The organism is Alkalispirochaeta americana (genome assembly GCF_900156105.1).
In the GTDB taxonomy this organism is placed as follows: domain Bacteria; phylum Spirochaetota; class Spirochaetia; order DSM-27196; family Alkalispirochaetaceae; genus Alkalispirochaeta; species Alkalispirochaeta americana.
Map to the genome: position 1 here is coordinate 115,159 of NZ_FTMS01000007.1, position 50,647 is coordinate 165,805.

Consider the following 50,647-nt stretch of genomic DNA (forward strand, 5'->3'; position numbering starts at 1 on the left):
GTTGGGCTCTTCTATTGCACTCATACCCTCCAGGACAGGCTGGAGGGGCCTGGCGCTTGGGTGCGCGTCTCCCGGAGCGGAATGACCACGGTGGAATGACCAGGGTGGAAGGAGCAGAATAAACCGAAGAGATTGAAGGCCAGCAGAGGCCAGGCAAACAAAAAACAGGAAAACAGTGTATCCTTTGAGGATATGTGCAGGGCTCCTGCCCAAAGAAGCCCTGCCAAAAAAGCGGCGTCTGCCCGGCAAAGCCCCGGCAAGGCACCGGCAAGGAGAGGCCATGAAGAGCCACCGGAAAAAACGAACCTGCCAGGCCCGGCCCGCCCGGAGAACCATCGTGACTCCGGTGATCCTTCGGGTGGTCGCACCTGCACTTCTTCTGGTGGTTCTTCTGGTGATTCTTCTGGCGGCGGCAGGGGGCCTTCTCCTCCAGGCGCACCCCGGCCTCGCCCGGGAAAGCCGGAACCCCACCCTGACCGTGGCCTGGTGGGGAACCCCCGCCCGCCACGAACGAACCCGGGCAGTGCTGGCCCTCTATCAGGAAGACAACCCCGGAACGGACATCCTGGCCCACAGCGCTGAATGGGGAGACTACTGGCACATGCTCGACACCCTTCTGGCCGCACCCCGCCCGCCCCAGGTGATTCAGCAGGACTACGCCTACCTGCACCACTACGTTCAGGAAGGAGCCCTGCTGCCCCTGGACGAGTTTCTCCGGGACGGCACCATAACGCTCCCCGGCGTGCCCGACCCACTCCTTGAAGGAGGCCGCCTGGCGGGCCACCTCTACGGCATCCCCCTGGGAATCAACGCCCCGGCCCTGGCCTACGATCCCGAAGCCCTGGCCCGGGCAGGCGTTCCCCGGCCCACCACAGACTGGACCTGGGACGATTTTGCCCGCATCGCCCGCCAGGTTCACCAGGAAACGGGTCTGCTCACCCGCCCCATCTTTTCGGGAAACCCCCGGGTTGGCTTTGACACCTGGCTCCGCCAGCGGGACCGCTCCTTCTTCTCCTCCTCCGGCCGGGGGCTGGGCTTCTCCGACCCGGCCCTGCTGGAGGATTTCTGGACCCTCCAGAGGGATCTTGCCCGGGAGGGCCTCCTGGCCTGGGGGGGAGATTCTCTGGTCGAGGGCAGAAGCTGGGTGGAGTTCATCTGGAGCAACGCCTTCCCCGCGTTGCAGGAGGAGGCCCGGCGTCCCCTGGAGCTGGCCCTGATGCCCCGTATAACCCATTCCCGCCGGCCCGGGTTGTATCTCAAGCCGGCCATGTTCTTTTCCCTTGCCCGGGCAGGAGAAAACCCCCGTTCCGGGGCCAGGTTCCTCTCGTTTTTCCTTACCCACCCCGGGGCAGCGCGCCTTCTGGACATGGAACGGGGGGTGCCCCTGGTCCCGGCGGTGCACCGGGATCTGCGGCCCCGCGTGACCCCCGCCCAGAGACAGGTCCTGGATTACATCGCCCTGGTTGCCGACGGCCACTCCTCGCCCCTGGATGCGCCCGATCCACCGGGGGGAGCCCGGGTGCAGCAGCTCTTTCGTGAGACCACCAGCCAGGTCCTGGAGGGGCTGGTCTCGCCCTCCCGGGCGGCCCGGGAGTTCCTGGCCCGGGCGGAGAGAGAACTTTTTCATCAATTTCTTGATTAACTGTACTGGTCATGATAGACTGTCAAAGATTTTCTGATGGAGGGCTAACAAAGCCTTAACAATCAGAGGTCATAGATTGGGGACGAAAAGGGCCGTTGGCTCTTGTCACAGTTTGCAAAGAGAGAGGAATTGCATGAAGAAGATTATTGTTCTTGCAGCAGCGCTGGCAATGGTTGGCGGTGTGGTTATGGCTGATCTGACGATCGGCGGACGCGTGGATACGCGGATCATGAACGGCGAAGACGGAAGTTTCAGCCAGGTCGATACCCGGCTTGAGATGAACTGGCAGATCGACGAGTACACCTGGGCCGACGTGCGCATGCGCTGGGACGTGGGTGACAGTGTTGTTGAAGACCGTTTTGATGATGACGGTAACGCCATTGACGACTGGGCGCCTGTCACGGGTGACTGGGGTGGCCCCGGTAACTTCCGCCTGGATCGCGCCCACGCCACGGTTGACCTGGGCGGCTTCTTCGGAACCAAAGAGGACATGGACCTGGGGATCCTCCTCAACGCCGGATACAACCTGGCTGAGGCAAAAAACAACATCGAGATCGACACCTACGGCTGGGGCGGCTTCGAGATGTCCGACTGGACCAAGGTGGGAATGCAGTTGCACCTGGACCTGATGGGCATGGCCAACGTCTGGACCGCCGTTGGTATCACCGCTGAGGCCCTTGAGGGTGAGCGGAAGACGGGTGTCGGAGCTACAGAAGAAACCACCGATAAGGACATGGCTATGTTCATCGGTCTCGACGGCTCCCAGGACCTGGGTTTTGCTACCCTGGGCTACGAGGCTGTCCTGCACCTCCTCGAGGACGCCGACGATGATTTCGAGCTCGGTCTTGGTTTCTCCCTGACCAGCATCGAAGTTGCTCCCGACATCTCCCTCAGCACGGCCGTTGCCTTGACCCTCTTCGAGGTTGATGATGATGATGCCCTTGATTCCATCCACAAGTTCACCCTCGGTGTGCACTACGCCGACATGGTGGATGCCTACATGGTTCTCATGGGTGACGACGATGAGGCTCTGCACACGATTGGCCTTTCCTCGGCTGTGAAGCTCAATGACATGGTGAGCGCCGTTGTGGGTGTCGGTCTCGGTCTCGTTGACGATGATGGATACTACGAAGAGTCTGTTTTTGACTCCCTCGACGTCTCGGTGAACCTGAACCTGGCAGCCATGACCCTGCGCGTTGGATACCTCTACATGGAAGAGGACAACTCGAGGACTGCAATGACCGACGAGTTTGCTCCCACTCTTGGTGTGGGTAGCGGTCTCTACGTCCGGGCACGGGTAAACCTCTAAGGTTCGCTTTGAGTCCACCTATGACCCCGCCTTCGGGCGGGGTTTTTTTGTGCTCCCGCCAAAAGCCGGTCAGCCCCCGGGCTCTTCCCGGCGCTCTCCCCGGGGGGGCGTGCCCAGACCCTGGCGGAAGACCCGGCGGTACCGGCTCGGGGCCAGCCCGGTGATCCCCTTAAAGACCTTGCTGAAGTGAAACTCGCTGGAGAACCCCAGGTGCCGGGAGATCTCCTTCACCGATCTCCGCGATGACACCAGCATGCTCGTGGCGGCCTCGATCTTGAGCCTCCGCAGGTACCGCATGGGGGTGATCCCCAGACTCTCCTGACAAAGCCGCACCAGATGCTCCCGGCTGATTCCCACGGAGCGGGCGATATCCTCAAGGGTCACAGCCCGGCTCACGCAACGTTGCATCACCTCCAGGGCCTTTTCCACGTGAATCGTCTGGCTCGAAAGGGGCCGCTCCTCGCCCCTGGGCGAGGCCAGAAGGTAGCAGAAGGAGATAAACTGGTGTTCCGCTGCCCGGCGGAGGGTCTCCTGCGAGGAAAGCCCCCGTTCGCGCAGCTCCTCAAAGAAAAAGCGGAAGTTTGTCCCGATCTGCCGCGCCACCCATCGGGGGCCTTCTCCCTCCAGCAACTCCTGCAAGAGCTCCCCGGGCTGGTCCAGCTCCAGAAGCACGGCGTAATAGCTCAGGGGCTCCTCCAGATTGGTGGCCTCAATGGAGTGAACCTGGCCGGGCCGGCAGAAAAAAAGACTCCCCTGGCTGATCTGCCAGACCTCGTCCTCCAGGCGGAACCGGCCCTGGCCCTGAAGAAAATAGTGCATCTCGTATTGGCCCGGGCCGTGGGAATGACGACGACCGTGCCAGCGCAACTCCTCCGGCTCCTGCATCTGATAGACAAAGACAATATCCTGCAAGGTCATAGCAGGATCGGTATATCAATAATTGACATGTAATTGCAACGCCCGCCATTCCCCTCTCCCCGGGGGCCGGTACAATAGGAAGAGAGTTTACCAATCGTGCCTCCGGGCACCCAGGAAGGAGTCAATCCATGAGTACCCTGAAACCGGCAACGCCCTTTACAGGCCGGGAAAGCTATTTCCCCGGCATCGGCCCCATCGCCTACGAAGGCTCCCGGTCGCGAAACCCCCTGGCCTTCAAGGTCTATAACCCCGAGGCCCTGGTGGCGGGAAAAACCATGAGGGATCATTTACGTTTTGCCGTGGCCTACTGGCACAGCTTCACCGGATCGGCCGGGAACGATCCCTTTGGCCCCACCACCCTGGACTATCCCTGGAACCGCGCCACCGACGCCCTCTCCCGGGCAACCCGGCGGGCCGACGCGGCCTTCGAGTTCATGTCCAAACTGGGGGTTCCCTTCTACTGTTTTCACGACGTGGACGTCTGCGACGAGGGAGACAGTCTGGCCACCTACGAGGGCCGTCTGAAGGAGATGACCCGGGTTCTGGCGGAACGGCAGGAGGCCACGGGGATCCAGCTTCTCTGGAACACGGCCAACCTCTTCTCCAACCCCCGGTATATGCACGGCGCCGCCACAAACCCCGATTTTTCCGTGGTGGCCCGCGCTGCTGCCCAGGTGAAGGCCTGTCTGGAGGCAAACGTGGCCCTGGGCGGGCATAATTACGTCTTCTGGGGCGGCCGCGAGGGGTACAGCACCCTTCTGAACAGTAACACCCGCCTGGAACAGGAGAATCTGGCGGCCTTTCTCCGGGCGGCCCGCGATTACGGCCGGTCCATCGGCTTCACCGGGACCTTTCTGATCGAGCCCAAGCCCATGGAGCCCACCAAGCACCAGTACGATTTCGATGCCGCCACGGTGATCGGCTTTTTGCACCGCCAGGGTCTGGCCGGGGATTTCAAGCTCAACATCGAGGCAAACCACGCAACTCTGGCGAGCCATTCCTTCGCCCACGAGCTTCAGACTGCGGCCGATGCCTCCATGCTGGGCAGTATCGATGCAAACCGGGGAGACCCCCAGAACGGCTGGGACACGGACCAGTTTCCCACGGATATTCCTGATCTGGTTCAGGCGGTGCTGGTGATCCTGGGCAACGGGGGATTTACCACGGGGGGGGTCAACTTTGATGCCAAGCTTCGCCGGGGTTCGGTGGATCTGGAAGACCTCTTCCACGCCCACATTGGCGGCATGGACGCCTTTGCCCGGGCCTTGCAGGTGGCCGATGCGCTGCGGCAGGAGGGGACTCTGGAGGAGTTTCGCCGGGAGCGCTACGCCTCTTTTGACGAGGGCCAGGGGGCTGCCTTCCGGCGGGGAGAGCTCTCGCTGGAGGCGCTGCGGGATATCGCCTCGGCCGGGGAGCCCCGCCGCCCCGGGAGCGGACGCCAGGAATACCTGGAGAATCTGATCAACCAGGCCCTGTTGACCACTCCCCTGGCCTGAGGCTTCCGGGAGCTAGAGGCCCCGCAGGTCCAGGACGCGCACCACCGGTACGGGGGTGCCGTCCTGCTGGGTATAGACCTCCAGGGGCTCCACCGCCGCCAGGACGCGGCTGCTTCGCTGGATCAGCCCCGGCGAGGGCGAGCGGGGAGGCCGTTGGGCAACCCGGCCCGAGAAGGCCGGGCTGTCCAGGACCAGCCAGGCGCGAAAAAGCGAGACCTCCTGCACCCCCTGCCAGGCCCCGCCCACCAGTTCTATCTCGGCGTAAAACTGATCGGTCTCGTCGGTGTAGACCATCACCGTGGCGGCCACCCCCTCCAGGAGGAGGGTCTTTCCCTGAAGCTCCTGCCATTGCCGGGGGTTTGTAGCGGCCCGGGCCAGATCTTCCAGGGAGACCGTCATATCCAGGGCTCCCGTGGCCACACCCGGGGAGGGGTTGCTCCAGAGAAGGCCCGTGACAACCAGAAGGCCCGCCAGGGCCAGTGCAGAGGTCTTTCGTCTCATACTCTGTAGTATAGGGATCACTCCCGGGAGATACAACTGTTCACAGAGGGCTGCCTTGAGATATGATTGCGCCATGGGTCTTTTGACACGGGCCGACGCCCGCTCTATTCGCCTTGCCGATAAAGTGGCTCTGGTGGTGGGTGGCAGCGGTGGAATCGGCCGGGCCGTGGCTCTGACTCTGGCCGACGAGGGTGCCCGGATGATTATCCACGGGGGGCGCTCCCAGGAGCGGCTCGAGCGGGTGGTGCGGTACATCAACCATCGTGGCGGCCGATGCCGGGGGTTTCTGTTGCCCCTCGCCGAGGCTGATGATATTTTGCCTCTTATCGATCAAGCCGGGGAGGTGGATATCCTGGTGGTGGCCTTCGGGCCCGTGGAATACCGTCCTCTGGCAGGGACGGATCCGGCCAGCTGGCGGCGGATGACGGAGCTGAACCTGGTGCTTCCGGGGTTGCTTCTCTCGCACTATCTGCCGAAAATGATAGAACGGGGCTGGGGACGGGTCATCCTTTTCGGGGGGCCCCGGGCAGACCGGCTTTGCGGTTTCCGGGAGAGCGCTGCCTACAGCGCTGCCAAGGCGGGGGTTGCCTCGCTGGTCAAGTCGGCAGCGCTTCAGACGGGGGGGCGCAATATCTCGGTGAACCTGATCTCGCCGGGCTACGTGGATACGGAGTATCTGACCCCCCAGGATCGGCACCAGCAGCAGCAGCGGTCCCCCCGGGGGCGCCTGATTCCGCCCGAACGGGTGGCCCGGGTGGTGCGGCATCTGATCTGCGCCGACGAGGCCGACGTAAACGGAGCGGTAATCACCGTGGACCAGGGACTTGGGTAAGGGCAGGGGCGTTTTCTTCTGCGCTCCTGTTTGACATTTCCCGGAGCCACATCTACTATTGAAGCACCCGCTATTGTATCATCGGTGTTGTGTTGTATCATCGGTGTGCTGTGGCAGGGGTGTGCCGATGCTATCGCAGGGATCCTGCGGCCCGGGCCTGTACCGGGTAAGGGGGATGTAATATCGTGATTCAACAGGTGTGGAGTGTATAGGAAGGTATGGCCAATAACGATATCGTACCAGGTTTTGACGAGGAAAAAGACGAGAGCCTGAAGATCCGGTTGGAGAAGGCCTCGGGTACCGAGGGGTGCCTTATTCTGTACCTTACGGGGTACATCGATACCTACAACTCCAATTTTTTCCAGAAGCGGGTGAACCGGGCTGTGGAGGCGGGCTTTGCCCGGCTGATCTTTCATTGCGCGGGGCTCAACTACGTTTCCAGTACCGGTATTGGCTCGTTCACGGCGTTTCTGAAGGCGGTGAAGCCCAAGGGGGGGGATCTGGTGCTCCTGGAGATCCAGCCCAAGGTATACGAGGTGTTCCAGCTTCTGGGGTTCTCCCAGTTTTTCCAGATCAAGGACAACCTCGATGACGCCGTAGAGCACTTCACCAAAAACGGAAAGGTGCAACGCTCCGAGGTCTTCCCCAAGATCTTCAAGTGTCCCATCTGTTCCACCAAGCTCAAGGCATCCAAGCCGGGGCGGTTCCGCTGCTCCAACTGCAAGACCATTCTTGCCATAGACGCTGCCGGGCAGGTTTTCCTGGGCTGATGCCCGGGGCCTTTCCGGTTATTTCTGCTTCATTTTTCCTCATGTCCAATTATCCGTCTCCTGGTCTTCCCCTGTGCCCATAGTGCTGTGGCGTTCCTCCGGCAGGGGGGGCGAAGATCGTTCTGGCGAGGCGAAATAACTGTGCATAATCCGGGTGCAGTATGTGGATAACTTGTGGAAAGTGTGCATAAAAACGTGGATTCCCTGTGGGTAACAACTGCCTTCCGGAGGCTGTCTGGCAGAGGGTAATTATGACCACCTGTAGCCGTTCGTGTAACTTCTTTTGCTGAAAGAGTTTATTTTTTGTCAACTGGATTTTTGCTGTTTTTATGGGTCAATTTTACCCGGGGGATAAAAAACAATCTGTCCCCAATCACCGGAGGGAATGTGGAAAAGATGTGGAAAACCTGTGTCGCGTGTGTTAATCTTTTTCCAGAGTGAAGATTACACTGTGTGCGCTGCTTCCATTTTTCTTCCGGGGTCTGCTCTGCGCGGGGATGATTCTCGGGGGAGGTATCCTCTTTGGAGAGAGCCTTTTCTCTCCCGGGGAACTTCTTCTCTCGGCTGCTGCCGGGGGTGTTCTCCTTGCTCTGGTATACACGTATATGCGGCTTCTCGCAGTACCGGTGGTTCCCCTGGTGCTGGTGCCGCTCATGGCGCTGGTGCTTCTGCTTTTTTCCTCGCTGGTTTTCTTTCGGGCCGAGCTGGGGCTGGAGCGGCTGTATACACCGGGCCTCTCCCGGGGGGCTGTCCAGCGGGATCAGTGGTCGGGAGTTCTCCTTCACGGTCGGGGCACTTCGCTCTACGTGTCGCGCGATTCGGGGCCTGGCAGCGCAGAATCTGGCCCCCTGGGGAATGGTCATCATCCCGGGCGGGAGCAGAAGAGAATCTTTTCCGATGTGGTCCTGGTCCGGCACCGGGAGGTGCCCCGGCTGCGGGTTCATCGGGAGATATCCTGGGACACCGGAGGATCCCGGTTGATCCTGCCCGGGGGCGACGAGATCGGGACGGCCTCCATTGCCGGTTTGGGCAGAAGGGCCCTGCCTCCGGTTCTGCGACGTCTTACGAATGATCTCCTTCGGGTCTTCCGGGGGCCGGGGCGGGGTGATTCCCTGCCGGCTTTTGCCCTGCGGGGGGGCGCCCTCACAGCGGCTCTGGCCCTGGTCTGGGTTGTGGTGCGCCTCACCCGCTGGCCCTTACTCAACGGGGTTGCCGCCTTGGGCTGGATCCGGCTGATCCTCGCGGTTCCCCGGGGGGGCAGCTTTGCCCAGGAGCTCTGGCAGGAACAGGTGCCGTTCTTCCTGTTTTCGGAGGCCCTCCTCTGGGGGGTCCTGGCGCTTGTCCTGGTGGTGATAGCCCTGAGGCAGCCACCCTTTCGCCGGTGGCAGCGGGATACCCTGGGAATTGGAGAGAAACCGTGACGGTCACCGGACGGTACGGGGTCGTTCTGGGGGCTTTGTCTGCCTGCGCCCTGGTGGGGGCGGCTATTCTTGTTCCCGGTCGCGCCGTGCTGGACGCGCCGGGAACGGTCCTTTCGGGGGGTGGGCTCACGGGGGGTGTTTTCTTTTTGTCCCTGGTGGTGCTCTTCTTTGAGGCCTTTCCCCTGGTTGTGGCCACTGCGGGGGTGCTCTGCTTTTCTCTGGTTGTTTCTCCTCGTCAGATAGGGCCTGCGGGGTCGCTTCTCTTGCCGGGCATACCTCTGGTCCTGGTGGTTGTGGTGGCCCTGGGTGTTGTCAACGGCATCTGGGTGGGGGCCTTTGCCCCCCTGGCCGAGGGACGTATCGCCCAGGAGGAGCACCGTGCCAGAACCTCCCGGAACGCCATCACCGAGGCTTCGTTTCTTCTGCAGCAGGGAGATTACCAGGGGGCCGAGGCGCTTCTGGTGTTGCACCGCTCCCTGGCAGAGGAGTCCGAGGAGAGTTTGGAACTGCTTGAACAGGCTCGGGGAGCCCGGCTGGCCCGGGAAGAGCAGATTCGATCCTCCCGGGAGACCGGGCCGATCGGGGAAGATCGACGCTTCACTTCTGCTTCGGCCATGACCGCTGCCGATCTTCTGGCCCAGGGGCATCGCTATTTCCAGGAGGGAGATTTCTTCAGCGCCCACTATTTTGCAACGCGGGCGCTGGAACAAAGCCCCTATCCCCGGGAGGACGCCCGGGTGCTCCAGTCGTCGGCGCTTAACGCTATTGAAGGGGGGGCTCTGGACCGGAAAGAGGCTGAGGATCGCCGGTTTTATCAGGATAAGGTCACGGCCTACCAGGCCTTTTTGCAGGGCCAGGCCCTTCCCGAACGGGCTCTGGAAGCCTATTACCGATTCCAGGATCTTCAGGAACGCCGCCCGGACGATCCCGATGTGCGGCGCTTTGCTCCGGAGGTGCTTCGGCAGGTTCAGGAAATCAGTTTTTTTGTGGAGACCGCCCGGGCTCACCAGGAGCTTCCGGGCCGCTCCGATCTGGTTTTTCTGAACCGCCGCGAGGAGGGGTTGCTGGAGGTTATTGTGGTGGATCATCTGGTGCGGACCCGGGAGGGTGATTTCTTTTACGGTCTGGAGGTGCTGCGCCTCGATCCCGCCACACCCCGGGAGCCGCTTCTTCATCTGCGGGCACCCTACGGGATGGCCCTGGAACAGAAGCTGATCCTGCGGGCCGTGCGTCGCGATGGAGAGGAGGAAGATCCCGAGGCTGGCCGGATTCCGCTCTTCTTCTATCGGGGCGGTCCCGATGATTTTGATGGTTCCCTGAGGTTGTCCCACTCGGTGGAGTCGATCGCCCGCTTTGGCGGGGGGCCCCAGGCCTTTCAGGTTCTCACCGTGCCGGAGCTGTTTCAGTTGCCCCGGCTCCTGGAGCAGCTGGGGCAGCCCCAACGCTTTGCCCGGGCTGCTGCGTTTTTTCGGGTCTTGCGCATGGGCGGTTTCTTTGTGATCGCCCTGGGAGGTATAGCCCTGGGCTGGCGCTTCCGCAGCAGGTATCTGGGACGGCCTCCTCTGGCGGTGCTGGCCATGGTGCCGGTTCTGGTCTGGGCGCTCTGGTGGATCGTGGCCCTGGGCAGATATCTCATCGGGTCTGCAGCGAACCTTCTTGCCCGGGAGGTTTCCTTTTCCACGGGGCTTCTTCTGGTGGCCCTGGGGCTGATAGGAGGAATCCTGGCGGTGGTGGCGTCCCTGGCCAGGCAGGAGGTCGATCTGTGAGGAGCCGGGAAGGGCCTGGAAGGCTTCTTCCCTGGGCCGGGCGCATTACAGGGGGTATTCTGGGGCTTCCGGCGGGTCCGGCCGGTGTAGGGTTCGGTTTGCTGGCGGGGTGGCTGGTGGATCAATACCGGGCCCGGCTCTGTGGAGAGGAACGGTTCGAGCGGTTTCTCCGACGTCCCGAGGGGGAGCGTTCCCGCCGGATAGCCGAGTATTATACTCTTCTGGCTCTTCTGGGGGCGGTGCTCTCCCGGGGGGACCTTCCCGACCAGGAGGCTCTTGAGAAGCTTTTGGGGATCTCCTGGCCGCTGGAGGGAAAGATTCCCTCCCCCCCGGGGGAGGAATCGCGGCAGGCTTTGCTGGAGCGGAGTCTTCTGCGTTGCGGGGGCAGGGATACGGTCCTGCTGTGCCGGTGGGCCAGGAAACGGGAGCTCTGGATCACCTCTGTCGAGGGTGCTCCCGGGCTTGTACGGTTTCTCTGCGCTGCCGCACGGAGTACCTCCCCCGGAGGGGCCGGTGGTGAGCGGAGGATCCTGTTGCGGCAGATCGCCCGGGAGCTCCCGGATCCCGCCCGGGAGGAGCTGGAGCAGGAACTCCTGGAGCTGGATGCTGCCAGTTGCCGTCTTCTTGGTGTTTCGTCCCGGGCTGAATGGGCCGAGATCCGCAGCGCTTACCGTAGTCTGGCGGCACAGCTCCACCCCGATGGAGCGGGGTGTCTGGACCCTGCCCGGCAAGAGGCTCTCCAGGAGGCCTTTGTCCGCATTCGCGGGGCCTATGAGATCCTGCGCGAGCAGGTTCGATCCCGAGAGTCCCGGGATTCCCGGGAGACCCGGGATTCCCAAAGCTCCTGAAGATCAGTCCGCCACCGTTACCCGTTCGATCCGGGCTCCCAGTGCGCGAAGCCGCCGGGTGAGGTGTTCGTAGCCTCGTTCAATCTGGTAGACATTGCGGATCACGCTTTGACCCTCGGCGCAGAGGGCGGCGATCACCATGGCCATGCCGGCCCGAACATCGGGCGAGGTCAGGGTGGAGCCGCTCAATCGGGCCGGACCGCTTACAACAGCCCGGTGGGGGTCGCAGAGGACGATCCGTGCACCCATGCCGATCAGTTTGTCCACAAAAAACATGCGGGACTCGAACATCTTCTCGTGGATCAGGACGGTGCCATCCACCTGGGTGGCCACGACGGTCATGATACTGGTGAGGTCCGGGGGAAACCCCGGCCAGGGACTATCGTCGATCTTGGGGATCATCCCTCCCAGATCGGGAACCACCCGGAGGGCCTGTCTGGCGGGGACGTGCAGGTCCGTGCCGTGGGTGTCCCAGCGGATACCCAGCTTGGCAAAGGCCAGGCGGATCATTCTGAGTTGTTTCGGATCAACCTGCTGAATTGTGAGATCGCTCCGGGTCACCGCTGCAAGGCCGATGAAGCTGCCCACCTCCATGAAATCTGCCCCCAGGGTGTAATCTGCACCGTGGAGACGTTCCACCCCGGTGATGCGCAGGATATTGGAGCCGATACCGCTGATCCGGGCACCCATGGCGTTCAGGAGATTGCAGAGGTCCTGAACGTGGGGTTCGCTGGCGGCGTTCTCGATCACCGTCTCCCCCTCGGCGGTGACAGCCGCCATGATGGCGTTTTCCGTGGCCGTTACCGAGGCCTCGTCCAGAAAGAGTTCTTCTCCCACCAGTTTGTTGGTGTGGAGAATGAAGGCTCCTTCGGTCTTGACCTGGGCCCCCAGTCCTTCCAGTGCAAGGAAGTGGGTATCCAGGCGGCGGCGGCCGATCACGTCCCCTCCCGGCGGGGGAAGGGTGACCGAGCCGGTCCGGGCCAGCAAGGGCCCGGCAAAAAGGATCGAGGCGCGAATCTTGCTGGCCATCTCGGGAGAGATATCGGAGGTAGCAAGGCCCCGGGCGCAGAACCGCCAGACTCCGTTGCTCTCCGCCTCGGGAGACGAGGGGGATTCGGGGGCTGCCGCTGCGCCGATGGAGCGGAGGATTTCTGCCATGACATGAACGTCCTCGATCTCGGGGACGTTCCTGAGGATAACTTCATCTTCTGTGAGAAGCGTGGCGGCGATGCAGGGGAGGGCGGCGTTTTTGTTGCCGCTGGCCCGGATCGTCCCGTTCAGGGGAAACCCGCCGTCGATAATGTACTTGTACATGGCCTCATCCTTGCGGAAATGGCGGGAAGCTGTCAATTGTTTTGTTCCCTCCCCGGAGGTCCACTTGCACCAATCGCCACGGCCCGCATACAGTAGGGGCGCTATGAGGATAATGAAATTTGGCGGCAGTTCTGTGGCCGATGCGGGCCGGATCAAAGCCGTTGGGAACATTGTACAACAGGCCGTTCAGGAGGGGCCCGTGGCGCTGGTCTTTTCCGCCATGAAGGGCGTCACCAACAGCCTTCTTGAGGCGGCCGATCTGGCCCAGGCAGGGCAGAGCGGCTTTTGGGAGATTCTTCAGGATCTGCGGACCCGCCACGAGGAGACCCTGGGGGAGCTGATCCCCGATGGCGATACCACCGGCACGGCCCAAGGGGTGGCACAACTTCTGGAGGAGCTTTCGGAGCTTCTCCACGGTGTGAGTCTGGTGCGGGAATGCTCTCCCCGCACCCGGGATCTGGTGGCAAGTTTTGGCGAGCGCCTGAGCTGCCCCATTATTGCAGCCTATCTTGTCTCCCTGGGATCTCCGGCGCAGTGGGTTGACGCCCGGGAGATGATCCTCACCGACGAAAACCACGGCAATGCCCTGGTGAAAACTTCCCGGACCTACCAGGCCATCGCCACACATCTCCACGCCGTGGAAGGTATCCCTGTTATTACCGGGTTTATTGCAGCCACGTCCCAGGGGGTCACGACCACCCTGGGACGAAACGGTTCGGATTATACGGCAGCCCTTGTGGGTGCTGCCATGGCGGCCTCGGCCGTGGAGATCTGGACCGATGTGGACGGCGTGATGAGTGCCGACCCCCGCTACGTGGACAGGGCCTTTGTGATTCCCGATCTGAGCCTGCAGGAGGCCATGGAGCTTTCCTACTTCGGGGCCGAAGTTATTCACCCCTATACCATGATCCCCTCGGTGGAACGGCACATTCCCCTGTGGATCAAAAACACCCTGCGGCCCTCGGCCCGGGGAACGCGGATTACCCAGGAATCTCCCGAGACCGATCACACCATCACAGGGATCGCCTCCATCGAGAATGTGGCGCTCATTAATGTTCAGGGCGGCGGCATGCTGGGAATCCCCGGAATAGCTTCTCGTGTCTTTGGCGCCCTGGCCCGGGCCGATGTGAACGTGATCATGATCTCCCAAGCCTCAAGCGAACACAGTATCTGTATTTGCGTGCGGGAATCGGAGCTGCACCGGGCCTGCGAGTTCCTGCGTCAGGAGTTGCGCACCGAGCTGGAGAGCCGCCGGATCGAGCAGTTCGAGGAACAGCCCAGCCTGGAGATCATCGCCGTGATCGGGGCCATGATGCGGGGCCATCCGGGAATTGCCGGGAAGCTCTTTAGCGCCCTGGGAGACTCGGGCCTGAACGTCCTGGCGATCGCCCAGGGCTCCAGCGAGATGAACATTTCCTTTGTTATTAACCGGGAGGACCGCAAGGCAGCCCTGAACGTTGTCCACGATGCGTTTTTCCCTGCTTGAGATACCCCTCTGCTTGAGGGATTTCTCCAGAACCGGAAACCAGAACCGGAAAGAGGAGACTCTATGAAGTTTGTCAGCACACGAAACCCCCGAGGACCGGCCGTATCCTTTGCCGAGGCGCTCTTTCAGGGGATCGCCCCCGATGGTGGCCTCTACCACCCCGTGGAGGAGCCCGATCTGCGGGCGCTCATACGAAGCCTGGGCGAGGACGCCTCCTTTCTTGATTGCGCCGGAGCGATGATCCAGGGCCTTTTCGGAGACGACCATACCGCCGAGACGGCCCGGGAACTCGCCCGGCGGGCCTTTCCCTTTGAGCCTCGTCTGAACCGGCTTGAGCCGGGAATGAGGCTCCTGGAGCTCTTTCACGGCCCCTCCTGCGCCTTCAAGGATTTTGGCGCGGGTTTTCTGGCGGCAGTCATGGAATGGGAGCTTCAGCGGGGCGGCCAGGCGATTCCCGCCGAGCGAACGGTGATCCTCACCGCCACCAGCGGCGATACGGGTAGCGCCGTGGCCCAGGCTTTTCAGGGCCGCCAGAACATCGACGTGGTGATCCTCTACCCCTCGGGGCGGGTGAGCCCCCTCCAGGAGAAGCAGCTTACCGCACCCAGCGAAAACATCACCGCCCTGGAGGTGAAGGGTTCCTTCGATGACTGCCAGCGCATGGTCAAGGAGGCCTTTGCCGACCCCGATCTGACGGGGCGAATCTGCCTCACCTCGGCCAACAGCATCAACGTGGGACGGCTGATTCCCCAGAGCTTTTATTATATCTGGGCCTTTTCCCAGCTCAAGGACTACGCCGGGCGGGAGCTGGTCTTCTGTGTGCCCAGCGGAAACTTCGGGAACCTCACGGCGGGGCTTCTTGCCTGGCGTTGGGGCATGCCCGTGTCGTCCTTTATCGCAGCCACCAACGCCAACGACGTGGTTCCCCAGTTCCTTCAGACGGGGGTCTTTACGCCCCGTCCCTCGGTGCAGACCCTGGCCAACGCCATGGATGTGGGGAATCCCAGCAACTTCGAGCGAATGGAGCAGCTCTTTGGGTCTGCCCAGGCCATGAAGGGGCTGATTTCGGCCCGCTCCGTCTCGGACCGGGAAATCCAGGCCGTGATGAAGGATGTCTATGAGAAGCGGGGAGAACTCATTTGTCCCCACACCGCCACGGGAGTCCTGGCGGCCCGGGAGTATCTCCAGGACGATCCGGGCGAGGATACCCTGGTAGTCCCCCTGGCAACAGCCCATCCCGCCAAGTTTGTCGAGGTGAGCCGTGAGGCCCTGGGTGTGGAGCCACCCCTGCCGGAGCGGCTTGCCCGGCTCCTGGAGCAACCCAAGCGTTCGGTTATCGTGGAGAATACCCGCGAGGCCCTGGCTCGGGAGCTTCTGAAGCGCTTCGGCTAGGGTCGGCCCCCCCCGGGGACCGCGCTGGTTTTCCGGTGCCTGTTCTTCTTCAGAAACCGGCGGTAGCGGGTGCAGGCCTGGTAATAGCCTTCGGGGCCCCGGAAGGATGAGCTCAGGTCGCAGCGGTAGAGTTCGAGCAACTGCGGGAAGAGCGGCGAGGCCATGAGCGGATCCCGGCGATGGTCGGGGAGCGATTCCAGCGCTCCCGGGATCATGTGATAGCGAATGAGCCAGGTGGCCTGATCGATCAGGCCTGAAGAAAAGCCCAGCCGTTTCAGGGCGCTCGCTGCTACGCGGGCGCCCAGTTCGGCGTGACCGTCAAAACGCCGCCCCTCGCGGGGCCTGGCCAGGGGCTTTCCCGAATCATGAAACAGCAGCGCCAGACTCACCAAAAGATCGGGATTCTTTTGATACCGAAAGGTCTCCACCGTGTGTCGCCAGACGTTGCCCTCGGGATGGCCCTCCTTGCTGTGCTCCGTGCGGTTCATCTGATCCAGCTCGGGCAACACCGCCGCCAGGTAGCCCGAGCGCCGCAGAATCTCAAGCCCCGCCCAGGCCCGTGGCCCCGTGATGATCTGCGAGATGATCAGGCGGTGGAAGGCCGCAGGAAGCGACGGGTCTTCCTGCCAGGGTTCGGGCGATCGGGCCGGAGCAAAGGGAAAGCGTGCGCAGAGCAGGGCCGCTTCCAGGGGATCTTCCAGATCATCCAGGGGGAGAGGTTCCGGGAGGGAGCGCCTTCGGGCCTCCTTCAGAAGCGGGTACAGCCCGGCGGGATCCGAGAAGCGCCGTGTTCCCGGCTCCCAGGCGAAGTGGAACAGGGGGTGCCGGGGAGCGTGGTGGCTCCCGTCGGAATCGGCGCTGCGGATAAGCAGCTCCCGGCCCTCGTGCCGCACCAGGACATCCCAGAAGGGCAGGCCCGGAAAGGTAATCTCCGGAAAGATGCGGGCCAGCTCCGGCAGTGTTGCCTCGGTCTCCAGGGTGGCGAGAGTTGCTGCGGGGAAGCCCCAGAGGCCTTCCAGGGCGCTGATTCCCAGGTAGCGGTACTCCCGGGGCTCTTCTTCCAGGGGTTTCAGAACCATAGGCTCTAGGATACTGCGGGATCGGGAACCAGGTCCACTCCGGCTCCAAACTGGACAGCCAGGCTGCGCATGCGGGCGCGGATCTCGCCGCTGGGCATCTCGTGGTGGCGCCGGAGGATATACTCTATGTGAAACCCGTGGATAGCGTAGCCGAAGGTCTCTCCCAGCTGCTCCGGGTTGGATATATCGGGGAGCATCCCCTGGCTGTGCATCCAGAGAAAGGTGGTTCGGAAGAACTCCACGAACTGCTCGGTGATCTGCAAAACAATCTGTGCCGCCTGGTGGTTCAGAAACTGCTCCGAGAGCAGCATGATCCAGGCGTCGGAGAGGAGGGGATCGTCGGTATCGTGGAGGTACCACTCGATCAGCTCCGTGAGCAGGGCCGTGGCTGGTGTGGTCGAGGGGGGAGCTGCGTGAAGGCAGTGAGCTGCCCTCCGGGAGAGCATCTCCTCCGGTTCCGAGGGGAGCTGGGAGGTGCTCAGGAAGAAATCGAAAATATCCTGAAGGATATCGCCTTTTCCCCTGTAGTGGTTATAAATAGAGGGTTTCTGTATTCCCACGGCCTGGGCGATCGCCGAGAGGGAGGTCCTGCCGTAGCCGTGGCGGGCAAAGAGACGAATCGCCGCAGACAGAATGGCATGTTGTGTTTTGGACCGGTCTTTCTCCATCGGACACGCCCAGTATGGGCCATCGGGTCCGCTTCTGCAAGGCCCGGCGCATAATATATACTAACGGTCGGTAGTACAAACTCATTATGACACTAACGAATGGTAGTTTTTTCTCCGGTTTTTGTATGATAAAGAGACAGGGGCAGAATTTCTGATGCCATAATATCTCATGTATTTTGATAAAAAATGCCAATATTCAATTTATCACGGCTTTTTTTCGTGGAATCAGACGGGGGTTTCTCCGGCTTTGCTGGTTTTCTTTATTCTTCAACACAAATATTTAGAGGCCGAAGAAATTATTACTGAAACATCTGTGAAAAAAGTGTTTGACAGCCCGTGAAATCGGGTGTTAAATCGGTAGTTACCGTTTGATCTTTCATCTGAGATTCAATCCATGGATCTGTCCTGTGAATCCAGCTTGTGAATTAAAGTTTTCGAATTTACCGCGTGGTGAAACACCGGTGTATGAGGAGTGGTGTGCCGTGACCATCTTTGCCCATCGGGGAGCATCCCGAAATGCTCCCGAGAACAGCCTTGCCGCCTTTCAGACTGCCCTGGACCAGGGTGCCTGCGCGATTGAACTGGACGTGCAGATGACCAGGGACCAGAAGCTGGTGGTGTGCCATGACCTCACCCTGGACCGGACAACGGACCGCAGGGGATATATCAAGGATCTTTCCCTGGAGGAGGTGCAGGAGGCCGATTGCGGAAGCTGGTTTCACGACGACTTTTCCGGCGAGCGGATTCCCTTGTTGCAGGAGGTGCTCCGCCGTGTTCCTCCCTCGGTGCTGGTGAACGTGGAGGTGAAAAATCATCCCTGCCACCAGGGAATTATCGAGGAGGCCCTGCTGGAACTGGTGGCCCGGGAAGGTCGGCAGGAGAGCGTGCTCTATTCCTCCTTCGACCATCGAGTTTTGCAACAGATCCACCGCCTCGATCCGTCAGCAAAAATCGGGGCGCTTTTCTACGCGAATATCCTGGAGCCCTGGCAGTATCTGGAAGACCAGGGAATTGTGCCGTTCAGTCTTCACTGGGCCGAAGAATACGTGAGTCAGGAGCTGATTCAGGGCGCGCACCAGCGGGGATTGAAGGTTTTTGCCTATACCGTCAACCAGGGTGATCGTACCCGGGAGCTGGCCTCGCTGGGTCTGGACGGAATCTTTTCCGATCTTCCCCGGGAGATGGCTGGTTCCCTGGATGGGGGGCGGTAGCGATGGCGGGCAGTAGTAATGGAAGCGTGTCTTCAAAGAAGTTTTTCGATACATCACACACAATAAAAGGAGAGTCTAATTTTGTTGGATGCATTTAAAGGACCGAAGGTTGATAAAGTTGTTTTTATCCCTTCTGTAGCGATTACGCTGTTTCTGGCGGTCTATTTCGTGATCAATCCCGAGGACAGTCTGTTGAAACTCAGCGCTGTCTTTACCTACATGACCGATGATCTGGGCTGGACCTACGTATGGTTCACTCTGGCGGCCTTCGCCAGTGCGCTCTACCTGATTTTCGGAAAATACGGAAAACGCAAGCTTGGAGACGAGCATGACAAGCCCGATTTTTCCACCTTTTCCTGGATCGGTATGATTTTTACCGCCAGCACCGGTTCGTCCCTGCTCTACTGGGGCATGATCGAGTGGATCTATTTCTGGAAATCTCCCCCTCTGGGAGCAGAAGCGGGTTCCTGGCAGGCTGCCGAGTTGGCCTCGGCCTACGGTATGTTCCACTGGGGTTTCACCGCCTGGGCCATGTACGCTGTGGTGTCGATTGCCATCGCCTACGCCTACCACGTAAAGAAAAAACCGATTCTGCGCCTTTCCGAGGCAACCCGGGGTATCCTGGGGGACCGTGTAGACGGCCCTATCGGTAAAGCGATCGATATTTTCTTCATGTTTGGCCTGATCGGTGGTGTCACCACATCCATGGGGCTGGGAACGCCCATGCTCACGGCGGGTATTTGCAAGCTCACGGGGCTGGAGCATACCCAGACGCTGGAGATCATCGTGATCACCACCTGGACCCTGAGCATCGGCTTCACCTTGCTCTTTGGTCTGGAGCGGGGTATTCGACGAATGTCGGATCTGAACATCTATCTGGCCTTTGGTGTGCTGGGATTCCTGCTTTTCTTCGGCGGACATTTCCTCTTCATCGTGAACCATACCACCTCTGCCGTGGGAACGATCTTCCAGAACTTCATGATCATGAGCTTCTGGACCGACGCGGTGGGACAGTCCAAGCATCCTCAGTGGTGGACGGTTTTCTACTGGGCCTGGTGGGTTGTCTACGCTCCTGCCATGGGGTTGTATATCGCCAAGATTTCCCGGGGCCGGACGATCCGCCAGACCGTGCTGGGGTCTGTCTTCTGGGGAACCCTGGGGTCCTGGATCTTCTTTGCAATCCTTGGAAATCACTCCATGGGGCTCTTCCTGAGTGCAACCCGTCCCGAGTCGTTCTCCGGTCCCGCCCTGAATGTGATCGAGATTTTTGACAACGTGGGCGTTTCCTGGGCTATCGTTGAGAGTGTCGCGGCAGCTCCCCTGGGGTCGATTGTTCTGGCAGCCTTTGTGCTTCTGGCCTTCATCTCCATGGTTACCGGCCAGACCACTATCGCCTTCACCCTGGCGTCGGTTTGTACCAAAGAGCTTAAGGAAGAAGACGAGCCTGCTCGCTGGAACTCTTTCTTCTGGGCTCTGGTGCTGGGATCAATCTCGGTCTCGCTCTTGCTCTTTAACGCCCTGCAGCCCCTGCAGACCACCTCGATCGTGGCGGCCTTTCCGCTCATGGGTGTGCTGATTCTGGTGGCGATCTCCTTCTTCAAGATGATCAGGGAGGACGATAAGGAGGCTGAGAAGGCTGCCGGGAAGTAGCCTCGCCGGTACCGTTCTGCACAGAAAAACCACAGCAGGTTCCTGCTGACCGACTGCGGTCGTCGTTCCGGAAGTTTTCCGGGGCGACGGCTTTTTTTTGGTTCATCGCCGCCTCCCCGGGGCACCCGATCCTCTTCCGGGGGGCGGTTTTTGCTCCCCGACGGGCTTGTTCAGGAAGGCTCTTTCCTGATTGAATTGCCCCATGAATGGACAATCCTGGTGGCAAGATGGTGCAATTTACCATATCTACCCCCGCAGTTTTCACGATACCAACGGTGACGGTCTGGGGGATCTTCGGGGAATTACGGAGAAGCTTCCCTATTTGCAGGATCTGGGGGTGGATGCGATCTGGATGGGGCCGGTTTTTCTCTCTCCCCAGGTAGATAACGGCTATGATATCAGCGACTACTGCGATATCGATCCGCTCTTTGGCACCCTGGCCGATATGGATGAGCTCATTGAAGCTGCCCAGGGGCGGGGGATCAGGGTATTGCTGGATCTCGTTTTCAATCATACCAGTGATCTCCATCCCTGGTTCGTCTCTTCCCGGGATGACCCCCGGGGGCCCCACGGCGACTGGTACATCTGGCGCGATGCCCCGCCCGAGGGGGGGCTGCCCAATAACTGGCGCGGCTTTTTCAGCCTTCCCGCCTGGACCTGGTGTCCCCGGCGCGGGCAGTATTACCTGCACCTCTTTGCGGCCCAGCAGCCTGATTTGAACTGGGAGAATCCTGCCGTGCGGGAGGCTCTTGCCGGAGTTGCCCGGTTCTGGCTTGATCGCGGGGTGGACGGTTTTCGTATGGACGTGATCAACCTTATCTCGAAGCGCCAGGGGCTGCCATCGATTCCTCCCGGGGAGTCTCCGGCGGGGTATTTTATCGATGGTCCCCGGGTGCTCCCCTGGCTTCAGGAGTTCCGTCGGGATCTGTCCCGGGAGAGGAAGAATCATGAGGAGCTTCTCCTGGTAGGGGAGACCCCGGGGATATCCCCCGAGGCGGCCCGGGCCTATACCGGCGGGGGGCCCGAGGGTCCTGCTCTGGACATGGTGCTGCTCTTTGATCACCTTGCCGTTGATCACGGGCCTGGCGGGCGTTGGGATCCCCGGCCCCTGCGGATCTCGGCGCTCCGTCAGGTCACGGCCCGGTGGCAGGGTGAGCTGCAGGAGCCCTCCTGGCCCAGCCTGTACCTCTCGAACCATGATCAACCCCGGGTTGTCTCCCGGTTTGGTGATCCCCGGGAGTATCGCTACGAGAGCGCCACGGCCCTGGCCACAGCCTTTTACCTCCAGCGGGGAACTCCTGTCATTTACCAGGGTGACGAGATCGCCATGGCAAATTATCCCCTGGCATCCCCCGGGGAGCTTCAGGATATCGAGAGTATCAACGCTCTGGAGGCGCTTTGTGCCGGGGGGATGGCGAGGGATGCCGCCTTCGAGCGGATTCGTCATGAGGCGCGGGATAACGGGCGGACCCCCTTCCAGTGGTCATCGGAGGAACAGGCGGGTTTCAGCCGGGGTGAGCCCTGGTTTCCCCTGAACCCCGATTATCCTCGCTGGAACGCCCGGGCCCAGGCCGGGGAGGGGGCCCCGGGTTCGGTGCTGGCCTTTTTTCGGCGCCTTCTGGCTCTCCGAAAGGGTCACGAGGTTTTGCGCCGGGGAGGATTCTCCCTGGTCCCGGTGGATGAGGAATCGCCGCTTTTCGGATTTTGTCGCGATCTCACGCCCTGGCGGGATCTCGGGGGCGAAATTGCCCAGGCCGGGGAGGGGCCGGAGCGGGCATACATCTGGGTAAACCTCTCGGGATCAGAGGAGCGGCTTCCCTCCGGGGCCGGGGGTGACCTGGTCGGGGAGGAGACGGCTCTGGCCTTGAGCAACTATTCAGCTCCAGGAGAGACGGGGCTTCTCAGGCCCTGGGAGGCCCGGGTGTACCTTCGGACGCATCGGGGAGGTGCGTCGTGACGGGCGTTCCCTCTCCGGTGGTGGTTGCTTTCTTCACGTCTCCTGTTTCGAGAGACGAGGTGCTGGAGCATCTCGTGGGAGAGATGGCCGGAACAACGGGAATATCGGCCCGGGAGGTCCTGGCGGCTGTACTGGAGCGGGAAGGGTCTCTCTCGAGCCGTGTATCCGATGAGGTGGCCATGCCCCACGCCATGTGGGAGGAGTTGAGCGAGACGGCCCTGGCTCTGGGAGTGTGTCCCTCCGGGGTCGATTGGGACGGACGGGAGCCTCCGGTGCGGCTGGTGACGCTTATGGTGGGGCCGGCCAGGGATCACCTCTCGGTGATGGCCGCTGTGGCACGGCGTCTGCAGGCCGAGGGGGCGGTGGATGCCGTGACGTCGGCAGGCTCTCCTCGGGAGGTGCGGACTCTTCTGTGCGGCAGCGGCGAGGAATCCGCCCCAGTGACGGTGCGGACCCTCACCGTTACGGCGGCCACGGTGGAGTATGCCGCGGAGCTTGCCCGGGTGCTTCCCCGCAACCCCGTGGTGGTGGCCGTGACCAATCCCCGGATTATGCGTCTCCTGGGGGTTCTGGCAGAGTCACCTCTGGCGGAACGGACCATTCTCGTGGGGCCTGTGCCTCCCCGGGAAGACTCTCCCGTGCGGGTCATTCCCACTGAACGGTTTCCCGAGGACGGTCGGGGGCTTGCCACGCTCACCTTGCTCCCCTTGATCGCCACGGGAGTTGTCACCGCCGAGAGCGAGGTCATTCTGGTTTCGGGCCGCGATCACCAGGGAGGGCTCGATGCGGTTCGTCTGGTCGATGTGGCGCGGGAGTTGCAGGTGCCCCGGGGCCTCTCTCCGGCACATCTCCCCCAGGGGGTTCTTCTGGAGGTGGTGATCCGGGCGCTTCACCTGGCGGCGGAGCTGGCGCTTCAGGGTCGGGAGGGCAAACCCCTGGGAACGATTATCGTTATCGGTGACGATTCCCGACTGGAGCAGCACAGCCAGCAGATGATTCTGAATCCCTTTGCGGGGCATCCCCGGGAGGCTCGAAATATTCTCGATCCCAGTCTGACCGAGACGGTGAAGGAACTGGCCAAGATCGACGGGGCGTTTCTTGTGGCTGGCGATGGAACGATCGGGGCCGCCGGGATGCATCTCTCGGGAAAACCGGATCCCGGCGAGATGGAGTCCGGTTTGGGTGCGCGCCATGCCGCAGCCCTGGGGATAACTGCCGTGGCCGATGTTCTGGCAATTTGCCTGTCGGAATCGACAGGAACCATTACGCTTTTTTATGAGGGGCGCCGCATGATCCGCCGCTAGAGGTTAACGGCTGGAGGCCATCGGCAATGCCAGGGCGCGATACCAGGACGCAATGCCACGACGCGACACCAGGGTGCCAGCAGGGGCTCCAATAGACGTGGTTCGGTGGATCGGCTAAAATTGGAGCTATGTTAACCGATCCAATGCTTGATCCAATTCTCAATTTTCCCATTACCTCGGCCTGGGTTATGGCGATGCGCCTGGGCTTTGCCCTTCTGGCCGGCCTGGTGGTGGGGCTGGAGCGGGCCTGGAGCAACCAGCCCGCAGGAATGCGAACCCACATGATCCTGGCCCTGGGGGCCTGCGGCGTGATGCTTCTTTCGCAGCTTATTCCCCTTCGTTTTGCCAATGCCGCCATGGGGGGCGATCCGGGGCGCATGGCCGCCCAGGTAATCAGCGGAATCGGCTTTCTGGGTGGTGGAGCAATCCTCAAGTTCGGTTTCAACGTGCGGGGGCTCACCACGGCGGCATCCATCTGGACCATCTCGGTGGTGGGTCTTGTGTTTGGTGCCGGCTTCTACCTTCTGGGACTGATCATGACGGTGCTGCTCTTTTTCAACCTTCACGTCATGGAACGGATCGAGGATCTTTTTCTGGTTCGCCAGGATATGCGAATTATCACGGTGATCTTTGATTCCAGGAATCTGGTGATCAAGGACATCACCAAAGCTGTTCGTGATGCCGTGGCGGTCAAGAAGATCGCCATCGAGGAGGTGGTGGATACCAGCGAGACCGAGATTCAGATCGTGTGCCGTATCCCCGAGACCCAGAGCATCAGGAAGATCTTCGATATGATAAAAAACAAGGGTCCGGTGAAGCGAATCAAGATTGACTGAGAAAGAAGGGGCGCTCACTCGAAGGTGGTTTTCAGGGTTTCCGAAAAAAGAGCCCCGCTCCGGCGAGAGGTGACCTCGGCCGCAGCGGGGCTGTTGTGCAAGATTCCGTCGGTCCCTTTGGGTCAGTTCAGGGGCTGTTCGGCAGGAAGCTGATCCATCTCGCCCTCTTCAATAGGTTCGCAGGCTGCGAAGGCCAGGGTCAGGGCAGACGCTGCCACAGCGAGAACAACCATCTTTTTCACAATACTCTTCATGTCCAGTCCTCCTCAAAAAATGATATCTCGATTGTAGTGGAGGCATGTCAGGGAACCGTCTTCTCAAGGTGAAGATTTTTTCAAGATTGACCGGGGCTGGTCTGTCCTGCCACGGGCGGCCTGAGACCTGCGGTGTGTGATCTTTGCCGTGGGGCGCGCAGGGAGGCCGCCAGAGCAAAAAAAAGAGGACCCGCCCTCGGCGCGTCCTCCATGAAGGGGGTTCCGATACACAGGCCGGGGCGGCCTAGCGGCGGTTTCCCATGAACCTCAACAGAAAAAGGAAGAGGTTGATAAAGTCCAGATACAACTTGAGGGCTCCCATGATGGAGACCCGCATGTAATCAGCCTCGTCGGCGGAGCTTCCCAGCTGGCGGCTCCAGTTCTTGATGATCTGGGTGTCGTAGGCGGTGAGCCCCATGAAGAGGAAGACCCCGAAAAAGGAGATGGCGTACTCGAAAGAGGAGCTTCCCAGAAACATGTTCACCACCGAGGCGATGATCAGACCGATGAGGCCGGCAAAGAGATATTGCCCCAGGCCTCCCAGATCCCGCTTGGTAGTCACGGCGTAGAAGCTCAGGACACCAAAGGTTGCGGCGGCCACAAAAAAGGCCTGGCTGATGCTGGCGGCGGTGTAGACCAGGAAGATCGTCGAGAGGGTCACCCCGTTCAAGACGGAATAGCCGGCAAAGGCCAGGGTTGCCGCTGTGGGGCTCATGGCATGGACGCGGGCAGACAGCAGGAAGACCAAAGCCAGCTGGGCAATGATGATACCAAAGAAGAGGCCCCGGTTCATGATGATCGTTCTGATCAGCTGGGGGTTCCCTGCAACGTAGAGTGCTACGGCACCGGTAATGCCCAGGCCCAGGGTCATCCAGATGTAGACGTTTCGCAGAACGCTTCGTTCTGCCACGGCGGACGCGCCGTAGGGTCGTATATTTTCCTGAAATTGCATTGTTACTCTCCTGTTGGACAATAAACTACTATGATGGTGCAAAAAGTCAAGTCTCTCCGGGCAAGGGGATCTCCGGGCAAGAGTCGTCGGGGCTCACCGTTCCCGGGATACCCTGTGCCAGCCGGTGAAACCCCCGGGAGAGTGTCTCTTCCCTGTTGAGGCAGGTCGCGACAAACCAGGGGTCCAGCTCCCCCGTCACGGAGCGGTCCAGGCCGTAGAGGTAGCCCGGATGAACCAGCACCCCCGTTTCATGGAGGAGCCGGATTGCGATCGCTTCGTCGTCCAGGGTTCCAAACCGGTGGGCGCAGAAGGTTGCTTCCAGGCGAAAGGGCAGGTGGATTCCGCCTCCCGGGGTGAACTCCCCCGGGAAGGATGTCTGGGGGAGGGTTGCCAGGAGTTCCCGGGCGAGAGAGCGCCGCCTTCCAACGGTTCGGGCCAGTGTCTCCCGGTCCGAAGCTGCTTCGGGAGAGAGAAAGATCAGCCCCGCCGCCTCGGCAAAGCCCGAGACGGTGAGGTAGGTGTCGTGCAGGGTATCGAGGCGGTCCCGGGCGCGATCAACCGGGGCAGGGGCCCCGTGGATCGCGATCCATCCCAACTTGACCTCCGGGGCAGCGCAGAGTTTGGAAAGCCCGTTCAGGGTGAAAAGGGGAAGCTCGCTTTCCCGGGCAAACGTGGCGGGCCGGGGCAGGGCGGTTCCGGGGGGCCGGAAGCTGCTGAAAACCTCATCGCAGAGAAGGCTGCACCCCCGCAAGGAGCAGACTCTGAAAAGCTCCCGGAGTTCTTCCGGGGGATAGATCGCTCCCGTGGGATTATTGGGCGAGACCAGGACCAGTGCCAGAGGATCGTGGCGCAGGACCGTCTCGATAGCCGGGGCCAGGCAACTGAAGCCCTCCCGGGGCGACAGGTGATATCCCAGGGGCGAGAGGCCTGCCGAGGTGACCACCTCCTCCAGGAGGGGATAGCCCGGCACGGGCAGGGCCACCAGGGCGTTGCGGCGGGGATGCTCCTCCCGCAGGTGCTGAAAGATCAGGGAATAGGAGACGCTGGAGCCGCTGGTGAGCAGGATCTGGTCAGGCCCTGCGGGAAGGCCGTCGGCTTCCAGATAGCGGGCGATTCCCTGGCGGGTTTCATGATCGCCTGCTCCCGAGGGCCGGTATTCCCGGCGGGCTCGCCACCGCTCCCAGCTCGCCTGGTACCATGGTTCGGGAAAGGAGAGGCCCCCGGCGGAGAAGCTGCTGTTGGTCAGGTCGATATACCCGGCCCCGTTCGATCCGTGGTGGCCCGATCCCCGCAGGGCCTGGTCACGGCGAAGCAGCTCCCGGCGAGCTGCCTCCAGAGGTGTTATCGGTTTCATGGTTTCTCATTGTGGCAAGGAGAAGGACCGTTTACAATAGCCCCATGGCCAAGGACGCACTAGCAGTATTCGATGTGGGCAAGACGAACAAAAAGGTTCTGATCTACGACCGCACTTTGAACGTCGTGGATCGCCGGTACCGCCATTTTGATACGCTCCTGCAGGAGGGGGTGGAGGTAGAGCCCCTGGAAGCGATCCAGGAGTGGTTTCTTGATACCCTGGGAGAGCTTGCTCGGGACCATTCGATCATTTCCATCGGGATCACCACCCACGGGGCGTCGATGGTCTTTCTTGATGACCAGGGGATCCCGGTGTGTCCCCTGGTGTCCTATACGCATCAGCCACCGCAGGAGCTGCATCAGCAGTTTTTTGACGCCCTGGGGGCATCCCGGGAGGAGTTGCAGCAGCGCACCGCCACGGTGGAGCTCAAGCCCCTGATCAACCCCGCCAAGCTGGCCTTTTTTTGCCGTTCCCGCTGGCCCGAGGAGTTTGCCCGGGTTCGGCATGCGCTCTTTCTGCCTCAGTATTTTGCCTGGCTTCTCACGGGTCAGCACAGTTCTGACTATACCTACGCAGGGTGCCACACCTACCTGTGGAATTTTTCCTCCTGGTCCTGGGATGCCCAGGTTCTGGCCGGGGTGGGGCTCGAAGGGGCTGTTCCCCCGGAGCCCCGGAGCCCCTGGTGTCCGGCAGGGACGGTCCTTCCCCAGGTGGCCCGCAGCCGGGGCCTCTCCCCAGAGACAACCGTTGCCACGGGCATCCACGACAGCAACGCCTCGCTTTTGCCCTACCTGCTCAGGAAAGGGTCCGAGCGGTTTGTCCTGAACAGCACCGGCACCTGGTGCGTGGCGATGCACCCCACCACAGGCCCCGTGACCTTTCGTCCCGACGAGGTGGGAAAATCGGTGTTCTACAATATTTCCGCCTTCGGCGATCCCGTAAAGACCACCATTCTCCTGGGAGGGCTCGAGTTCGGGACCTACCGGGAAATCCTTGAGCAGTTCCACGGTGACCACGACCTTCCTCCCTTTAACACGGCCCTCTACCAGCGGGTTATCGAGGGGTGTCACCAGTTTATCATTCCCGGGGTTGTACCCGGGACAGGGCAGTTTCCCGATTCCCGACCCCGGATTATCGACGAGGGGCGGGAGTACCTTCTGGAGGATATCCGGCAGGGGCGGGTGGTTCCTCCCATCTTGCAGGATCTGCCCAGGGCCTACGCGGTGCTGAATCTCTCTCTGGCGTTGCAAAGCAAAACCGCCCTGGAGCGGGTGGGTCTTGCTCCGGGGGTTTCGCTCTTTACCGAAGGGGGCTTTCGGAATAACCGGGATTACAACGCCCTCCTGGCGGCCTTTTTCCCCGATTCTCCCCTCTTTCTGACGAATATTGAGGAGGCCACCTCTCTGGGAGCGGCGATCACGGCTCTGGCAGCCCGGGAGGGCAGAGACCCCCGGGAGTATCGGGATCTTTTTGAGATTGAGGAGTTTTCCGTCCCCTCCGTGGCCTTCCATGGCCTCGGGGAGTACGAACGGGCCTTCCGGGATCTGGTCTGAGGACGGACCCCCGGCGAGACGCCCAGGGATTTGCCGGGCCACCATGCGGCGGTTCGAAATAAAGGAGTGCAGATAATGAACATGGAGATTATTCCCGCGATAGATCTTATCGAGGGCCGGTGTGTCCGTTTGCGCCAGGGAGCGTATCAGGAGAGTACCGTCTACGACGGCGATCCCCTGGACGTAGCCCGAAGCTTCGAGGAGGCCGGGGCAAAGCGGATTCATCTGGTCGATCTCGACGCTGCCCGGGGAAGCGGCAGCAACCTGGACACGATAGGCCGGATACGGCGAGGTGTCTCCTGCCGGCTGGAGGTTGGAGGCGGAGTTCGGGATCAGGATGCGCTGGAGCGGATTCTGGATCTGGGGATCGACTACGCGATTGTGGGCACCGTCCTGGCCCGAAACCCCGATCTGGTGGCCCGCTGGGCGGCGGGAGACCACCGGGGTGAACGGATGCTTGCGTCCATCGACGCCCGGGACGGACGCGTCCAGGTGGCGGGCTGGCAGGAATCCTCGGGAGTCCTGGCCACGGAGCTGGCCAGAATCGCCGGCGAGATCGGCCTCGCGGCGGTGGAGTACACCAATATCGCCCGGGACGGGATGCTCTCCGGTCCCGACGTGGCTGGTACCGTCGAGGTGGCCCGTGCCACGTCGCTGCCGGTGATTCTCTCGGGAGGAATTGCCGCAACGGCCGATACCGAGACGATCCTCCAGGAGGGACAGGAGCTCCAGGGCTTTATCGTGGGACGGGCGCTCTACGAGGGCGCCTTCTCTCTGGAGGAGGCTCTGGGGATTGTTGCCGCCCGGGAGGACAGGTCATGACCCGGCTTATTGTAGTCGATGCCGGAGGGATTGTCGAAGCGGTGCTGGGGTGCAACGAGAAGAGCCGTGCCAAGACCCTGGAGCAGGGTGAGCTCTGGGTTGTCATGCCGGAAAACGGCCGGGTTCTTCCCTACCGGGGCGGAGGGGTCCAGTGCGGTTCCTTTCGGCCAGGGCCGGAGGAGGCCTGGTATCAGGTAAATCTTCTGGAAGGATCTGAAGGAGCTCCGAGCGGCCCCGGGGATGCTCCGTCCCGGGAACATTCCGGTGTCACTCCGGAAGAAGAACGGCCCGGGGACGATCTGGTTCTGCCGGTTCTCTCGCCGCTGGCCGACCTGATCGCAGAGCGGCGCAGGACCATGCCCGAGGGATCCTACACCACCCACCTCTTCTCCAAGGGGCCCGGAAAGATCCGGAAAAAGACAGGCGAGGAGGCGGTAGAGCTGATCCTCGCCGAGGATCGTCAGGAGATCATCGGCGAAGCGGCGGACCTGCTCTACCACACCATGGTGCTGCTGGAGCAGGAGGGTATCCGTCTGGAGACTGTTGTCAGCGAGCTTGGCCGGCGCCACTCGGGCTGACCCCGGCGGTGGCGCTGCTCCCGGTGCTCACCCTGCGCAGGCGCTGACCTTTTCGGCGATGCGCCGCCCCATCTCGTCGGTGCCGATCAGGGTGTCTCCGGGGCGGGCGATATCGCCGGTTCGGTATCCCTCATCCAGCACAGCCGCCACGGCGTCAAAGATCGCCTGGCAGGCCTGGTCCAGGCCGAAGCTGTATTTGAGCATCATGGCAGCCGAGAGAATCTGGGCAATCGGGTTTGCCACGCCTTTGCCCGCGATATCGGGGGCGCTGCCTCCCGAGGGTTCGTAGAGTCCGAAGGAGCCTTCGGCGAGGCTTGCGCTGGGGAGCATTCCCAGGGAGCCTGTGAGCATGGCTGCCTCATCGGAGAGGATATCGCCGAACATGTTCCCTGCCAGGATCACGTCAAACTGGCGGGGCTCCCGCACCAGTTGCATGGCGGCGTTGTCCACGTACATGTGGGTGAGTTCCACATCGGGATAATCCCGGGCCACCTCGGTTACCACCTCGCGCCAGAGGACCATGGAGGTAAGAACGTTGGCCTTGTCTATGGAGGTTACGCGCTTGTTTCTGCTCCGGGCTGCTTCAAAGGCTACCCGGGCTATGCGTTCTATCTCGGAGCGGTGGTAGACCAGGGTGTCGAAGGCCTTGTCTCCCTCGCGCCCTTTGGGCGTGCCGAAGTAGATTCCGCCCGTGAGTTCCCGCACCACCACCACGTCCAGGCCGCCCTCGAGGAGATCCTCTCTGAGGGGCGAGGCGTGCACCAGCTGGGGAAAGACGATGGCGGGCCGAAGGTTTGCAAAGAGGCCGAAGGTCTTTCGCAGGGGGAGCAGGGCACCCCGCTCGGGCTGCTCTTCCGGCGGCAGATGCTCCCATTTGGGGCCACCCACAGAGCCAAAGAGAATGGCGTCGCTCTCGCGGCAGAGATCAACCGTTTCCCGGGGAAGGGCCGTTCCATGGTTGTCCAGGGCTGCTCCGCCCACATCGGCGGCGTCTGTCTTGAAGGTTACGCCGAAGCGTTGCTCCACCGCTGCAAGCACCCGAAGGGCTTGCTCCATCACCTCGGGACCGATCCCGTCTCCTGCCAGCACGGCAATCCGTTTGTTCATGGCGGGCATGGTACCCGTTGGAGGGAATCTTGTACAACCTGCAGGGGATGCCCTGCGGAGGATGTTCCCGCTCCGGTGATGGGCAGTCCCGGTCACAGGGTGTGACGGGACTGCCGGGATTGCCGGTGGTGCCGGGAGTTATTTCTCCGGCGGCTGCCATACCCCCTGGCGCTCCTCGCCGGGGCGGTTGGGGATGCGGAACTTCATGCCTGGCTGGATCAGGCGGGGGTTTTCGGGATCCTGCAAAATGTGTTTGTTGGCCTCGTAGAGGATCGGCCAGAGGGAGCTGTCGCCGTAGACAAAATCGTAGCCCGCGATCCGGTAGAAGGAATCTCTCCGTTCGGGGATCAGGCGCACCACGTAGGCGGCGGGCAGGGTATCCCGCTCCAGGGGCGGGGTTATCATCTCCTGGCGTGGTTCCCGGGCCTCCCGCACGGGCTGCAACGGAGAGATGGTGTCCCGTACCAGGCGAAAGAGGGGAAAGCTCTCCTCAAAACGGCGTTCTGCAAAATGCTCTTCTGCCTCTTCCATGGTAGCCCTGGCCAGGGCGTGTTCTTCCGGGTAGTGGGTGGCTGCGTCTATCCTGGTGGCATAGATCAGCTGTTCCCGGGCCCGGTTGCGCATGCTGTTGGCCCGGAAGGCCCAGACCTGTTCCTCGGCCCAGACTATGGCCCGTTCCCGTTCCTGTTCTGCTTCGGCTACGAGGGCCATGGCCTGTTCGTAGAGCCCCTCCTCCATGAGCTGTTCTGCCTGCAGGCGCAGATCCCGGGCACGGCGGGCGTGGGGATTGTCCTCCAGGAGGTTTTGCGCTGTCGCCGAGGGTACCGCCAGCATCAGGGTGCAGAGCAGCAAGAAGAGCAGGCTGAAAAGATGTTTATTCATCGTCGGCCTCCAGATCTTCCTGCATCGTTTCCAGACGTCGCGAGGCGTCTTCCAGGCGGGAATCCAGGTCCTGGAGCGATCGCCGGGCCTGATCCCGTTGTTCCCGGGCTTTTTCGTAGGCCTGGGTGAAGGCTTCCAGGGCTTCCTCGAAGGCTGTCAGGGCTTCCTGGTAGGATTCCCGGGCCAGGTGCGCCTCGGCTGCTTCGGTGAGCTCCTCTCCATGTTGAAACTGTTCCCGCTGGGCCACGTCGGCGCGGACGCCCAGGGCTTCTTCCTTTCGGCCCAGTGTCCGGGTCCGGCTTTCCCGGGTCTGCTGAACCAGGGGGCTCTCCTCGGGGGGGGCGGGCTCTTCCGGCGTATCCGGTTCTTCCGGCGGAGCCGGGGGCTCTTCTTCCAGGGGAGGGGCCTCGGGAGCTGCTTCGGGCTCCGGTTCGGGTGCGCTGGCGCATCCCGCCATGGTGAGACCCATCACAGCAAGAACAAGAATCATGAGCAGAATGGTGCCGAGTTGTTTCACACTATCTCCTTCCGGGACCGGTTGCTCCCGAAAGAAGTTCCCGTGATGGAGCTTTTCGGGAGAGGTCCCTAGGGCGAAATATAACACTCCCAGGACGAAACGTCCTGCTTCACAGGCTGACAGGAAGGAAAAGAATTACTACACTCCCCGGGAAGGAGCATATGAAATGAGAGCTGTCTGTACCGTTGTCGGGAAGGATAAACCCGGCATCATCGCCGCTGTGAGCGTGGCCTTTGCCGAACGTTCGGTCAACATTCTTGATATCAGTCAAACCATCATGCAGGGGTTCTTCACCATGATTACCCTGGTGGATCTTGCGGGAATGACCATATCCCTCGACCAGCTGCGCCAGGATCTTGATGCCCTGGGTCACGAGATCGATGTATCGGTCACGCTGCAGCATGAAGACGTCTTTACCGCGATGCATCGTGTGTAATCCCCTCCCAAGGAGTTAATCGTGTTTTTCTCACCCCTGGAAATTGACCAGACCCTGCGCATGTTCGCGGAGCAAAACCTGGATGTGCGAACCATAACCATGGGGATCAACCTCCTGGATTGTGCCGATTCGGACGGCAGAAAAGCGGCGGGGCGCATCTATGACAAGATCACCCGCTCGGCAGCGCACCTGGTGCGTGTGGGCGATCAGATTCAGGCCGAACTGGGCGTGCCCATCATCAACAAGCGGATATCCATCACCCCCATCGCCATGGTCCTGGGCGCATCCTATCAGGCCGGAGGGACGGCGGGACCTCGTTCGGTGAGCCCCCTCTTTTTCGCCGAGACCCTGGACAGGGCGGCAAAAGAGGTGGGGGTGGACTTCCTGGGTGGTTTTTCTGCGCTCGTGCACCACGGCATGACCCCCGCCGACGAGCAGACCATCAGCGCCATTCCGGCGGTGCTGGCCACCACGGAGAAGGTCTGTGCCAGCATCAACGTGGCTTCCTCGCGGGCGGGGATCAACATGGACGCCGTGTGCCGCGCCGCTGCAGCGATCAAGGAAGCGGCCGAGCGAACCCGCGACCGTGGCGGTTTCGGTTGCAGCAAGTTGGTCATCTTTGCCAACGCCCCCGAGGATAACCCCTTTATGGCAGGAGCCTTCCACGGGCCGGGCAACCCCGATACGGTGGTCCACGTGGGAGTCAGCGGTCCCGGGGTGGTCCAATCTGCAATCCACCAGTATCCCGAAGCGACCCTGGATCAACTTGCCGAGGTGATCAAGAAAACTTCCTTCCAGATCACCCGGATCGGACAACTGGTGCTGGATATGGCGGCGGACCGCCTGGGCGTGGCCCACGGGATTGTGGACCTTTCCCTGGCGCCGACCCCGGCCGTGGGAGACAGCGTGGCGCGAATACTGGAAGAGATGGGGCTTGAGTCCGTGGGAGCTCCCGGATCGACGGCGGCCCTGGCGCTCCTCAATAATGCGGTAAAGAAAGGCGGTCTCATGGCCAGCTCCCACGTGGGAGGCCTCTCGGGAAGCTTTCTGCCGGTCAGCGAAGACGAAGGAATGGCCGCGGCTGTCGAATCCGGGGCCTTGAGCCTGGAGAAACTGGAAGCCATGACCGCCATTTGTTCGGTTGGTCTGGACATGATCGCCCTGCCCGGGACTACCTCCACCGATACCCTGGCGGGAATTATCGCCGACGAGATGGCGATCGGCGTAATGAACCACAAAACAACGGCGGTTCGCCTGATTCCCGTTCCCGGCGGTGTGGCCGGGGACTGGGTCGAGTTCGGGGGCCTCCTGGGCCGGGCCCCGATTATGCCCGTGGGGGAGTATTCCTGTTCCGGCCTGGTTCGGCGCGGGGGGATTATTCCTGCTCCCGTAACAAGTTTTCGAAATTGAGCGATAGAATTAGACTATACTGAAGAGGTATCAAGGGGAGGGGGGGCGATGCCGATACCAGGGAGAAGAGGGAGACCCGTGAAAGATCAAGCGGTCCGACAGGTTGTTCTGATTCTCTTGCCCCTGGTCCTGGTCCTGGTCGTGCAGGGCGGGGTGCCCCTTGGTGCCCAGCAGCACCTTGCCCAGGCGATCCCCCCTGTAGTTCGGCAACCCCCCGAATCACGCCAACCCGAAGCCCGCCAACCCGAAGCCCGCCAACCCGAAGCACGCCAACCCGAAGCGCGGCCCCCGGAGATCCGTCTTCCCGAGGTTCGTGACCCCGACCCTCCGGCCGTGCCCTCCCCGGTGGTGAGGCCTTCCCGGGAGCCCGTTCCTGCCCTCCCTGAACGGGAGAGCATCGCCGCCGAGACCCTTCGGGATCTGGAGCGCGAGCTGGCGCAGGCCTACCAGCGTCTGGCCCGGGTGGAACAGCAACTCAAGGAGGCGGTTGTCCTGCATCGCCGGGCCGAGGATCGGGCCTTGCGGTACAAAACTACACTCCTGAAAACCGAAGGGGGCCTTTTGCAGGAACTGGATACACAACAGCGCGTCCTGGAGGCTCTGCCCGTGGAGCGCCTTCTTCAGGTGGGAGCAACCTTCTCCCCCGAAGGGTCCCTGGGTGCGCTTGGCATGATTGCCCTTCCGGGAACACCCCTGAGCGTCATCAGCGGCGTGGATTACGATTTTCGGGAAAAGGAGATCTCCACCCGCTTTGGCGTCATGGTGGGGCTTTTTTCCCAGCGGACTCTGGTTGAACCCTGGGTTCGCTCTCGTCCTCCCCGGATCCCCGAGAAGGCCACGCTTACCCCCGAGGAGCTTCAGGCGATTCGTGCGAGGCAGCAACCCCGAAGGGAGCCTGCTCACTGATAGCCTCTGGACCTCCCCCGGGGGTGCCCCTTGCGCAGGGTGCCGCCTGGTGCAACCGTTCTCATAAAACCCTTCTTCGTGATACGATGTTCACATTACAATCTTTTTCCCCTGAGGAGACTCGATTATGACACAGATTATGGATAATACCGCCCTGGAGGCTGTTGCCCGATCGGTGAGAACTCTCACCATGGATGCTGTTCAGGCGGCAAACTCGGGGCACCCCGGAATGCCCCTGGGAATGGCGGAACTGGGAGCGCTTCTCTACGGCGAGATATTGAACCATAACCCCCGGAATCCGCAGTGGGAAAACCGGGACCGGTTCGTTCTTTCGGCTGGCCACGGCTCAATGTTTCTGTATTCGCTCCTCCACATGGCGGGATACGATCTCTCGCTGGAGGATCTTAAGGCCTTCCGTCAGCTCGACAGCAAAACTCCAGGGCATCCCGAATACGGCCACACCCCGGGAGTGGAGACCACCACAGGCCCTCTGGGCCAGGGTTTTGCCAACGCCGTGGGAATGGCCGTGGCCGAGCAGATGCTGGCGGCCCGGTTCAACACACCCCACCACCGCGTGGTGGATCACTACACCTATGGGATTGTCGGTGATGGCTGTCTCATGGAGGGGATTTCCAGCGAGGCCAGTTCCCTGGCGGGGCATCTGGGGCTGGGAAAACTGATCGTCTTCTACGATTCCAACAAAATCTCCATTGAGGGGTCCACGGACCTGGCCTTTACCGAGGATGTTGCAGCCCGGTATGCCGCCTACGGCTGGCAGGTCCTCTCCTGCAGCGCCTACGATATTGAGGGAATCCGCCGTGCCGCAGGTGAGGCCAGGAACGATACCAGGCGCCCCACCCTGGTGGTGCTCGAATCGGTGATCGGACAGGGCTCGCCCGGCAAGGCGGGGAGCGCCGCCGCCCACGGAGCGCCCTTTGGTGACGAGGAAATCGCCGCCACCAAGGAAGCGATCGGTGTTGACCCCCAGGCGATGTTCTACGTTGACCCCCGGGCGCAGGAGTTTTTTGCCCGTCGTCGCGATGAACTGGCCCAAACCCAGGAGAAGTGGGAGCAAACCTTCCAGGATTGGGCCACGGCCAACCCCGGACTTCACGCCCAGTGGAAGGAGATGCTTCAGGGTGGGTATCGCGAGCTTCTGAAGGATATCGCGCTTCCCCAGTATAAACCTGGTGATACCCTGGCTACCCGCCAGGCCAGCGGTGCTGCCCTGAAGGCCGTGGCAGCGGTGCTGCCGAACCTGGTGGGAGGATCGGCCGATCTGGCCCCCTCGAACAATACGGCCCTGCCCGAGCATGGTGATTTCACCCGGGACACTCCGGCAGGACGCACGGTCCACTTCGGGGTTCGTGAACTGGCCATGGCGGCGATTGCCAACGGGATGGCTCTTCACGGGGGGCTGCGTCCCTTTGTGGCAACCTTCATGGTTTTCAGCGATTATCTGCGGCCGGCGGCGCGGCTTTCGGCGCTGATGAAGGCTCCTGTCACCTATGTTCTTACCCATGATTCCATCTTTGTAGGTGAGGACGGCCCCACCCACCAGCCCATTGAGCATGTGGAGGCCCTTCGGACCATTCCGGGAATGGTGGTTTTGCGGCCTGCCGACGCCGAGGAGACCGGCGAGGCCTGGCTCATGGCTATGGAGCAGGACGGTCCCGTCGCGCTGGCTCTGACACGCCAGGGGCTTCCCGTATTTCCCAAGGCCGATCCCTCCTGGCGGGAATCCCTGCGGCGCGGAGCCTACCTGGTCCAGGAGCCGGCACAGGGCGGGCTCCCCGAGGTTGTGGTTGTGGCCACGGGAAGCGAAGTCTCCCTGGCACTGAAAGCGGCGGAGTTGAGCGGCCGGGCCGTCCGGGTGGTTTCCATGATCAGCCGGGAACTCTTCGAGGCTCAGGACGAGGCTTTTCGCAGATCTCTTCTGCCCCAGGGTGTCCCCGTGGTAGCCGCTGAGGCGGGCGTTACCTCGGGGTGGGCTTCGATCACGGGCAGCCGTGACCGGGTTCTTGGCCTTGACCGGTTTGGTTTGAGCGGACCCGCTGCCCAGGTAGCGTCGGCCATGGGCTTTACCGCCCAGGCCCTGGCTGACCTGATCAAAGGAGTCTGATCAAGAGGGTTTGATCAAAGGGGGCTGGCGAGCTTTCCCGTCAGCCTTCGAGGTCCATGATCTTCTGAACCCGGATCTGGTGGCGCCCGCCCTGGTGGCGGGCGTCGATAAAGGCATCGAGCATTGCCTCTACCGGTTCTTCGTAGGCGATCCGCCCCCCGAAGGCGATTGCGTTTGCGTCGTTGTGCTCCCTGGCCATGGTTGCGGCAAAGATGTTCTGCGGCAGGGCGCAACGGATACCCTGAATCTTGTTGGCGGCAATGCTGATACCGATCCCCGTACCGCAACAAAGGATGGCAAAATCGAAGGGGCCTTCCTCCTGCTCCTGCCGGGGCGCCTCCAGAAGGCGGGTACACACCAGACGGGCAATATCGGGGTAGTCCACGGAGTCATCCCTGTCAACGCCGCAGTTTTCCACGGTATATCCCCGCTTCTCAAGATGGTTTATAAGGCGAACCTTGAGATCCACCGCACCATGATCGTTTCCTATCAGCACACGTGTATGTAGAGTTTCCATGGAGACCGATTGTAGCGGTTTTTCTTTTCTTGCACGAGATAGTGATGTATTATTCGCCCCATGGAAATTCCCTTCAGCGATCCGGTGCTAATTTTTGCATCGGTGATGGTGCTTATTCTGGTGGCTCCGCTCATGGCCCGGAAACTCCGGCTTCCCGAGATCGTGGGGCTTCTCCTGGCAGGGATGATCTTTGGACCCTACGGGTTCGGTCTGATCGCCCGGGATGCCACGATCCGCCTTCTGGGCGAGGTGGGGCTGCTGATGATCATGTTTCTGGCGGGGCTGGAGATCGATCTCCATCAGGTTCGCCGGAACCGCCTTCACAGCATCGTCTTCGGACTTATTACCTTCCTGATTCCTCTGGCGGTGGGTACCGGTCTGGCTATCTGGATCATGGCCCTCACGGTGCCCACGGCGGTGCTGCTTTCCAGCATGTATTCCTCTCATACGCTGCTCACCTTTCCTTCTGTGGCCAAGCTGGGGCTCACGCGATCCCGCGCCGTGACAACCACCATCGGGGGAACGATTATTACCGACACCCTGGCTCTGTTGGTGCTGGCTGTGATCGCCTCTTCTGTTGAGGGCGATGCATCGCTCCAGTTCTGGCTTCGCCTGGGAGCAACCATGACGCTCTATGTGGTGGCGGTGATCGTTCTTCTTCCCCGGATTGGCCGATGGTTTCTCCGGGAGGTCGCCTCCGACGAAACTGTGGCCTTTGTCTTTGTGCTGGCAGTCACCTTTCTTTCGGCGTATCTGGCCCACGTAGCGGGGCTGGAGCCGATTATCGGTGCTTTCCTGGCAGGGCTCACCCTGAACTCCCTCATTCCCGAGAAGAGCAGCCTCATGGCGCGTCTTCACTTCACGGGGAACGCCCTCTTTATCCCCTTCTTTCTTCTTTCCGTGGGAATGCTGGTGAACGTGGAACTCCTCTTCCAGGGCACCAAGGCCTGGGTCGTTATCGGCGTGATGACCGTCACAGCCCTTGTCACCAAGTGGCTTGCGGCGGTCATCTCGGGTTTCTTTCTGCGTTATTCCCGCCAGGAGTCCCTCCTGATCTATGGCATGAGCGTGAACCAGGCCGCGGCAACCCTTGCGGCGGCCCTGGTGGGGTACGAGGTGGGGCTCTTCTCCGACGAAATCATCACCGGTACGATCGTCATGATCGGGATCACCTGTTTTGTGGGGCCCCTGGTAACGGAACGGGCCGGCAAGAAACTGGCCGAGGCACGGGATTCCGAACTGAAGGACCCCGGAACATTGCCCTCGCGGGTTCTTATTCCGGTGATCAACAAGGATTCTGCGGCTGATCTGCTCGATGTGGCGATGTACCTGCGCGATAACGAATCGCACGAGCCCATGTACCCCATCCATGTGATCCCCGATGGTCCCGATGCCGAGGCCCACGTTGCCCGGGGAGAGGAGTTGCTGGCGCATATGGTGGTACGATCCCTGGCAGCCCATGTGCCGGTTACTCCTCTCACAACGGTCGACGTCAACGTGAGTTCCGGAATCCTCCGGGCCGTCCGGGAGAACCGTGTATCCACCCTCGTTATGGGATGGGACGGGCACCAGCGGAGCCGGTCCCACATCTTTGGCCGGATCCTTGATCTGGTAGTGAACGGAACACCGCGGCAGATTCTGGTCAACCGGCTGGTCCAGCCCGTGAACACCATGAAGCGAATCTGGTTTGTTCTGCCTCCTCTGGCCGAGCGGGAGGTGGGTTTCCCCGAGGCGGTGGGCACCATCAAGCAGCTTGCCGCCCAATGCGGCACAGCGATGATCGTCTACGGGTCACCATCATTTCCCGAGAAAGGCTGGTCTTATATCCGCCGGGCTCGTCCCGAGGTGGGCGTGGAGCTTCGCCGCTACGAATCCTGGCTGGGGCTGGTGCAATCCTTCGGGCAGGAGCTCTCGGCAACGGATTGGGTGATCCTCTTCTCGGCGCGCCTGGGCGGAATCGCCTGGAACCCCAAGGGCGACCGACTTCCGGGGGTCCTCTCGCGACGCCACGGGCAGTGCAACCTCTCGGTGCTCTACTCTGCCAGCGAGCGCCTTCTTGCCGCCAGTAGCGGCGACGAGAGAAATGGCGGCGGTTTGGGGATCGGGGTCTTTTCTCCGGAGCGGACGATCCTGGACGGCGATTACCGGGAGGTGGATACCCTGGTGAGGGACGCCCTGCGGTGTATTCCCGATGCAGAAGGGCAGGTGCCGGAGCGACTGGCCCGTCAGTTGATCGATATTGCCAAGGGAGAACCGGTTCGGCTCATGTCTGGGGTGATCCTTCTTCATTGCCACGCTTCCGAGGTGAGTCAGTCCACGGTCATGATGGCCGTAAGTCGTCACGGGATATCCCTGGAGAAGGTTCCCGATGTATCACGAATCGTTATTATTCTTGTTGATCCGCTGGGTCAGGAGCCGGGGGATCACCTGGCCGCCCTTGGGAAGATCGCCGGGGCGATTCGCACCCCCGGACTGGTGGAGAAGCTTCATACAGCCCGGAAGTTCGAGGACCTCCTGGAAGAATAGCGTTTGCCGCCCGGGGCTCAGGTGTCCCGGGGCGCTGTCTCGTTGATCCGGCTCCACTGGGCATGGAACCATCGCAAGGGTCTGTCCTGGCGGTCCACGGTCCGGACCGGCCTGAGATCAATCTGGAAGACCCCGCAGTTGGATACCTTGATCAGGGGCATCCACTCCCGGGGGGCTTCCCGGGTAGCGCCGAAGCTTGTTTTCAGGAGCCACTGGATCAGTCCGCCGTGGGTTACGCAGAGAACTGTTGCTCTCCCGGGTTCTTCTGCGTTCCGGGATGATTCAGATGATTCCAGGGAAGGGTCAGCGGGGAGGGCGTTTGCTGTCTCTGCCAGGATCTGCCAGACCCGGAGTGCCCGGTCGGTCAGGGCGACCCGACCCTCGGCGCCGGGCACGGAATCCCAGCTGCGGGCAGTGAACTCCTGGTAGTCCCGGGGCATCTTCTCCTGGGCCTCCTGCAACGAATAACCCGAAAAGATTCCCGTATCGAGTTCCTGCAACTCCGTAATCACACCGTAACGGGCGTCGTCCGGTGTCAGTCCCGTGATGATTCGTGCCGTTTCCCCGGCCCGCTGAAGCGGCGAGGTTCGAACCGCATCGGGATTGACTTTCAGGCTCTTGAGCCACTGGCCTGCCCGGACTGCCTGGGTTCTTCCCCGATCCGTAAGGAGCGCGTCCTCCCTGCCCTGGACAATCCCCCGGGCGTTGCCCTCGCTCTCGCCATGGCGGATAAAATAGAACGATACCGGCCGTTCCAGGCCGGTCATGATGGTATCAAACGACATGGTTCTCCCTTGTGTGCGGACGGGGCTTTCCAGGGCCAGGCCCAGGCTCAAGCCCTGGCCCGAAATCCCACCCTCTCAGCTCAGTAATTCAGGATAATATCGCCCTCAATACTGTTATCGGTATATTTGATCATGAGCGTGTTGGTGCTCCGTTCGTAGTGACGTCCCTTGATATAGAGCTCAAAAGAAGGATCGTTCCGCCATTGCAGATTAAAGAGGTTCATGGACCGGAAGGGGGGAATCCCCTGCATGATGATATAATGAGTCCTGTTCCGGGGATAGGTCAGGGTGAAATGGAACTGCTCCTGTCCAATCTCTATGTGAGGAAAGGGAGCAATTGACCAGATGAATGCCCCCGCTCCCAGATCGTCGTAGAGAGAGATCTTCCGGGGATACCAGGGGTTGTCCGAGAGCAGGGGATAGATCTCTTCCGGTCCGAAACTTCCCTCCTGCCGGGTGAACCCGTCTGTTTCAAAGTAGAGATGGCGAGGCAGAAAGCCCAGGCTGTCGGCCACGCGAAGCGCCGAGAGCACCAGATTGCGGCCCACCGTCACGTAGAGAAGGTCTCCCTGAAGTTCGCCGTATCGTTCCAGAAGTCGCCCGGCGCGCAGGGAATAGAGCAGGTCCACCTCTCCCTGGGCGGTCTCCATGAAAAAGGTCTCCTCGTACTGGCGGATGGCCGGAACGATCCTGTCGTGGACAAGGGTGAGAAAACGCTGGGAAACTTCCCGGGATGCCTCCGTGGGGTGGTTCGGTGCAAGAGCCGCCTCGGCCATGGCCACGGCCGTGCGCTGATCCAGATCGCGCAGGTCTACGTCCCGGGCAAAGCTCAGAATTTGCCGGAAGAGCTCCTCGCTCCCCCGGAGCGCGGCAAAGGAGAAGAGATCCTTCTCCTGGAAGACCCGGGCATCGCCTGCGGCGATCCGTCCTGCCAGCTCCCGGGCTCGCTCCTGATCATCCTGGATAAATCGGGCTGTGACGTCGCGGAGGTTTCCCAGAAAGACCGCCGAGAGGAGCCCCACCGATTCCGGATGCTGGTCGGCGGCGCGGCGCATGCGGTTAAAGGCAGTGGTGTACTGGTCCCGCTTCCATGCCTCGGCCAGATAAGCCGTGAGAATCGCCTCGGAGAACTCGGGAGAACCCTCGCGCCTGTTCCAGGTCCCGGACCCGCCGTTAAAGCGGACGCTGTGCCATCCCTGGAATCCCACGTCGATAAAGCGGTTGATCGTCTCGGTATAGAAAGAATCGCTGATCTGGCGACGGTCTCTGCTGAAGGCCGCTTCGATAATATCGATCTCGGCATAGTCTCGTTCAACGTAGCGGATCAGGCGGCTTCCGGCGTTCAGCGGCATGGTGATCCGCCGCGATTCCCGGTCGATCGCTGACTGGGGTGGGGCGGTCAGGACAAACTGACGGTCTTCACGGAGAAGCTGAAGGGAGTCCGGGGCTTCCGACGACGACTCGGAACCGGTTTCAAGGGTCGCCTCGGGATACCACGAGAGAGCCACTGTTCCCTCCTCAGGCCAGGCCCCGCCCTCCTGGGGGTGAATCTGGAGGCCCGGAGGTCCCTCGCCGGGAGAGATCTCGAAACGGATCACGCTCCCGTCGGAGAAGGTGATGAGCAGGGCGTTCTCTTCCTGATCGTATCGACGGGGAACCAGATGGTGCTGATCTTCCCCGGAGGTAATCACCAGGGGATGGTCTTCGGAGAAACGGAAGGTGAGGCCCTCGAAATCAAGGCGAGCCGAAGTTATCTTCTGACTGGTCTCGTCTTCACCGGCCACAAGGGTCCCCACAAACTGCAGATCCCCCAAAGATCGCCGCACGGTGAGAGTCCCCGAATATTGAAGGTAGAGAAGGCCAAAGATTCCCACTGCGTAGAGGCAGGGAATCACCAGGTATCTCCAGACTTTGCGCGTATGCATGGACCAAATCTACCAGAGGAACCGCTCCGTGTCAGCTCTTCCGCCTCTCTTGTGGTTTTTACAGTTCCGGGGCTGCTTTCCCTGGAGGGGTTGCCTTCCCTGGAGGGGATGGCCGGGGAATGAACCAGCCCCGTTGGGGATCCAGCGTGATTGTCCCTGGAGAAGGATAGGCCCTCTCCACGGCCCCCGTCGCCAGGAGCTCCTCGGGCGTGCCCTCCCCCTGAAGGGTTCCGGCCAGAAGAAAAAGGCGATGGGAGAAGTGCAAGGCCAGGTGGAGATGATGAGTAGCGATCACCGCCGAAGCGATCACCTGTCGCTCCACCAGATCACGCAGAAGAAGAAAAAGCGCCGTCTGGTGAGGCGGATCCAGGTGAGCCGCCGGTTCGTCAAGAAGAAGAATCCGGGGCTCCTGGGCCAGAGCCCGGGCTATCATCACTCGCTGGCGCTCGCCATCGCTGAGGTGCCCCAGCGATCGCTGTGCCAGATGGAGTGTGCCCGTTGTCTCGAGGGCCTGGTCCACAGCCGCATCCCGTCCCGAGGGACTCTGGAGGGATGAGCAATGCGGCAGACGCCCCAGGGCAACCACATCGCGCACACGCAGATAGGCCGGTGAGACCGGATCGGTCAGTACCACCGCCAGACGGCGGGCCCGGGCCTCGCGGCTCCAGGAGCGGGATCCGTAGAGAGGCCGCTCCTCCAGAAAAACCATTCCCTCCCGGGGTTTCAGCAACCCCGCCAGGCACCGCAGGAGCGTTGTCTTTCCCCCCCCGTTCGGCCCCGCCAGGGAGATCACCTCACCGGGGAGAACCTCCGCCCGGGCAACGGTAACCACATCGGGGCCTCGGCGGTAGCCCAGGCGCAGATCCTCCAGGATCATCACAACTCCACCCCCGGGCCTGTCCCCTCGCGGGAGGGCCGCAGAATGGTCAGAAGCACCACAGGAACCCCCACCACAGAGAGAACCGCGTTCAAGGGAAGGAGGCGATCACTTCCGGGGAGTCGCGAGAGCAGATCTGCCACAATCGCGATAGCCGCCCCCCAGAGAGCAACCCCCGGCAGAAGAAGACGATGCCGGGAGGTCCGCAGATGACCCCGGGCCAAATGAGGCACGGCAACGCCGAGAAACGATATTGGCCCTGTCAGGGCAGTCACCAGGGCTGTAAGCAGGCCGGCGCAGAGGAGCAGCACCCCCTGGAGACGGTGGGCGTGGATACCGCTGCTCTCGGCGTAGGCGCTTCCCAGAAGCAGCACATCGATCGGAGCTGCCAGAATCGTAAGCAACACCGTTGTTCCCAGGGCCGCCGCAAGCAACGCCAGGGGTTTCCATCCCGGAGGAAGGGCAAAGGAACCAAAACTCCAGTGAATATACTGCTCCAGCCCCTGGGCAGGGCTCGCCGCCATGAGCACCGCCGTGAGAGCGCTGGCCGCATAGCCAAAAAGCAGCCCCAGCACGAGAACCACCACAGGCTGCCCCACCATGCGGTGAACCAGCATCATCAGGGAGATCACCAGGGCCGAGCCCAAAGCAGCCGCCGCCACGGTGGGCGCTGCAAAGTGGGCACCCGCTCCGGCCAGAACCACCAGAGCCACACCCAGACCGGCCCCGGCGCTCACACCGAGCACCCCCGGCCCCGCCAGGGGATTGCGAAAAACCGTCTGCATCAGCAACCCCGCCAGCCCCAAAGAAGCCCCGGCTCCGGCAGCAGCACCCACCCGGGGAAGCCGCACCTGAAAAAGGATGATCCGCTCCAGGGCAAAGGCAGCATCACCCCCATCGGCAAGCGGCCCCGCCCGGAGCGCCGCCAGAAGCTCCGCCGGCGAAAGCGGCACGGACCCCAGCGCCAGAGCCGCTCCCGCCGCAAGGAAGAGGACCGTTGCGGGAAGAAGCAAAGCGGTCACCCCGGAGACGCTGCGCCTCACGGAAAGATGCTCCGATAGAACCGTAACTGGTGCCCGGGAACAAGATCCGCCTGGGGATGAAAAATCGTAACCAGATCCTCCAGAAGGAGATCGGGCCGGCCCACACCGGTCTCCCAGAAATCGTTCGCGCCCCGGGAACGCTGGCGACGGTCATGGTGATAGACCCGGCCCTCCCGGAACGCCCGAAAAAGAGTCAGTCGGGGATCCTCCCGGCGAATATCCTCGGGACTGCTCCAGGTCGCGTTGAGATGCATCCAGACATCAGCATCCCTTGCCCGGGCCAGAACCGCCTCAAGATCAAGAAAAAGCGACCCTGCGCCCCTGGTATCAGCCCAAAGATACCGGGCCCCGGCATCAGCAAAAAGCATAGCCAGGTAGCTTTCCCCTGCCGGAACCGGCCACTGCCCCTGCCAGGGCGCGTTGGCAAAGACCTCGGGCCTGGCCCCCTGGCGAATCGCCTGATCGGTGCGGCGCGCCAAATCATGGTATCGCCGGGCCCGGTGGGAAAACAGCTCCTCCGCCAGAGCCTCCTTCCCGTAGAGCGCCCCGAAAAGCCGAAGCCATTCAGCGCGGCCCAGAGGAGTCGGCTCTCTCCAGTCGGCAATCACCATGGAAGGAACTCCCGCCCCCTCCAGTCGTCTCAGGGCAGGATCGTCGGGACTATACGCCGAAAGCAGCACCACATCTGGCCGGAGCGCCAGAAGCCGTTCCAGATCAAGCTGTGCCCCGGCACCGGTAGTTCGCACCGTCCCCTGCTCCAGAGCCTGACGGACCGTCTCGTCATAAACATAATCGGCCGTATCCACACCCACCAGTGAGGAAAGCTCTCCCAGATCCCTGATAAAGGGAATATTCGGTGTGGAAAGCGAGACCACCCGCCGGGGCGGGACAGCAATCACCGTTCCGGGAGGCCCATCGATATTACCAGGATCGGTACCCCGGGGAACCAGAAAGTAGATCAGATCGGGCGCACCGGGCCAGGCGTTGGAAATTCGGACCTCCTGGTGCGTCTCCTTCCGGGTGATCCGCAGATTCGCCGCCTCCTTGATCGGAGCCACCCCTGACAGGTGTCCCTCAGGGGCAACGGCCCTCGTTACAGAATCGGCAGCCACCACGGGTGCCTGCGCCAGAACCGCGAAAGTCAGAACCGCAAACGCCAGAACCGCAAACGCCAGAACAAATGAAAAGAAACGAGCCAGGCGGCTCGGAGAGCACATCATAACGCTCCCCATAGTAATGCGGGATCGGCCTCGACACAACCAGGATTCCCTCGACAGATTTCCCCGGCATTCCCTCCCAGGCAATCAGCCTCTGTACCGCCCCCTCCTTCCCGGGGTACTCTGCGATCATTTGAACCCCCTGGGGAGGACAGACATGATAAAAAATGCTGTAAAAACAGGCGTAACTCTCCTTGTCGCGGCCTGGCTTATCTCGACACCCCTTCCCCTGACGGCAGCCCCCGCCCCGGCAACAGAAGAACCCGCCCCGGCAGCGACACTCCCAACAGCCCCGGCAGCAAACGCAACCGAGTCAGACCCGCCCCAAAACCCGGAAAAACCCCAGCCGCCCCTGATCATACCGCTCTTCACCTACCGAACCCTCTCGGTGAGCGACCAGACCCTGCACAGCCCCGGAAGCGGAATTGTCTTCCTCGCCGAAGACCATCTCCTCGCAGGAACCTATTCCCGCACCACCTGGAGCACCACCCCCGGCACCAACCGGGACAAGGACTACCACACCCTGGAGTTCCTCTACGACGGAGCCCGCCGGAAGCACCGATACCTGACCGTCCTGCAATCGGCCTCGGACAAACCCATCCACGGCGGCACGGACACCTTTCAGGCCGCAGCACTCTACGGATACGAAATCTTCGCCACCCCCTCTACATCGATCGTCCTCGGTGGCGGCCTCGGAATCAGCGACTTCGGCCTCAAAACCCCCAACGGCCAAAGCATATACGCCCTGCCCCTTCCCCTGATTCGCCTCACCCACGAAGACCCCCGGTACCATCTCTCCCTGGAATTCATCACCGGCCCCACCATCAACCTCACCCTTGCACCGGAAGAAAACCTGCGCATGACCTGGAACCTCCGGTTCGACCTCGACCAGCTCCGGGACGAACGGGACCTGTTCTACGAAATCGCACTCCACTACCGCTTCGCCTCCCTGGGAATTCAGAACGAAACCATCAGCTTCGACCTCGCCGGAGAAAAAGACCCCCTGGAAAGCACTTTCTACTCAGCCTTTGCCGAAGTGGACCTGATCCTCCTCAAACTGCGAGCCGGCTACGCCTTCGACACCCTCCTGCGCTCCGTCGGCACAACAGAACAAACCGGCGACGGCCTCTACCTCTCTCTTCAGGGATTGATCCCCCTCGGAAGCCGTTCCCCCTGACCCGTGAGCCCCATCATCCTTTGGGCGTGTCCCCGCGTACGCGGGGCCGGGCTTTCCGCGAGTAGTACGGTCCTCGCCGGAGCCCCACCAAACCGGAACGCCCCACAGGCGACACCGGCTGCGGTCCGCGCTACTCGCTGCAATCCCTCACGCGGAATCAGGGGCGACAGCGCCAATTCTTCTTGCAGTCCTCGCCATGATCACGGCAATTTTTTCCACAGCCTGCGGAGCCGACCGCACGAGTCAGTATCCGCCCCGTCTGGCCGTGGCAACGAGGGGAACCGCCGGGCCTCTTTCCCTCCGGGGGCTGTCTTCCTGCGCTGCCTCTGATCAACCCTGCTGCTCATTTTTCCGAATATGTACATGGACCTGATTGGTATCGGTCTCCCGGGACTGGCTGTGTTGAGGCAGGTGCTCCTGGTTCCAGCGACCTGGCGAGTCGAGGCAGAGAAGGCGATTCTCCGATAGTGTGGCGCTAACGGGCCCCACCAGGGCCCTTACTCTGTTCCCGGCAGGGGGCAGATAAGCCCCTGATCCTCGATCTCCCGCAGCCGCCCGGGCCCAATTCCGGGAACATCCAGAAGATCCTGCCGTGAGGTAAAGGGGCGACGCTCCATAATCTGTCGGGCCCTGGTATCGCTGATATGAATGAGGCGGGAGAGTTCCTCTATGGTGGCGGTGTTTATGTCGATGCACAAGGGCGGGGTAGTTTCTCCTGCTGTGAGGGAGGTGGCTATCTTCCAGGACGAGCCGTCGCTGGTAATTACCAGAGTCCCCCCTGTGTTGGTACCGTAGATCTCGGCCTCAAGGTATCGGTCTACCCGGAGCAGAACTTCCCTGTGGGGATGGCCGTAGCGGTTGTCCCGGCCAGCCTGGTAGAAAACCAGTTCGGGAGACACGGCCTTCAGAAAGGCCCTGCTCGATGAGGTCCGTGACCCGTGGTGGCCCAGCTGGAGCACTGTGGCTGCCAGAGGAATTCCGCTGGCCAGGAGCCGGTTCTCGGCATGGATTTCGGCGTCCCCGGTGATGAGGATCGAAAAATCCCCGAAATCGGCGCGGAGAACAATGTTTTTGTTGTGCAGGTGTCCGGAATAGTCTGCGGCTGATCGTTCGGGGTGCAGGACGGTGATGATCAGCTCTCCAAACCGGATGAGTTCTCCCCGAAGTGGTTCCTGGTAGACCGCCGAAGATTCCAGGACTGCCTCAAGAAAGCGCTCGAAGGTCCGGGTGGTGTGGGTCTGTCCGTTATACCAGATTCGGTCCACCTGAAATTGTTCAAGGATGGCAGGAAAGCCACCGATGTGGTCGGCGTGTGCGTGGGTTGCCACCGCCAGATCAAGCCGCTGGACCCCTCGGTTATTCAGGTAGGCGGCTGCAGTTCCGTCGATTCCTGCATCAACCAGAATGGCTGCGGTCTCTGTTCGCAGGAGGACCGCTTCGCCCTGACCGACATCGATACAATGAATCTCCAGAAGGGGGGGCACCAGCCCTGTTGCGGGTGCGGCCCCGTCGCTCAGGGCCGGGGGCGGGTGAAGAAGGGCCCCCAGCATCAGCCCAAGGGTCACGACGAGGCTCAGGGCTCGTTGCAGGGGGCTCTTCATCGTCAGGGGTTCCTCGATCGAAGTTTGTCCAGTTTGGATCGGATGCGGTTGCGGGCATCCCCGGTGCGGATATGGTCACAGGCGAAGGAGAGGGTCGAGGTTTCTCCTTCTGTCGTGCAGGAGAGGGTCAGAACCGTTCCTTCCCTGGCCTTGGCGGGGAGCCATGCGGCGGGAATCTCGTAGCAGATGCCACGGGCGGTCTCAATCCGTGCTGTTTCCCGGGAGATGGCGTCTACCGTAATGAGGGTCTCCGGTTCGTCCATATCCAAGAGTACCATGGAACGAGGGAAGGAGGGAAATCTTTCCGAAGCTGGGGAGCGTGCTAAAGGATGATCCCAGGGTGATAGGGGGGAGGAGTGTAGTGCCTTCCCGCCGGGGCTGGCTGCCGCCTGGTATCCCGGGAGCAGGGAGAGCAGCCAGAGGGCAGAGACGACGCAGAGGGTGTAACTCGGTTGTGCGGGCATAGGGCCTCCTGCAAGGCTGGTACAGCCCAAAGAGTCCCCGTGCTTGAGTTCAGGGTGACCAGCGAGGCCGGAAGCAGTCCGGGGGGGGTGCCATAATTGTGATCCAATCCCGAGCATGTCAAAAGTGGAACTAATGAATTATCTGGGAAACTGCTGATGGATCACCCCCGGGGCATGCGCCGCTCCGAGATCGCCCAGCGCTTTGGGGTGCACCACAGCATCGTGGGCGGAATACTTCAGTCAGGCGCGGTGTTGTTGGGAAGAATGGGGCGCGGCCGACGGGCCTTCCAGCCCCATCCCCGGCAAACTCACAGGCGCCCCGAGAAGGGGTGCTAGGTTGATCGCTCGAGATCCCCGATCTCCTGCTCGGAAAGGCCGGTGATCTCGGCGATGTCGGAAAGGGGGAACCCGCGTTTCAGCATCTTCAGGGCATCTTCACGAGCCTTCTGTTGTATGCCCTGCTGCATGCCCTGTTGCATGCCCTGCTGCATGCCCTGCTGCATACCTTCTTGTATGCCCTCTTCCTTGCCGCGTTGCTCGGCGCTGCGTAACCGCGAACTGACATCGCGTTGCCATTTCTCACGCGCCTCGGCGATGTCCATAAGCTCGTCGTCGGCAGTAAAGGTGCGGTAGACTCTGTGGGCCTTGCCCAGAGCAGGGTTGTCCTTCAGCAATAGCGTCATATCCTCCTCCTCCACGGTGCCTTCGTGTTCGAAGTAATAACACCATGTATCAAGTTTGTCCTTCACATCACCGGTGCTTTTCAGGTGATTCTTGGGCAGTTCGATGAAATGGATCTGCAGGTGATCGGACAGGACATACTCCGGTGCGTCGGCCTCGGTGATCGGGGGCGCGGCCGACGGGCCTTCCAGCCCCATCCCCGGCAAACTCACAGGCGCCCCGAGAAGGGGTGCTAGGTTGATCGCTCGAGATCCCCGATCTCCTGCTCGGAAAGGCCGGTGATCTCGGCGATGTCGGAAAGGGGGAACCCGCGTTTCAGCATCTTCAGGGCATCTTCACGAGCCTTCTGTTGTATGCCCTGCTGCATGCCCTGCTGCATGCCCTGCTGCATACCTTCTTGCATGCCCTCTTCCTTGCCGCGTTGCTCGGCGCTGCGTAACCGCGAACTGACATCGCGTTGCCATTTCTCACGCGCCTCGGCGATGTCCATAAGCTCGTCGTCGGCAGTAAAGGTGCGGTAGACTCTGTGGGCCTTGCCCAG

47 protein-coding genes (1 of these 47 cut by a window edge) are annotated in these 50,647 nt (G+C 61.6%); 25 read left to right on the forward strand and 22 right to left on the reverse strand.

Features of this window, described 5'->3' with window-relative positions:
• Nucleotides 1-24 carry the beginning of an Rpn family recombination-promoting nuclease/putative transposase gene (locus tag BW950_RS06740; RefSeq protein ID WP_083943813.1) on the reverse strand. The gene continues 927 nt to the left of window position 1, outside the view, so only the first 24 of its 951 coding nucleotides appear in the window; its start codon is at nt 22-24; its stop codon lies beyond the left edge, outside the window.
• Nucleotides 25-280: 256 nt separating this feature from the next.
• Between BW950_RS06740 and BW950_RS06745 the strand changes: the two genes are divergently transcribed.
• Nucleotides 281-1,642, forward strand: a complete 1,362-nt coding sequence (locus BW950_RS06745; RefSeq protein ID WP_094336474.1) for an ABC transporter substrate-binding protein — start codon at nt 281-283, stop codon at nt 1,640-1,642.
• Nucleotides 1,643-1,775: 133 nt separating this feature from the next.
• Nucleotides 1,776-2,951 (forward strand): hypothetical protein, encoded by a 1,176-nt coding sequence (locus BW950_RS06750; protein WP_076488531.1) that lies wholly within the window; start codon nt 1,776-1,778, stop codon nt 2,949-2,951.
• 69 nt (nt 2,952-3,020) lie between these two features.
• On the opposite strand, the gene BW950_RS06755 is transcribed toward BW950_RS06750, so the two are convergent.
• A complete protein-coding gene (locus tag BW950_RS06755; RefSeq protein ID WP_076488532.1) occupies nt 3,021-3,869 on the reverse strand; it encodes a helix-turn-helix domain-containing protein in 849 nt (282 codons plus the stop codon).
• 128 nt (nt 3,870-3,997) lie between these two features.
• Between BW950_RS06755 and xylA the strand changes: the two genes are divergently transcribed.
• On the forward strand, nt 3,998-5,365 hold the full coding sequence (gene xylA / locus BW950_RS06760; protein WP_076488533.1) for a xylose isomerase: 1,368 nt from the start codon (nt 3,998-4,000) through the stop codon (nt 5,363-5,365).
• Between the two features lie 12 nt (nt 5,366-5,377).
• Here the strand turns inward: xylA and BW950_RS06765 are convergent, their stop codons facing one another.
• A complete protein-coding gene (locus BW950_RS06765) occupies nt 5,378-5,866 on the reverse strand; it encodes a hypothetical protein (RefSeq protein ID WP_076488534.1) in 489 nt (162 codons plus the stop codon).
• 73 nt (nt 5,867-5,939) lie between these two features.
• On the opposite strand from BW950_RS06765, the gene BW950_RS06770 reads away from it, so the two are divergent.
• The 5 genes from BW950_RS06770 (at nt 5,940) to BW950_RS06790 (ending at nt 11,503) form a co-directional block, all read left to right on the forward strand.
• Nucleotides 5,940-6,698 carry an SDR family NAD(P)-dependent oxidoreductase gene (locus BW950_RS06770; protein WP_083943804.1) on the forward strand — a complete coding sequence of 253 codons (759 nt, stop codon included), beginning with the start codon at nt 5,940-5,942 and terminating at the stop codon, nt 6,696-6,698.
• A 218-nt stretch (nt 6,699-6,916) separates the two neighbouring features.
• On the forward strand, nt 6,917-7,468 hold the full coding sequence (locus BW950_RS06775; RefSeq protein WP_076488535.1) for an STAS domain-containing protein: 552 nt from the start codon (nt 6,917-6,919) through the stop codon (nt 7,466-7,468).
• 437 nt (nt 7,469-7,905) lie between these two features.
• The gene (locus tag BW950_RS06780) at nt 7,906-8,889 is read left to right on the forward strand and encodes a hypothetical protein (protein WP_143559157.1); all 984 of its coding nucleotides are present in this window, start codon (nt 7,906-7,908) and stop codon (nt 8,887-8,889) included.
• Entirely contained in the window at nt 8,886-10,655 is a 1,770-nt protein-coding gene (locus BW950_RS15105) for a hypothetical protein (protein WP_076488537.1), read from the forward strand. The genes BW950_RS06780 and BW950_RS15105 overlap by 4 nt, the downstream gene beginning before the upstream one ends.
• The gene (locus BW950_RS06790; protein ID WP_076488538.1) at nt 10,652-11,503 is read left to right on the forward strand and encodes a J domain-containing protein; all 852 of its coding nucleotides are present in this window, start codon (nt 10,652-10,654) and stop codon (nt 11,501-11,503) included. Before BW950_RS15105 ends, BW950_RS06790 begins: the two co-directional genes overlap by 4 nt.
• A 3-nt stretch (nt 11,504-11,506) precedes the next feature.
• Here the strand turns inward: BW950_RS06790 and murA are convergent, their stop codons facing one another.
• The gene (murA, locus tag BW950_RS06795; protein WP_076488539.1) at nt 11,507-12,817 is read right to left on the reverse strand and encodes a UDP-N-acetylglucosamine 1-carboxyvinyltransferase; all 1,311 of its coding nucleotides are present in this window, start codon (nt 12,815-12,817) and stop codon (nt 11,507-11,509) included.
• A gap of 103 nt (nt 12,818-12,920) precedes the next feature.
• On the opposite strand from murA, the gene BW950_RS06800 reads away from it, so the two are divergent.
• Nucleotides 12,921-14,303, forward strand: coding sequence for an aspartate kinase (locus BW950_RS06800; RefSeq protein WP_076488540.1), 1,383 nt, complete (start codon nt 12,921-12,923; stop codon nt 14,301-14,303).
• A gap of 63 nt (nt 14,304-14,366) precedes the next feature.
• Nucleotides 14,367-15,695: a threonine synthase gene (gene thrC / locus BW950_RS06805; protein ID WP_076488541.1), complete on the forward strand. Its 1,329-nt coding sequence runs from the start codon at nt 14,367-14,369 to the stop codon at nt 15,693-15,695.
• Here the strand turns inward: thrC and BW950_RS06810 are convergent.
• Both BW950_RS06810 and BW950_RS06815 read right to left on the reverse strand, forming a co-directional pair.
• Entirely contained in the window at nt 15,692-16,774 is a 1,083-nt protein-coding gene (locus BW950_RS06810; protein ID WP_076488542.1) for an HD domain-containing protein, read from the reverse strand. The two genes, thrC and BW950_RS06810, sit on opposite strands and share 4 nt — an antisense overlap.
• 5 nt (nt 16,775-16,779) lie before the next feature.
• The gene (locus tag BW950_RS06815; protein WP_076488543.1) at nt 16,780-17,442 is read right to left on the reverse strand and encodes a TetR/AcrR family transcriptional regulator; all 663 of its coding nucleotides are present in this window, start codon (nt 17,440-17,442) and stop codon (nt 16,780-16,782) included.
• 482 nt (nt 17,443-17,924) lie between these two features.
• Here BW950_RS06815 and BW950_RS06820 point away from each other — a divergent pair, with 482 nt between their 5' ends.
• From BW950_RS06820 to BW950_RS06840, 5 genes are all read left to right on the forward strand, one after another.
• Nucleotides 17,925-18,653, forward strand: a complete 729-nt coding sequence (locus BW950_RS06820) for a glycerophosphodiester phosphodiesterase (RefSeq protein ID WP_076488544.1) — start codon at nt 17,925-17,927, stop codon at nt 18,651-18,653.
• Between the two features lie 84 nt (nt 18,654-18,737).
• Entirely contained in the window at nt 18,738-20,303 is a 1,566-nt protein-coding gene (locus tag BW950_RS06825; RefSeq protein ID WP_076488576.1) for a BCCT family transporter, read from the forward strand.
• A 202-nt stretch (nt 20,304-20,505) separates the two neighbouring features.
• Nucleotides 20,506-22,260, forward strand: a complete 1,755-nt coding sequence (locus tag BW950_RS15455) for an alpha-glucosidase (protein WP_076488545.1) — start codon at nt 20,506-20,508, stop codon at nt 22,258-22,260.
• Complete coding sequence (locus BW950_RS06835) at nt 22,257-23,564, forward strand: diadenylate cyclase (protein WP_076488546.1); 1,308 nt, start codon at nt 22,257-22,259, stop codon at nt 23,562-23,564. The genes BW950_RS15455 and BW950_RS06835 overlap by 4 nt, the downstream gene beginning before the upstream one ends.
• Before the next feature lie 128 nt (nt 23,565-23,692).
• Entirely contained in the window at nt 23,693-24,400 is a 708-nt protein-coding gene (locus BW950_RS06840) for an MgtC/SapB family protein (protein ID WP_083943807.1), read from the forward strand.
• 122 nt (nt 24,401-24,522) lie between these two features.
• Here BW950_RS06840 and BW950_RS15460 read toward each other — a convergent pair whose 3' ends face one another.
• The 3 genes from BW950_RS15460 to BW950_RS06850 form a co-directional block, all read right to left on the reverse strand.
• Nucleotides 24,523-24,654 carry a hypothetical protein gene (locus BW950_RS15460; RefSeq protein WP_268760066.1) on the reverse strand — a complete coding sequence of 44 codons (132 nt, stop codon included), beginning with the start codon at nt 24,652-24,654 and terminating at the stop codon, nt 24,523-24,525.
• Between the two features lie 244 nt (nt 24,655-24,898).
• On the reverse strand, nt 24,899-25,606 hold the full coding sequence (locus BW950_RS06845; RefSeq protein WP_076488548.1) for a Bax inhibitor-1/YccA family protein: 708 nt from the start codon (nt 25,604-25,606) through the stop codon (nt 24,899-24,901).
• Nucleotides 25,607-25,652: 46 nt separating this feature from the next.
• The gene (locus BW950_RS06850) at nt 25,653-26,960 is read right to left on the reverse strand and encodes a pyridoxal phosphate-dependent aminotransferase (RefSeq protein ID WP_076488549.1); all 1,308 of its coding nucleotides are present in this window, start codon (nt 26,958-26,960) and stop codon (nt 25,653-25,655) included.
• A 44-nt stretch (nt 26,961-27,004) separates the two neighbouring features.
• Here BW950_RS06850 and BW950_RS06855 point away from each other — a divergent pair, with 44 nt between their 5' ends.
• The 3 genes from BW950_RS06855 (at nt 27,005) to hisE (ending at nt 29,913) form a co-directional block, all read left to right on the forward strand.
• Nucleotides 27,005-28,513 (forward strand): FGGY-family carbohydrate kinase, encoded by a 1,509-nt coding sequence (locus BW950_RS06855; RefSeq protein WP_076488550.1) that lies wholly within the window; start codon nt 27,005-27,007, stop codon nt 28,511-28,513.
• A gap of 75 nt (nt 28,514-28,588) precedes the next feature.
• Complete coding sequence (locus BW950_RS06860) at nt 28,589-29,335, forward strand: 1-(5-phosphoribosyl)-5-[(5-phosphoribosylamino)methylideneamino] imidazole-4-carboxamide isomerase (protein ID WP_083943808.1); 747 nt, start codon at nt 28,589-28,591, stop codon at nt 29,333-29,335.
• The gene (gene hisE / locus BW950_RS06865) at nt 29,332-29,913 is read left to right on the forward strand and encodes a phosphoribosyl-ATP diphosphatase (RefSeq protein WP_076488551.1); all 582 of its coding nucleotides are present in this window, start codon (nt 29,332-29,334) and stop codon (nt 29,911-29,913) included. Before BW950_RS06860 ends, hisE begins: the two co-directional genes overlap by 4 nt.
• 27 nt (nt 29,914-29,940) lie before the next feature.
• On the opposite strand, the gene leuB is transcribed toward hisE, so the two are convergent.
• The 3 genes from leuB to BW950_RS06880 all read right to left on the reverse strand — a co-directional run bounded on the left by leuB (nt 29,941) and on the right by BW950_RS06880 (nt 32,419).
• On the reverse strand, nt 29,941-31,020 hold the full coding sequence (gene leuB / locus BW950_RS06870) for a 3-isopropylmalate dehydrogenase (RefSeq protein WP_076488578.1): 1,080 nt from the start codon (nt 31,018-31,020) through the stop codon (nt 29,941-29,943).
• Nucleotides 31,021-31,158: 138 nt separating this feature from the next.
• The gene (locus tag BW950_RS06875) at nt 31,159-31,902 is read right to left on the reverse strand and encodes a LysM peptidoglycan-binding domain-containing protein (protein ID WP_076488552.1); all 744 of its coding nucleotides are present in this window, start codon (nt 31,900-31,902) and stop codon (nt 31,159-31,161) included.
• Nucleotides 31,895-32,419, reverse strand: a complete 525-nt coding sequence (locus BW950_RS06880) for a hypothetical protein (RefSeq protein WP_076488553.1) — start codon at nt 32,417-32,419, stop codon at nt 31,895-31,897. The genes BW950_RS06875 and BW950_RS06880 overlap by 8 nt, the downstream gene beginning before the upstream one ends.
• Nucleotides 32,420-32,585: 166 nt before the next feature.
• Between BW950_RS06880 and BW950_RS06885 the strand changes: the two genes are divergently transcribed.
• The 4 genes from BW950_RS06885 to tkt all read left to right on the forward strand — a co-directional run bounded on the left by BW950_RS06885 (nt 32,586) and on the right by tkt (nt 37,293).
• Complete coding sequence (locus BW950_RS06885) at nt 32,586-32,855, forward strand: ACT domain-containing protein (protein ID WP_076488554.1); 270 nt, start codon at nt 32,586-32,588, stop codon at nt 32,853-32,855.
• 21 nt (nt 32,856-32,876) lie between these two features.
• A complete protein-coding gene (locus BW950_RS06890; protein WP_076488555.1) occupies nt 32,877-34,265 on the forward strand; it encodes a PFL family protein in 1,389 nt (462 codons plus the stop codon).
• Between the two features lie 78 nt (nt 34,266-34,343).
• Nucleotides 34,344-35,171 (forward strand): hypothetical protein, encoded by an 828-nt coding sequence (locus tag BW950_RS06895; protein WP_076488556.1) that lies wholly within the window; start codon nt 34,344-34,346, stop codon nt 35,169-35,171.
• Nucleotides 35,172-35,298: 127 nt separating this feature from the next.
• Nucleotides 35,299-37,293 (forward strand): transketolase, encoded by a 1,995-nt coding sequence (tkt, locus tag BW950_RS06900; protein ID WP_094336480.1) that lies wholly within the window; start codon nt 35,299-35,301, stop codon nt 37,291-37,293.
• A gap of 40 nt (nt 37,294-37,333) precedes the next feature.
• Here the strand turns inward: tkt and BW950_RS06905 are convergent, their stop codons facing one another.
• On the reverse strand, nt 37,334-37,789 hold the full coding sequence (locus BW950_RS06905) for an RpiB/LacA/LacB family sugar-phosphate isomerase (protein ID WP_327077622.1): 456 nt from the start codon (nt 37,787-37,789) through the stop codon (nt 37,334-37,336).
• Between the two features lie 81 nt (nt 37,790-37,870).
• On the opposite strand from BW950_RS06905, the gene BW950_RS06910 reads away from it, so the two are divergent.
• Nucleotides 37,871-40,336, forward strand: a complete 2,466-nt coding sequence (locus BW950_RS06910; RefSeq protein ID WP_076488558.1) for a cation:proton antiporter domain-containing protein — start codon at nt 37,871-37,873, stop codon at nt 40,334-40,336.
• 17 nt (nt 40,337-40,353) lie between these two features.
• Here the strand turns inward: BW950_RS06910 and BW950_RS06915 are convergent, their stop codons facing one another.
• The 5 genes from BW950_RS06915 to BW950_RS06935 form a co-directional block, all read right to left on the reverse strand.
• Nucleotides 40,354-41,121 carry a histidine phosphatase family protein gene (locus BW950_RS06915; RefSeq protein WP_076488559.1) on the reverse strand — a complete coding sequence of 256 codons (768 nt, stop codon included), beginning with the start codon at nt 41,119-41,121 and terminating at the stop codon, nt 40,354-40,356.
• An 80-nt stretch (nt 41,122-41,201) separates the two neighbouring features.
• Nucleotides 41,202-43,046, reverse strand: coding sequence for a hypothetical protein (locus BW950_RS06920; protein WP_076488560.1), 1,845 nt, complete (start codon nt 43,044-43,046; stop codon nt 41,202-41,204).
• A gap of 58 nt (nt 43,047-43,104) precedes the next feature.
• Complete coding sequence (locus BW950_RS06925; protein WP_076488561.1) at nt 43,105-43,923, reverse strand: ABC transporter ATP-binding protein; 819 nt, start codon at nt 43,921-43,923, stop codon at nt 43,105-43,107.
• Nucleotides 43,923-44,966: an iron chelate uptake ABC transporter family permease subunit gene (locus tag BW950_RS06930; protein ID WP_076488562.1), complete on the reverse strand. Its 1,044-nt coding sequence runs from the start codon at nt 44,964-44,966 to the stop codon at nt 43,923-43,925. The genes BW950_RS06925 and BW950_RS06930 overlap by 1 nt, the downstream gene beginning before the upstream one ends.
• Entirely contained in the window at nt 44,963-46,186 is a 1,224-nt protein-coding gene (locus tag BW950_RS06935) for an ABC transporter substrate-binding protein (protein ID WP_076488563.1), read from the reverse strand. The genes BW950_RS06930 and BW950_RS06935 overlap by 4 nt, the downstream gene beginning before the upstream one ends.
• A 154-nt stretch (nt 46,187-46,340) precedes the next feature.
• Between BW950_RS06935 and BW950_RS06940 the strand changes: the two genes are divergently transcribed.
• Nucleotides 46,341-47,360 carry a hypothetical protein gene (locus tag BW950_RS06940; RefSeq protein WP_143559158.1) on the forward strand — a complete coding sequence of 340 codons (1,020 nt, stop codon included), beginning with the start codon at nt 46,341-46,343 and terminating at the stop codon, nt 47,358-47,360.
• Nucleotides 47,361-47,857: 497 nt separating this feature from the next.
• On the opposite strand, the gene BW950_RS06945 is transcribed toward BW950_RS06940, so the two are convergent.
• Nucleotides 47,858-48,961 (reverse strand): MBL fold metallo-hydrolase, encoded by a 1,104-nt coding sequence (locus tag BW950_RS06945; RefSeq protein WP_076488565.1) that lies wholly within the window; start codon nt 48,959-48,961, stop codon nt 47,858-47,860.
• 2 nt (nt 48,962-48,963) lie between these two features.
• On the reverse strand, nt 48,964-49,425 hold the full coding sequence (locus BW950_RS14770; protein WP_159438749.1) for a DUF3006 domain-containing protein: 462 nt from the start codon (nt 49,423-49,425) through the stop codon (nt 48,964-48,966).
• 156 nt (nt 49,426-49,581) lie between these two features.
• On the opposite strand from BW950_RS14770, the gene BW950_RS14920 reads away from it, so the two are divergent.
• Nucleotides 49,582-49,761 carry a hypothetical protein gene (locus BW950_RS14920; RefSeq protein WP_143559159.1) on the forward strand — a complete coding sequence of 60 codons (180 nt, stop codon included), beginning with the start codon at nt 49,582-49,584 and terminating at the stop codon, nt 49,759-49,761.
• Here BW950_RS14920 and BW950_RS06955 read toward each other — a convergent pair.
• The gene (locus BW950_RS06955; RefSeq protein WP_143559160.1) at nt 49,758-50,318 is read right to left on the reverse strand and encodes an Rpn family recombination-promoting nuclease/putative transposase; all 561 of its coding nucleotides are present in this window, start codon (nt 50,316-50,318) and stop codon (nt 49,758-49,760) included. The two genes, BW950_RS14920 and BW950_RS06955, sit on opposite strands and share 4 nt — an antisense overlap.
• 20 nt (nt 50,319-50,338) lie before the next feature.
• Nucleotides 50,339-50,647, reverse strand: a 309-nt coding sequence (locus tag BW950_RS15110) for an Rpn/YhgA-type helix-turn-helix domain-containing protein (protein ID WP_499697523.1), incomplete at its 5' end; no start/stop codon positions are given.

What these genes read in the sequence shown, in the direction of transcription:
- BW950_RS15460 (WP_268760066.1), bottom strand. Translation starts at nt 24,654, where the DNA reads ATGAAGAGTATTGTGAAAAAGATGGTTGTTCTCGCTGTGGCAGCGTCT.
- BW950_RS06775 (WP_076488535.1), top strand. Translation starts at nt 6,917, where the DNA reads ATGGCCAATAACGATATCGTACCAGGTTTTGACGAGGAAAAAGACGAG.
- BW950_RS06910 (WP_076488558.1), top strand. Translation starts at nt 37,871, where the DNA reads ATGGAAATTCCCTTCAGCGATCCGGTGCTAATTTTTGCATCGGTGATG.
- BW950_RS06770 (WP_083943804.1), top strand. Translation starts at nt 5,940, where the DNA reads ATGGGTCTTTTGACACGGGCCGACGCCCGCTCTATTCGCCTTGCCGAT.
- BW950_RS06815 (WP_076488543.1), bottom strand. Translation starts at nt 17,442, where the DNA reads ATGGAGAAAGACCGGTCCAAAACACAACATGCCATTCTGTCTGCGGCG.
- BW950_RS06925 (WP_076488561.1), bottom strand. Translation starts at nt 43,923, where the DNA reads ATGATCCTGGAGGATCTGCGCCTGGGCTACCGCCGAGGCCCCGATGTG.
- BW950_RS06915 (WP_076488559.1), bottom strand. Translation starts at nt 41,121, where the DNA reads ATGTCGTTTGATACCATCATGACCGGCCTGGAACGGCCGGTATCGTTC.
- BW950_RS06920 (WP_076488560.1), bottom strand. Translation starts at nt 43,046, where the DNA reads ATGCATACGCGCAAAGTCTGGAGATACCTGGTGATTCCCTGCCTCTAC.
- xylA (WP_076488533.1), top strand. Translation starts at nt 3,998, where the DNA reads ATGAGTACCCTGAAACCGGCAACGCCCTTTACAGGCCGGGAAAGCTAT.
- BW950_RS06750 (WP_076488531.1), top strand. Translation starts at nt 1,776, where the DNA reads ATGAAGAAGATTATTGTTCTTGCAGCAGCGCTGGCAATGGTTGGCGGT.
- BW950_RS06860 (WP_083943808.1), top strand. Translation starts at nt 28,589, where the DNA reads ATGAACATGGAGATTATTCCCGCGATAGATCTTATCGAGGGCCGGTGT.
- BW950_RS06945 (WP_076488565.1), bottom strand. Translation starts at nt 48,961, where the DNA reads ATGAAGAGCCCCCTGCAACGAGCCCTGAGCCTCGTCGTGACCCTTGGG.
- thrC (WP_076488541.1), top strand. Translation starts at nt 14,367, where the DNA reads ATGAAGTTTGTCAGCACACGAAACCCCCGAGGACCGGCCGTATCCTTT.
- BW950_RS06940 (WP_143559158.1), top strand. Translation starts at nt 46,341, where the DNA reads ATGATAAAAAATGCTGTAAAAACAGGCGTAACTCTCCTTGTCGCGGCC.
- BW950_RS06755 (WP_076488532.1), bottom strand. Translation starts at nt 3,869, where the DNA reads ATGACCTTGCAGGATATTGTCTTTGTCTATCAGATGCAGGAGCCGGAG.
- BW950_RS06845 (WP_076488548.1), bottom strand. Translation starts at nt 25,606, where the DNA reads ATGCAATTTCAGGAAAATATACGACCCTACGGCGCGTCCGCCGTGGCA.
- BW950_RS15455 (WP_076488545.1), top strand. Translation starts at nt 20,506, where the DNA reads ATGAATGGACAATCCTGGTGGCAAGATGGTGCAATTTACCATATCTAC.
- hisE (WP_076488551.1), top strand. Translation starts at nt 29,332, where the DNA reads ATGACCCGGCTTATTGTAGTCGATGCCGGAGGGATTGTCGAAGCGGTG.
- BW950_RS06800 (WP_076488540.1), top strand. Translation starts at nt 12,921, where the DNA reads ATGAGGATAATGAAATTTGGCGGCAGTTCTGTGGCCGATGCGGGCCGG.
- BW950_RS06855 (WP_076488550.1), top strand. Translation starts at nt 27,005, where the DNA reads ATGGCCAAGGACGCACTAGCAGTATTCGATGTGGGCAAGACGAACAAA.
- BW950_RS14770 (WP_159438749.1), bottom strand. Translation starts at nt 49,425, where the DNA reads ATGCCCGCACAACCGAGTTACACCCTCTGCGTCGTCTCTGCCCTCTGG.
- murA (WP_076488539.1), bottom strand. Translation starts at nt 12,817, where the DNA reads ATGTACAAGTACATTATCGACGGCGGGTTTCCCCTGAACGGGACGATC.
- BW950_RS06935 (WP_076488563.1), bottom strand. Translation starts at nt 46,186, where the DNA reads ATGATGTGCTCTCCGAGCCGCCTGGCTCGTTTCTTTTCATTTGTTCTG.
- BW950_RS06745 (WP_094336474.1), top strand. Translation starts at nt 281, where the DNA reads ATGAAGAGCCACCGGAAAAAACGAACCTGCCAGGCCCGGCCCGCCCGG.
- leuB (WP_076488578.1), bottom strand. Translation starts at nt 31,020, where the DNA reads ATGAACAAACGGATTGCCGTGCTGGCAGGAGACGGGATCGGTCCCGAG.
- BW950_RS06765 (WP_076488534.1), bottom strand. Translation starts at nt 5,866, where the DNA reads ATGAGACGAAAGACCTCTGCACTGGCCCTGGCGGGCCTTCTGGTTGTC.
- BW950_RS06850 (WP_076488549.1), bottom strand. Translation starts at nt 26,960, where the DNA reads ATGAAACCGATAACACCTCTGGAGGCAGCTCGCCGGGAGCTGCTTCGC.
- BW950_RS06840 (WP_083943807.1), top strand. Translation starts at nt 23,693, where the DNA reads ATGTTAACCGATCCAATGCTTGATCCAATTCTCAATTTTCCCATTACC.
- BW950_RS06810 (WP_076488542.1), bottom strand. Translation starts at nt 16,774, where the DNA reads ATGGTTCTGAAACCCCTGGAAGAAGAGCCCCGGGAGTACCGCTACCTG.
- BW950_RS06885 (WP_076488554.1), top strand. Translation starts at nt 32,586, where the DNA reads ATGAGAGCTGTCTGTACCGTTGTCGGGAAGGATAAACCCGGCATCATC.
- BW950_RS06875 (WP_076488552.1), bottom strand. Translation starts at nt 31,902, where the DNA reads ATGAATAAACATCTTTTCAGCCTGCTCTTCTTGCTGCTCTGCACCCTG.
- BW950_RS14920 (WP_143559159.1), top strand. Translation starts at nt 49,582, where the DNA reads ATGGATCACCCCCGGGGCATGCGCCGCTCCGAGATCGCCCAGCGCTTT.
- tkt (WP_094336480.1), top strand. Translation starts at nt 35,299, where the DNA reads ATGACACAGATTATGGATAATACCGCCCTGGAGGCTGTTGCCCGATCG.